Below are 57,671 nucleotides of genomic sequence, written 5' to 3'. Positions count from 1 at the left end.
GCACGGACTTGCCTGCCGTATCCGTGTCTGAACGGTTGACCGAACAGCGGCAGGATGTGTGACACCGAGTCGGATCCTGGCCGGCTGACCGCGCCGGGTGTGCGACACACTGTTGGCTCACAACGTGTCGAAGTGCGGTAGCCTCGTCCACGTGTTCCCCGGACGTCTGCCGATCCCCCGCGAGCCGGCGTTCGGGGTCACCTGATGTGGCGCCGGTCCGTTCCCTGCCGGCCTCTCCCCAAGGCCCACTTCTTGGGCCGCGTGCGGCGATCGTCCCTGATGAAGGATGTCTCATGCCTGCGATCCTGATCCACGGAGTCCCTGACACCCACCATGTATGGGACGGCGTGCGACAGCACCTGACCAGGCCCGATGTGGAAGCCTGGGACTTGCCCGGTTTCGGCGCCCCGCGCCCGGCCGGTTTCGGCTCCGCCAAGGAGGAGTACGTCGACTGGCTCATTCGACGGCTGGAGCGGATCGGCGAGCCGGTGGACCTGGTTGGTCACGACTGGGGTTGCATACTCACCCTCCGCGTCGCCTACTTGCGTCCCGATCTGGTCCGTACCTGGGCCGGAGGCAATGGGCCGATCAACTCAGAGTACGTCTGGCACCCGTTGGCCAAGATCTGGCAGGACCAGGTCGAGGGCGACCGCTTCATGAGCGAACTGCGGGCGGAGCCCTTCGCCGAAGGCCTGGCGGCCGGCTTCGACGTGCCCATCGGCCTGGCCAGGGAGATGGCAGGCCGCGTGGACGAGCCGATGAAGGACGCCATCCTCAGGCTGTACCGGTCCGCGGTCACCCTGGGGGCGGAGTGGGAGCCGGGGCTGTCCGCCGTGTCGGCGCCGTGCCTGGTCTTCTGGGGAGCGCTCGACCCCGCCTGTCAGATCGAGTTCGGGCGCAAGCTCGGCGCATCCCTGCACGCCCCAGCGGTGATCGAGATGGACTGCAATCACTGGCCGGTACTCCAGCGGCCCGCGGAGGTGGCCGAGATTCTCCAGGGTCACTGGAGCACGCAGTGAGCGGGTGACGAGCGCGCCGGCCGGATGCCCGACGCCCCGGCCGACTGGTACGCGGCCGTCGCGGAGCGATGTCCCCCTGCACCTGGGTGCCAGCCGGTGCGCGGTCTACGACAGCAGATCCCCCGGGCGCCCGCCGAGCTCCCCGCCGCCCGTCGGCTCAGGGCTTGGCCGCGCGGTACAGACCGCGGCCGACGCGGCGGACGCGTGAGGTGCCGACCAGACGGTCGAGCGTGCTGCGGACGGCGTTGATGCTGCCACTGTCGGTGTCACGGCCCAGGGCGGAGGCGACATCGCGGGCACGCACGTCGATGTCTCCGGCTTCGGCGAAGTACGCCAGAATCTGCTCGGTGAGCTTGCCGTACCTTGTCAGGCCGTCGGCACCGCCCTCACCAGCGGCAGCGGTGTGGCCGGCCGTGTGTGTAGGTGCCGCCGTCGGGGACTGCTCCACCACCGGCGGCACCGACACGGGGCCGGCTGCGGCAGATGACGGAGGCGCCCCGGGCATGAGGGCCTGAAGAGCGCTGAGGGCTCGCTGTACGGAGCCGAGGTGAGCGGTGACCGCGGACAGCTCTCTCTCCAGAGCCTGCTTCTGGATCTCCAGCCGGGCCAGATCCTCCTGAAGGCTCTCGGCGGTGATCTCGATGTTGCGAGCCGTGGGTGTCACGGAGACCATGCGTTCCTCTCGTCGTCCTCAACCCCTGTTGCGACCTCCGACCCCTGTTTCGGCGGGGCCGCCTGATGCACCGGCTCCCTCACACTGCCCAGCATCGGGGATGCTACCTGGACATCATATGCAGTGTCCCCGCCGTGGACCTCGAGGACGGCTGGTCTCGGAACACACTGATGAGTGAGTGTTTGCTTCTCGGCTGTCTGATTCATCTGGCTGAGCTCTCGCGCCAGTTGTGGGTGACTTCGTGGGTGAGGCGACGGGTCATGAGGTTGGAGGGTGTCGTATCTCGCTGGCGTGGTTGGCCGGCGGAGCGACAGCCGACACGAAAAGGCGTGGTTGCCTTCCAGGGGGGAAGCCGCTGTCGCGGTGCTTCCCTTTGATGTCACACACATGTCGACCGTTCGGTCTTCTCACGTGAGAAGTGGTGCTGAAGCACCCACCCGCTTTGCGCACGCTCCCCCCACCTGGCGAATCCCCCCGAGCAGTGTCCGTTCCCCACGCAGGAGGTGTTCCATGGATTGGCGCGACCGGGGCCTGTGTCTACGCGAAGACCCCGATCTCTTCTTCCCGATAGGCAATATCAACAGTGGTCAGGTGGTGATACAGACGGACCAAGCGAAGTCCGTCTGCCGTCGTTGTCCCGTGACGCAGCAGTGCTTGGCGTGGGCCTTCGCCGTCGGCCCGGTCGAGGGCGTCTGGGGCGGTATGACGGAAGGAGAGCGTCGCGCCGCACGACGGCGCGCGGCGCGACGGCCGGCGGTGACGAAGACAGCCGCGTGAGCGCGGGTGAAATGGGCGGGGTGGCGGCCCCGGCCCAGGACCACCCCGCCCATCTCGGCGTCCGGTCAGGCCGCCGGGGCCACCTTGATGCGCAGATCACGCTCGAACCTCCCGCGGACGTCGGAGATCACGGCGTGCCGCGCGGTGAAGCCGACCGTGCTGTGGACCGGGTCGATGGTGTGGGCACCGGCCACCCCCGCGTACGGACCGGGGTCGGCAGAGACAGCATGAGCGTGCTGAACGGACATGGTGGTGAGTCCTCGGCGATTGCTGTCTGTCGATGACACGGTGTGCCGGAGACGAAGAAGGGGCCTGCCGTGCCGCAGTGTGGACGACAGGCCCCACCCGGCGGCTCAGTGCTGCTGTGCGAGCCAGTCGGTGAACCGGGTCTCCGCGATGTGCGCGTCCGGACCGGGGAGCAGCGTGGTCTCCCGCAGCTCCGCACCGAAGTACGGCGCGTGTACGTCGGTCACGACCTCGCGCGGGTCGTTCGTGGCGGCCAGGCCCTTGCGGATCAGCTCGTCCAACTGGAACACGTCGGGGCCGGCGACTTCCACCACCCCGTCCACGGGAGTGCCGACGGCTGTGCGGCCGACGGCAGCGGCCACGTCGTCGGAGTAGATGGGCCGGATCTGGACCGGGGCCAGGCGCACGGTGTCACCGTCGGTCGCCGACTCGGCGATGCCCTTCATGAACTCGAAGAACTGCGTGGCGTGCACGATGGAGTACGGGATGCCCGAGTCCTTGATCAGCTCCTCCTGCGCCTGTTTGGCACGGAAGTAGCCGCTCTCCTGGAGCCGCTCCGTGCCGACCACGGAGAGGGCCACGTGGTGGGTGACACCGGCGTCGGCCTCCGCCTTCAGGAGGTTGGTGGTCGAAGTCCGGAAGAACTCCATGACGGCGTCGTCCGCGAAGGAAGGCGAGTTGGAGACGTCGACCACGACCGAGGCGCCGGTCAGGACCTCGGCCAGACCCTCGCCCGTGAGCGTGTTGACGCCGGTGTTGGGAGCGGCCGGCACCGCCTCGTGACCATGCTCGTTGAGCTTGGCGACCAGCTTCGAGCCGATCAGTCCGGTGCCCCCGATGACTACGACCTTCATGTGGGAAACCTCTCAGGATGGTGTGATGCCTTCTGTACCAGGAATGACCGGGTGCGCATGTTTTCTGTGACGAGGACACGGCGTATCCAGCACTTCCGGTGGATGAGAGACGGCTATTCGACGAGCTTTCCCTCGGTGGAGACCTCCGCCATGAGGGACGCGACCTCCTCCGGTACGGGGGGAATGTCCCCGCGCACTGCGCCGCCGCGACGGACCCGTACGGTCACTCGCGCGAGGGTGCGATGGCGCCGGGAACGGCCCTGATGCTGCTCATACCGCACTGAACCGAGCGTGTGTCAAAGGGCCCCGGCGACCGCCTTGCTGCGCATCAGGAAGTCCGACAGGTAACTGTCGTGGGGCACTCCGGGAGCCATCCAGTAGGTCGGGTGGCCACCGACGTACACATTGGCGATGGTGGGTTCCGCCAGCAGCGCCTCGACCAAGGCGCGGTCGCGGGTGAGGGCTGACAGTACGAGCGTGTCCCGCAGTGCGGCGGTACCGTCCGCACGGCTCCAGGGCGCCACCCATACGCAGGGGAAGGGGAGTTCGGCGCGAAGCTGGACCGCACCGGCGTCGCCGACCTGATGGACGGCGGGACGCAGGACGGCACTTCCGTCACCGAGGTCGTCGACGACGCCGTCGCCGCCGAGCCAGGCCCGGGTCCCCGCCGCCACGGACCTCAGGTAGGAGTCCAGGGCCCGTGCCCGGTCCAGCGGGCACACCGGAAGCACCGCCCGCGCATCCTGGGGCGGCAGACCGGGCAGCCGGGACAGACGGTCCGCGACGGCCTCGGCGAGCGGTGCCGGATCGCCCTCGACGAAGACGGCGGTGGCGTTGACGCACGCGGTGCCGCCCTCGTCGGCGACCGAGCCGACGATCATGTCGAGGTGCTCCCGCCAGTCGGTGTCCGCGGTGACGAGGATCTTGCTCCGGCCGGGGCCCTGCGGCAGCACCCGGGGATCGCGGGCGTACCGGGCGACCACCTCGTCGCCGCCGTACACCACCGTGCGATCGGCACCGTGGATCAGTGTGCCGGCGGTGTGGTGGTCCGTGGGCAGCAGTACCAGCTGGTCCTGCCGGACACCCGCCCGGTGCAGCGCCGCGACGAGCCGGTGCGGGGTGAACGGTTCCCGACGTGAGGGGCGCACGGCGACGCGGTAGCCGAGGGCCAGCGCCTCCAGCCACAGCCGATGGACCCCGGGATGGTTGCCGGAGGCGTTGACGGCGAACACCTCGCCCCGGCGGGCCCATACGGCTTGCCCGGTCCCCAGCGACGGGTCCCGGAGGCCGGCGCCCGCCCCGCGCGGCCTGCCCTGTTCGGCGGATGTCCGGGCCAGAGCGACGAAGCGTGCAGTGTCCCGTGTCGCGGCGCGCACTACCGTCAGCGGGGTACCGGAGGTACGGCTGACCAGGTGTTCGTACGCGCGTACGCCCAGTCCGCCGACGGTGCCGGTGGCGAACTCCTCGCCGGCCGCTCCCAACAGTGCGTCGACGTCAGCCGCCGGCACTGCCTCGGCCTCGCGCAGCGCGGCCAGCGCCCGGCCGACGTACACCGGCGGCACCAGACTCAGCCGCGCCACCTCGGCACCGGACACGTCGGCCACCGTGCTGGGCACCCGCGTCCGGTAGGGCCCGCGGGGACCCAGCGCGTCCAGGTGGACCGGCCCGGTGACCTCCTCGGCGGACGTCATCAGTACACGCCCTCGATCACTGTCTCGCCCCGTACCGCGGGCATCGGCGCCACGTCCGCGACGGCATCGCCCGCCTGACCGCCAGCCGGCCGCACGCGCACTGCCGTGTCGCGTTCCGCGTTGTTGGGGATGAGCATGGACTTGCTGACGTGGCTGACGACCACCCGGCCCCGCTCACCGAACCCGACCGGCTCCCCGGTGCCGGGGTCGACGACGGACAGGAACACGTACGGCGACACCGGGTCGAACACGCAGGGCTCCGAGGCGCCGGGACCGACCCGTTCGAGCAGCGCGGTGAGCATCATGGTGTTGCCGTACATGCCGATGAGCGGTGTGCCGGGGAAGACCTCCGTGGCCAGCAGGTGGCGAGTTTCGGGGTCCATGTGGGTGCCGCCCCAGACGATCGCCTCGACGGAGCCGTTGATCCGCTCCAGGAGGTCCTCCTCGCGGGCGAAGCGCTCCAGCAGCGGGGTGGTGGCGGCGAGTACGCCGATGTCCTGGGTCAGCAGGATCCGTCGGCACTGCTCGACGAGGTGGTCGGTGTAGGACTCGACCTCGTCGCTCCGGCCCGCGGCGACCAGCTTCTTCACCCAGCGGGGGTCCATGTCGATGCTCAGCCCCGGGCCGCCGAGGGACCCCGCCGCCCGCTGGAGCACATCCCCCACCAAGTGCGGGCCGGTCGGCGCCACGGTCAGCCACGGCCTGCCGACGGGCAGGCCGTGCTCCCGCAGTCGCCTGCTGACGTGTTCCGTGCTGTGCCGTGCCCAGTCCTCGAGCTGGACGACCCGCTTGGGCGCCCCGGTCGTCCCGCCGCTGTCGAAGACGTTGACCAGCCGGGTGCCGCCCCCGTAGCCCCGGGGGATCAGGTCCGCCACCGCAACGTCGCGCAGTTCGTCGGTCACGTCAGGGAAGAGCGCAAGGTCGTCGACGCCCTTGACGTCATGCCGCGGACAGAAACCGAACCGGCCGGCCCGGTCGAGCCAGAAGCGGGAGCCGGTCGACGGGCTGAAGTGCCAGCGCATGGCCGCCCGTACGAACTCGTCCGGGTGGACGCCGTTGAACGGTCCGGCGTCCAGGACGGAGGGGGACTCGTACATCAGGATGTTCCTTTCTCGCCGTATGAGATGGCGTATGAGGTCAGAGGGCGTCCGGTCACCGGTCGAACGGTTCGAGGGCGACGGCGGGCCGGCGGTCGAACCGTGGGGCGTGAGCGCCGGTGCTGTCGGCCAGGAATCGGCGCCCACCCCGACGACCTCGAGAACGGATGCTCGGCCGCCGTGGCCTTCTGGGTGACCGACGGAGGTCACCCACGTACTCGTCACCCGCCAACTCGCCGGACACCGCCGCCAGTGCCCGTCGCCAGTCGTCCGGCATCGGACGCAGTGATGGAAGGGGGGCTGTCAACCATGGGTCTGTACTCCTCGGTCGTCGTCCATGAGACCGGGCGGTGTCATAGGTTGTGACACCGTCGCGTCAGCACGCCGGGGCGACCGTCGGTGTCACACCTGTTCCGTCTCACCGGTCTTGACCAGGACAGCGGTTCACGCATCGTGCCGCCCTGAACAGTGGCACACCGCGACCACGGCCCACGCGGACTGCAGTGCTCGCTCGCGGCGTTCGCCGAGGAAGTGGGACACGGCCGGCCGTCGCTTGTCACACATCCGGCGGGCACCCGGTCAGGAAGGTCGAGCGGTCCTCGCGACCGGAACGACCCTGTGTCGGCGGATGAATCGCCGTCCGGACACGGTGCTATCACGGAAGGTGCGACTCAGTGTCGGAGAACTCAGAGCATGCCCACCACGGCCACGACGGGCACGGGCACGGGCACGGAACCGGCGGCGAGGACGGTCCCAGCTGGACCCGAGCGGCGAAGATGCTCCAGGACGCCTCGCCGATCACCGTTCCCGAGGGTGCCTCGGCGATGACCATCCATGTCGAGTGGGAGCCCGGCGACCCGGGCACCCCGCCGCACCGTCACTACGGCCCGGCGTTCGGTTATGTCATCAAGGGTGCCGTCCGCTTCGAACTGGAGGGCGAGCCCGAGCGCATCATCGGGCCCGGCGGCACCTTCTGGGAGCCGGGCGGTGACGCGATCCACTACCAGGACGGCAACGCCCTGGACGACGAGCGGACCGAGTTCGTCGTCACCATGATGTGCGCCCCCGGCAAGCCCATGCTCGAACTGGTCGACGAGGCGGAGCTGAAGGAACGCGCACACCTGCGTGCCCCGCGACCCACTGCCTGACCCTCGGACGGCGGGGCCCCGCGCCCGTGACATCCCGCTGACGACCGGTGCCACGGGCCGGGGGCCCCGCCGGTCGTCGGCTCCCGCCGCTGCTCCCGGCGAGGCACCGGCGTGCGACCGGGGCACCGGTCCGGAGCCCGGGGCGCCCACCGAGGACGGAGCACACCGTGTCAAGACACCTTGTTTCCGCGCACCGCACTCGAGGGCCACCGCCGATGGCATCGAGCGAGTAGGTGAGGGCCGTCGGCCCGAGCAAGCGCGATCGCCCCGGAGCCACGGTCACCGGGCGCGGTGAGCGCACCGCCAGCGGATTCAAGGTGATCACCATGGCAGCCGAAAGTGTCCTGCACCCGAGCCTCATCGTGCCGATCGGGCACGTCGAACCCGTTCCCCGCCGCATCCGGGGAATGATCGGCGGCCGGGTCGCCTTCGACACCCACCGCGCGCTGCACGTGTGGGAATGACAGGCCTGTCCCCAGTTCAGCATCCCGGTGGAGGACTTGGTGGAGGGCGTGCTCCACGACGACAAGTACACAGAGCAACTCGGGGCCGGCCCCGCGCACCGGCACACCCTTCAGGTCGGTCCGGAGCTCCGTGCGGGTGCGGCGTGGGTCTGGGGAGAGGGCGCCCCCGGATCTTTGCACGACACCGTGCGCTTCGAGTGGGAGGCGCTGGACTCCTGGTTCGAGGAGGACGAGCCGGTCTACGTCCACCCCCGGAGCCCCTATTCCCGCGTGGACGCCCTGCGGTCCAGCAGCCGCGTCCGCGTCGAACTGGACGGTGTCGTACTGGCCGAGGCCCCCGACTGCGTGAAGCTGTTCGAGACGGGCCTGCCGACCCGCTACTACCTCGACCGCACGACCGTCGACTGGTCCCGACTGCGGCACTCGGACTCCATGACCCGATGTACCTACAAGGGGACGACCAGCGGCTACGGGTCCTTCGACAGCGGCGCGGTCTCCCACCCCACGAGGACATTGCCTGGACGTACGACTTCCCGACCGTCCACGCCAACCGCATCGCCGGACTGGCGGCTTTCTGCAACGAGCATGTCGATCCGTACATCGACGATGTCCTGCTGCCGAGGCCCACCGATCCCACTCAGGCGGCCGCCGACTGACGACACCGGGAAACCGTTGAGCGATTCCCGAGCCGTTCTCGCCGACGCGTCACACATCGACTCCCGGCCCGGTCTCATGAGGTGGAAGGCCTTCCACAGAACCCGCCACCTCTCAAGGAGACAGGCCGTGAGTGACATCATTCTGGAACCCGCCGCACAGGAATTCGCCGACGCGGCCGCCAAGCCGCCGCTGCTGTACGAACTCGGCGTCGAGGGCGCCCGTAAACTGCTCGACGATGTCCAGTCCGGGCCGATCGACAAGCCCGACGTGGACGAGAAGTGGATCACGGTCCCGGCCGAGGCCGGTGACGTCCGGGTCCGCGTCATCAAGCCCCTCGGCAGCACCGGCGTCCTGCCCGTCATCCTCTACCTGCACGGCGGCGGCTGGATCCTCGGCAACGCCGGTACCCACGACCGTCTGGTGCGCGAACTGGCCGTGGGCGCGAAGTCGGCCCTGGTGTTCGTCGAGTACGACCGTTCCCCGGAGGCGAAGTACCCCGTAGCCGTCGAGCAGGCGTACGCGACCGCCCAGTGGATCACCACCAAGGGCGGCGAAGAAGGTCTGGACGGCTCCCGCCTGGTGGTCGCCGGTGACTCCGTCGGCGGCAACATGACCGCCGCTCTCACGCACATGGCCAAGCGACGCGGTGACGTGACCTTCCTGCACCAGTCGCTGTACTACCCGGTCACCGACGCCGGCCAGGACACCGAGAGCTACCGGACCTTCGCCCACGGACCGCACCTGACGGCGAAGGCTATGGAGTGGTTCTGGGACGCCTACACCACTGACCCCGCGGAGCGTGCCGAGATCACCGCGTCCCCGCTGCGCGCGACGACGGAGGACCTCCGCGGGCTGCCGCCGGCGTTCGTCGTCGTCGACGACAACGACGTGCTGCGCGACGAGGGCGAGGCGTACGCCCGCAAGCTGATCCAGGCCGGGGTGCCGACCACGAGCATCCGCTACAACGCCACTCTGCACGACTTCATGATGCTGAACCCGGTGCGTGGAACTCAGGCTTCCACCGCGGCGATCGAGCAGGCCGTTCACGTCCTGCGCAAGGCCCTCGGCACCGACTGACCTCTCGCGCGCGGTGCTTCCACGCGCAGATCCGGGCGGTTCGCCGATGCCCGCCGAGGCCGAGAAAGCCACGACGATGACCGTCACCGCCTCCCTCGCGGTCGGTGTCTCGCGCCCCGGTGAGGTCGCGAGGGTGACCAACGAGGCGGCGCAGGCCACCGCCTGAGCGGCCGGCGCCCGGCGCATCGCACCGTCGGGCGGCCGGCCGAGTAAGCGGCCGATCCCTGTCGGGGAGGAACGAGCACCGGGCCACCGCCCCTGGGAGCGCATCATGAACACGGACAAGCACGCCGCTCGTGGCCTGGCCGACATCGAGGCCCATCTGTACCGAGAAGCTCACCTCAGTACCGTCCGTCGGCGCGTGGCCGCCTTCACCGGGCAGACGGACGGGCCGACCCACGAGCAGAAGAGAGACATCGAGCTCCGGTATCCCGAAGAGCGCAAATACGCGGCTCGTATGGTGACGAAGCACATCGCCGACAGCATCGGCGCGGCCGAGGCGGCGAGCCACGTCCGCTTCGGGCGATGGCTGAGCGGCACACTGATCGCCATGACCGTGATCACCACGGTGACCTTCGTGGGTACGGCGGTCGTCATGGCGTCGGTGGCCTGAACCACTGAGGCACGGCTGCTGAAAGCGGTTGTCCCGAGACGGGCGTGCGGGCGGTGAACGCCGGGATATCGTGGCGGCCGGGAGGCGGTCATGGTGAGGGGCGGAGCACGGACCGGGCTCATCGGACGGCGGGAGGAGTGCCGGGTGCTCGACGACCTGCTCGCGCAGGCCAGGGCCGGGCGGAGCGGCGTGCTGGTGGTGCGCGGCGAGGCGGGAATCGGGAAGACCGAGCTGCTGAACCACCTCCTCGACCGGGCTGCGGGATGCCGGGTCGTCAAGGCGGCCGGCGTGCAGTCCGAGATGGAGCTCTCCTACGCCGGGCTGCATCAGCTCTGTGCCCCGCTGCTGTCCCATCTCGACGATCTTCCCGAGCCGCAGCGCGACGCCCTGGGCACAGCGTTCGGGTTGCAGGCCGGTGACGCGCCCGACCGGTTCCTGGTCGGCCTGGCTACCCTGAGCCTGTTCGCCGCGGCCGTCGGCGACGAGCCGTTGCTCTGCCTGGTCGACGACGCGCAGTGGCTGGACCGTGTGTCGTCGCAGACGCTGGAGTTCGTCGCGCGCAGGCTGCTCGCCGAATCGGTGGTGCTCGTCCTGGCCGTCCGTGAGTCCGGCTCCCGCGCGATCCTCGCCGACCTGCCGGAACTTCCTGTGCGTGGACTGAACGAGCACGAGTCCCGCAGACTCCTCGGCTCGGTCGTCACCGGCCCGCTCGACCCGAGCGTGCGGGACCGCATCGTCGCCGAGACGCGCGGCAACCCGCTGGCCCTGCTCGAGCTGCCACGAGGTCTGACCGCCGTCGAGATGGCCGGAGAATTCGGCGGACTCGCGTCCCGGCCGCTCTCCAGCCAGATCGAGGCGGGCTTCCTCCGCCGCATCCGGTCGCTCCCGGCACAGGCGCAGCAGTTGCTGCTCATCGCCGCCACCGAACCGGTCGGTGACGTGTCGTTGCTGCGGCAGGCCGCCGAGCGCCTGGGTATCTCCGTGGACACCGCCGTCACCCACGCCGAGGCGTCGGGACTGATCACGCTCGGCACCTGGGTGCGCTTCCGCCACCCTCTGGTCCGCTCCGCCGCGTACCGTGCCGTCGGCGTCAGGGAACGCCGGCGCGTGCACAGAGCCCTGGCCGACTCGATCGACGCGAGCCTCTATCCCGAACGCCGGGTGTGGCACCTCGCCAGCGCGACGACGGTACCCGACGAGGCCGTGGCCGCCGAGCTGGAGGGATCCGCCGACCGGGCGCACGCGCGCGGCGGAATCGCGGCGGCCGCCGCTTTCCTGTACCGGGCCGCCGAACTGACCCCGGATCCCGTACGCCGCGGAGCCAGGGCACTGGCCGCGGCGCGGGCCAAGTTCCAGGCAGGAGCCTTCGACTCCGCGCGCGGACTGGTCGACGTGGCGGAACTGAGCCCGCTCGACGAGGCAGGAGCCGCACAGGCGACTCTGCTACGAGGACAGATCATGTCCGCGGCCAAGAGCGCCAGCGCCGGACTGCCGCAACTGCTCGCAGCGGCCGAGCGGCTACAGCCGTTCGACCCCCGACTCGCCCATCAGACGTACCGGGACGCCATCTACGCGGCCCTGACCGCGGGCCGGCTGGCCACGGGCGGCGTCCGCGATGTCGCCGAGGCGGTGCTGAGCGTCCGGGGCGACGCCCGTACGGCGAGCCGCGAGGATCTCCTTCTGACCGGTCTCGCCCGGGTGATCACCGAGGACTACTCCGTGGGCGTACCGCTCATCCGGGAGGCTGTGGCCGCGTTCCGGAAGGAGGGACACTCGCGGGAGGATGGTCTGGGGTGGCTTCCCCTCGTGTGCCGCATGGCCCACAACACCTGGGACTTCGCCAGCTGGTCCGAGCTCTCGGCGCGGCTGGTCGACCTCGCCCGCGGCAGCGGAGCGCTGGCCGTACTGCCCTCGGCCCTCCTGCTGCGCCTGTCGAACCTGGTGTTCGCCGGCGACCTCCGCGGGGCCGACTCCCTCGCCGTGGAAGCGAACGCGATCGCCGAAGGCACGGGCAGCAGCTTCTTCGCGCACTACGGAGCACTCGTCGTGGAGCCCTACAAGGGACGGGAGTCCACGACCCGGCAGGCGATCGAAGCCGTCACGCACGACCGTCTCCTCCGAGGCGAGGGCAAGGTGACGACGGCCACCCAATGGGCGACGGCGGTCCTTTACAACGGCCTCGGCCGGTACGAGGAGGCCTACGCCGCCGCCGAGCGTGGTTGCGAGAACCCGCAGGAACTCGGGCTCTCCCTCCAGTCCCGGGTGGAACTCGTCGAAGCGGCCGTACGCCTGGGGCGGACCGCGCCTGCGGCCGAGGCCGCCCGGGTGATCGAGAAGATGGCCCGGGCCAGCGGAACCGACTGGGCACGGGGCATCTCCGCCGCCACCCGGGCCCTGGTGAGCGACGGGCAGACCGCCGAAGACCTGCACCAGGAAGCGATCGGGCACCTCGACGAGGCGAAGACCCGGATGGACAGTGCCCGGGCACGGCTCCGCTACGGTGAGTGGCTTCGCCTCGGACAACGACGGGAAGACGCCCGCTCCCAACTGAAGGAGGCGTACGAGATGCTCAGCGAAGCCGGTGCCGAGGCATTCGCGGAGCGCGCGCGACGGGAACTGCAGGCCGCCGGAGTGAAGGTACGCAAACGTGCCTCGGCGACCCCGGTGGCTCTCTCCGCGAAAGAGGTCGAGATCGCGCGACTCGCGCAGGCAGGCCTCACGAACCCGGAGATCGCCGCCCGGCTGTTCCTCAGCCCCCACACGGTCGAATGGCATCTGCGCAAGGTGTTCGCGAAGCTCGGGGTGTCCTCTCGCAAGGAGATCGGATCGATCCCGCTCGACACCATCGCGGCGACGTCCTGACCACCCTTCAGGCGCCGGACGTGTCCGGCTCCGCCGGCGGAGTGGGTACGGTGACGATCGCGACCTTGCCCATCAGCATGTGGTGAACAGGACACCTTCCGGCGGCCGCCAGCAACCGCCGGTGCTGGTCTGGCTCCCGATCACCAGTCAGCCCGATGTTCTTGACCGTGCGTCCCTCGGCCCCGAAGCGTACGGCCACGTCGATACGTTCGAGCCGTCGGCCGTGCCGGTCGGCCAGGGCCCGCACGGCCATCGACGTGCAGGACCCCGGCGCGGCCCGCAGCGGTTCTCCCGGGGGTGGGACCCGTGTCGGCGCCGATGGGCTCGGGTCCGTCGGCCGCCGTGGAACTCGTCCCCTCATGCACAGACCGAGCGGGGACCGTACCTGTGACAGGCCGTCCGCCATGGCTCACAGCACCGTGCGCAGGAGCCTGCGGGAGGTGATGCCGAGCTTGACGTACACCTTGCTCAGGTGCCATTCCACGGTGTGCGGGCTGAGGAACAACTGCGCGCCGATCTCGGAGTTGGTGAGCCCGTCCCTGGCCAGCCGCGCGATCTGGGTCTCCTGGGCGGTAAGCGTCGCCGAGGTGTCATCACCACGTCGGGCCACCGTCTCCCCGGTGGCCCGCAACTCGCGGACGACACGCTCGGCGAACGCACCCGCACCGAACCGTGTGAACAGTGCGTGGGCCTCACGCAACTGCTCCCGGGCGTCGACGCGACGGCTCTCCCGGCGCAGCCACTCCCCGTACAGCAGATGCGCCCGTGCCAGCTCCGCCGCGACCCGGGTACGTCCGAGCCGTTCGATCGCCTCGCGGTACAGCTCCTCGGCCGCGTCGCCCTGGCTGAGCAGGGCCCGGGAGCGTGCCTGGACGCCCAGCGCCCAGTCGGTCGCGGCGGCGTCCGTGGTCCGGGCCAGCCGGTCCAGTGCGGCCTCGGCCGCGTCGTGGCGACCGCTGCGCACCGCGGCCTCCACCAGTTCGACAAGCCCCCAGTTGGCAGTGACCAGGTCGTGCGGGTGCGCGCTCGCCGGCAGGGCCGCGTCGAACGCTTCCTCGTACCGGCCCAGACCGTTGTGGAGCACGGCTTCGGCACGTCGTGCGACGGCCACGCCGATGCCCTCACCGCGGCTCACGGCGTCTTTCATGCCGGTCTCGATCAGTGGGGCGGCTTCGTGCGCGCGTCCCTGCCAGGCGGCGAGCGTCATCGTTCCGTACGGCACGACGTTGTTGCCCGCCGATTCCTGCACTCGGACGATCTCCGCCACGAGGAGCGCGGCCGCGTCCAGTTCACCGGCGCAGGTGTGGACGACGACCCGCGAGTGGAGCGCGAGCGGCAACTCGGTCAGCGCGCCGACGGCGCGGGCGGTCCGCACATGCCGGGTCACCAGCTCCGTCCATGCCTCGTCGTCCCATATCTCGGCCGCCAGCGCCGAGGCCGGCCACGACCAGCGCAGGACCGATTCCGGGTCGGTTTCCTCGCGGAACGCGCGCACCGCGTGGCGTGCGGCGGGCACCGCCTCGCGGTACCCGCCCGTGAACCGAGTGGCCAAGGCGTTCAGCAGCAGATCGACGCTGCGTGGCGGCCTCGTGCTGTCCGGCAGCGTTCGCTGGGCCGCCGCCGCCACCTCGCGCGCGTCCGCGCCGGAGGCGAGGCGCCCGGCGAACATGGCGGCCGACAGGGTGTCCAGGAAGGTCTCGCGGGCCAGACCGGCATCGAACGGCACCAGACGCTGCGCGGTGGCCAGCAGCATGGGGAGTGCCTCGTCGACGCGACTGGAGGCGAAGGCGATCTGGGCCTGGACCAGATCCGCGCGGGCGCGGTCGTGTTCGTCCAGCACTCCGGTGCGGGCCAGCGCCAGCAGATCGCGTGCCGCGGTGGGCGCGCCGGCGCGGAGTTTCGCCTGCGCCCCGGCGAGGGCGCGAGCCGCCTTGCGCCGGGGGTGGGGCGTCAGCACGGCCGCGTGGGCGAGGAACGTGGCCGCCGCGGCGAGGCCGCCTCGTGCCAGCGCCCGGCCGGCCGACGACTCCAGCTCACCGGCGATGGCCTCGTCCGGCCGCACCGTCGCCCGCGCCAGGTGCCACGCCCGGCGGTCGGGGTCGAGGGCGGGGTCGGTCACCTCAGCCAGGACACGGTGGGTCTCTCGAAGCTCCGCGAGCCCCGCCGACCGGTAGACGGCGGAGCGCAGGAGCGGGTGCCTGAAGCGTACGAGAGCCCCGACGGAGAGCAGCCCCGCCGCCACCGCCGGGCCGTCCGCGCCCGGACTGATGTCCAGCCGCTCGGCGGCTCGCCGGAGCAGCGTCGCGTCACCGACCGGCTCGGCGGCGGCGATCAGCAGCAGTCGCCGCGTGTCCGCCGGCAGCGACTCGATCCGCGCGAGGTAGCTCCGCTCGATGCGGCCGGTCACCGGTCCGGGGCCGGGCTGGCCGAGTCCGTCGGCCGGGTCCGCGTCGAGCGGGCCGTGGGGGAGTTCCAGCAGTGCGAGGGGGTTGCCGCGGGCTTCGGCGAGGACGCGGTCGCGGATCCGCTCGTCCATCGGGCCGTCGGCCGCCGCGCTCAGCAGCGCGCGGGCGTCGGTCGTGTCGAGGCCGTCGACCGTCAGCTCGGGCAGACCGGCCAGCTCGTCGCGTCCTCGCTGCTCGCGGGTGGCGAAGACCAGTGCCAGGGGCTCGGCGAGCATCCGCCGCGCCACGAACGCCAGGGTCTGCGCGGAGACCCGGTCGAGCCACTGCACGTCGTCCATGAGGCAGAACAGCGGTCGCTCGGCGGCCACGTCGGTCAGCAGTCCGAGGACGGCCAGACCGACCAGGAACCTGTCCGGAGGGGGTCCCGCACTGATCCCGAACGCCGTGGCCAGCGCTTCCTTCTGCGGAGGCGGAAGGAAGTCGGCGCGTTCGAGAAACGGGGCGCACAGCTGATGCAGACCGGCGAACGGAAGTTCCATCTCCGACTCGGCACCCGCCCCACGCGCGACGCGGTACCCCGCGACGCGCGCCGCCAGGTGATTCAGCAGAGCGGACTTCCCGATCCCGGCGTCACCCCGCAGGACCAGTACGGCGCTGCGTCCGGCCTCCACCTTCGAGACCAGCTCTTCGAGTGCGTCGCGCTCGCGGCGCCGACCACGCAGCTGTCCCGGCCCGTTCCCGCTGCTCACCCTGACCTCTGCACGCGGCGAGCATAACAACCCGGTGAACGGGCCGGGTCGTTGAGCGAAGGGGCGCGCGGGCGCAGGCCCGGCCCAGCGGCCTCCGCTGGGCCGGGTCGACGTGGTAGCGCGCAGCCTGCGGAGGCGGTCGGTCAAGACCGATCGGCAGGGGACGATCGGACAGCGGGCCCGTATGTGACGGCTTCGGGAATATTTTCGGCGTGGAGTGCGCCATGTTGACGGGCCCCACGGTGCGGGGCCGGCCCGGGTATTGTTGAAGGAATCGTTCCAACAACGTTGCGGGAGCCCTCACTTCCCGGATTGCCCAAGGAGCTGCGTCGCATGATCGCCGGCCCGCTTCCCGATCTGGTCGGTCGGCAGGACGCGTGCGCGGCGCTCGACGACCTGCTGGCAGGCCTGCGCGAAGGCGGGTCCCGGGTGCTGGTGGTCCGTGGCGAGGCCGGCATCGGGAAGTCGGTGCTTCTGCAGTACGTGGCCGCGCAGGCGTCCCGGGTGAGGTTGACCTGGGCGCACGGCATCGAGGCCGACATGGAACTGCCCTACGCGAGCCTGCACCAACTGTGCGCGCCGTTCCTGGACGAGCTCGACGAGCTGCCGGGACCCCAACGCGACGCCCTTCGCGTGGCGTTCGGGATGGCGGCCGGAGACCCACCCGACCGCTTCCTGGTCGGTCTCGCCGTGCTCACTCTGCTTACCCGGGCCTCGGAGGCCCGGCCGGTACTCGTTCTGGTCGACGACGCGCAGTGGCTGGACCAGGTGTCCCTGCAGACCCTCGAGTTCATGGCCCGTCGACTGTTCGCAGAGGCGGTCGCCATGGTGTGCGCGGTGCGTGACCCCGAGGGACAGACGGCGCTCAAGGGTCTGCCGGCGCTGCGGATCGGCGGTCTCGACACCGCCGCGGCCGGCGAACTCCTCGAGGCCACCGTCGGCGGACGGCTGGAGAAGCGGGTCCGGGACCGGTTCGTGGCCGAGATGCACGGCAACCCGCTCGCCCTGCTCGAATTCTCCCGCGGTCGTAGCGCCGCCGAACTGGCGTACGGCCTCGACTCGTCGGGCTACCCGAGTGTCCAGGGGCCGGTAGCCAGCCGAGTCGAACGAGACTTCACCAGTCGCCTCGGTGCGTTGCCGCCGGCGACCCGGAGCCTGTTGCTGATCGCGGCGGCGGAACCGGTCGGTGACGCGCGCCTGCTGGCCCGCGCGGCCGCCTCGCTCAAGATCACCCCTCATGCCGCACCGGCCAAGGCAGCCGGTCTGATCGAATTCGGTGAGAGCGTCCGGTTCCGGCACCCGCTGGTCCGTTCCGCTGTCTACCACGGAGCCGAGCCCGAAGAGCGCCGAGCGGTACACCGGGCGCTAGCCGAAGCCACGGACCCGGTCCTGGACCCCGACCGGCGTGCCTGGCACGCCGCGCAAGCCGCCGACGGGCCGGACGAGGAGGTCGCCGCGGGCCTGGAGCAGGCCGCCGACCGCGCGCGGCAGCGCGGCGGCATCACCGCCGAGGCGGTACTGCTGGAGCGCGCGGCCGAGGTGACACCGGACCCGCAGCGGCGGGGCCGTCGAGCCCTCGCCGCCGCTGAGGCGCACTTCTCGGCCGCGGCGCCCGACCGGGCCACGGAGCTCGCGACGGTGGCCGAACTATGTCCCCTGAGCGCTCTGAACCGCGCCCGACTGGCACGCCTGCGCGCGAGAATCCTTTTCGCCCGCAGCCGCAGCGACGAGGCGGCGCCGCTGCTCCTGGAGGCCGCCGCGCAGTTCACCGCCGCTGGGTCCCCACTGGCCCGGGAGACGTACCTGGAGGCCATCAGCGCGACCATCTTCGCGGGTCGCGTCCACGGGCCGACAGGTGCCCGTGCCGCCGCGATCGCGGCCCGCGGGTCCGGGGCGCCCCCCTCGGGCTCCAAGGCCGCCGATCTCCTCCTCGACGGGGTGGCCGCGGTCCTCACGGACGGTTATGAGACCGGTATCCCGGCACTGCGCGACGCGCTGGATCTGCTCACGCACGAGGAACTCGGCACCCGGGAGGCGACCGTACGCTGGTTGCTGCTCGCCCCGGTCGCGCTGGAGGCGTTCATCCACTACGCCTGGGACCTGCACGCGTGGGACACGCTGTCGAGTCGCGCGGTGCGGCTGGCCCGCGACATCGGCGCGCTCGGCGCACTGCCACCGGCCCTCGTCTACGCCGGCGGGGTGCACATCCACTACGGCGACTTCGCCGAGGCGGACCGGATGATCGACGAAGCCGACGCGCTCTCCGCCGCGACCGGCCACGCCCCGCACAAGTACGCGACGCTGGTACTGGCCGCGTGGCGGGGCGAGGCGGACGTCGCCACCAGCATCATCGAAGAAGCCAGGCAGCAGGCCGAACGACAAGGCGAGGTGTCCTTGCTGGGAGCCATGGGCTACATCCAGGGCGTCCTGTTCAACGGGCTGGCACGCTATGAGGAGGCGCTGGAGGCCGCCCGCACGGGCATCGAGCACGACGGATTCAACTTCACTGGCCTGTCGCTGGTCGAACACGTCGAGGCCGCCACGCGGTGCGGTGAGCTCGACCAGGCGCGCGCCTCACTTGCCCGGCTGGTCGAACTCACCCGCGCCGCCGACTCCGGATGGGCCCGTGGCGCCAGCGCCCGCAGCCAGGCTCTTCTCACCGATGGCGACGAGGCCGACCGCCTGTACCGGACCGCGATCGAGGAGTTCGGCCGCGGCAGTGTGGCCGTGGAGGTGGCGCGCACCCACCTGTTGTACGGCGAGTGGCTGCGCCGCAGCCATCGCCGTACGCCGGCCCGGGAGCACCTGCGCACGGCTCACGAGATGTTCGACGGCATGCGGGCGCACGCCTTCGCCGAGCGGGCCGGCCGGGAACTGCTCGCCACCGGCGGGCACGCCAGGGTACGGGAGAACAAGCCGACGAGCGTCCTCACCCCGCAGGAATCGCAGGTCGCGACGCTCGCCGCCGACGGCATGACGAATGCACAGATCGGCGCGGAGCTGTTCATCAGCCCACACACCGTGGAGTGGCATCTCCGGAAGGTGTACACGAAGCTCGGGATCAACTCACGTCGCGCGCTGCCGGGTGCCTTGGTGAGCACCCCGGTCACGGAGAGCCGGGACGAGGAAGGCGAGCAGGGCCTGGCCGGGTGAGTCGAAGGTGTCGGCGATCTGGCGCAGGTGGTCCTCGCCGTGCAGGTGGACGGACGTGCCGCCTGGGCGGAGGTAGGTGCCGACCGCGACGGTGGTGTGGCCGTCGTGGGCGTGGGGTGGATGAGGAGGTGGCCGTTGCGGATGCCGTCGTGGATCTTCTGCGCCTGGTTGGGGACCTCGCGGATTTCGTTGCGGGTGCACCAGGGCATCGGGTGGTTCGGCCAGGTCCATTCCTCGTCGATGGTCTCCTGGAGCCGAGGAGTGATGTCGACGGTGATGCCTTCGGCGGTCAGGTGCCTGGTGGCGTCGGCGGCCCAGTAGGGCTCCTCGTGATCGATGCGGGCCAGGACCAGGATCGATGGGACGGTTGTGCAGTGCCGTCCTCAGCGGGCCTGGGCGTGGGCACACACGGCGAGGTGCACGTCGCCGCCGTGATCTCCCCGCTCGGGAAGATTTTGGGAACGGAGTCCTTTCCGGCCACAGCGGCCGGCCACCGACAGTTGCTCGTCTGGGCCCAACAAACGGGGGACGGTGCGCCGGGCCGGTGTGGAGGGCGCCGGCACCTTCGGCGCGGGTCTGTCCCGGTACCTGCTGGCTCAGCACGTCGAGGTGTTCAAGGTGAACCGGCCCGACCGGTCGGCCCGCCGTCTGCTCGGCAAGTCGGACCCGCTCGATGCACAGGCTGCCGCGCTGGCCGTGCTCAGTGGTCACGCCCGGGCACGGGCGAAATCCGGCGACGGCCCCGTGCACAGCGCCCGGATCTACAAGCTCGCCAAGGACTCCGCGGTCAAGGCCCGCACCCAGGCGATCAACCAGCTCAAGGCCGTTCTGGTCGTCGCCGACCCCGTGTTGCGGGAACGGCTGTCGAGCCTCGGCAACGCCGAGCTGTTCCGCACCTGCGCGCGCCTCGGCCCACCCGATGGTGGGGGAGACGAGGACGCGGTGACCCAGGCCACCCGCATGACGCTGCGCATGCTCGCCGAGCGCATCCAACAGCTCACCGGCCAGATCGACGAGCTGAACCAACGCCTGACCCGGCTCGTCGAACACCACGCCCCGGAAGCCGCCAGGTCCGGAACACGATCCGGACCCAGATCTCATGCCGACGGGACGAAGGCGTCGTCGCTGTCGGCATGCCAGCTGCATGTCATCCGTAAGTACTTCCACACATACGCGAGTACGCCGCCCCAGGGCGTAAATGACGCGATCTGCCCGCGATCTACGACGTGGGACCTGACCGCACCGGACGCCGCGAAGGCGCTACGGCAGCAGCTGGTGCTCCATGGCGAAGACAGCCACACCGGCCCGGGTGCGCCGCCCGGTCTTGTCGTAGATGTGTGCCAAGTGGTGGCCCACCGTGCGGTCCGAGATGAACAGGCGCTCACCGATGCGCTGGTTGGTCAGCCCCCGGGCGGCCAGTCTCAACACCTCCACCTCGCGATCCGTCAGCCCGGCCGGATGACCGGGGCGCGCGGGGCGCAGACCGGCCGCGCGCAGGACGACGGCACAGGCGGCGGAATCCAGGGCACCTGCCCTGGCCTGCTCCTGGAGCAGCGCGGCAGCAGCCTCGGGCGAGTGACTGTCCCGGTGCGCCCTCGGTTCGGTCAGCGCGGCGAACACATCGGCGGCGGCGAGAATCCGACCGGCGTACGACAGGTGGGACGCATCCGTGCCGCGGTGGTAACCGCTGCCATCCATCCGCTCATGATGGGAGGAGGCCAGGGCGGCGAGCGGAGCGAGCAGGGGGACGCGTTCCAGCGTCCGCTGTGTCCAGTACGCGTGGAGCCGTACCCGCTCGGTGTCGGCCGTGCTCAGCGGACGTCCGCTGTCCCAGACGTCGGCGGAGACGGTTGCCCGCCCGAGGTCGTGCAGCAGCGCGGCGCGGTGCAGACGCTCGACCTCGGCCGCCTCCATACCGGCCAGCCGGGCAGCCTCGGTCGCCAACCGGGCGACATGCTCACTGTGACCGATCAGCCACCTGCTCTTCAGATCGACGAACCGGCCCAGCAGCGCGCACAGTTCGGTGACGTCCGCGACGGGAGCCATGACGACGGGCCGGGGTTCGAGCGCCAGCACCCCGGCGAGGGCGTCGGGCACGCGCAGCGGCGCCAGCACGGTGGTCGCCGACTCCGTGAAGGCCGTGGCGAGAGCAGGATCGAGATGACCGCCGGCCCGTCGCTCCACCGCCAGCGTCGCCGCGAGTGCTCCACCCGTCGCATGAGCCAGTACGGCCTGCTCGGCGACGTGCACGACGCGCGCGGACAGGCACACCCGGGCGCCCTTGCGGCCGTGCGGGATGCCCAGCCCGTCCCAGCGTTCGTAGACGTCGTCCAGTGCCGCGAGGGTGTCCGCGCCCAGTCCCAGTCCCTCGCCGAGTACCCGGCTCGTCTCGCAGCCGTTGCGCATGGCCTCCACCCCGGCGGTCGGCAGCACCTCGGCCAGAACACCGGCCAGCCGGTCGGCTGCCTGCCGGGTCCAGCCGCCCAGCCGGTGCAGCTGTTCCGCCATCGGTGTCCCGTCAGCCGGATCAAGGTGTTTCATGGCCCGCTGGAAAGCGACCTCGTCACCGAAGAGAACCGCCAGTTCCGATGCGTAGGACGTGCAGCCGACGGAACGCAGCAGGGCCGTCTCGTAGACGGTGCGGCAGGTCTGCGCATCCAGAGCGAGCACGTCGCGCGCGAACACGGTCGCCACCGCACACGTGCGCAGTCCTTTCTCCACGGGCATACCGGCCGCCATGTCGGTGGTCAGGGAGAACGCCGCCAGTACCTCCGCGACCCGGAAAGTCTGCATTCACCACAGGCTAGTGCCTGCCCGGAGCCGGCGGGCAGGCGGCACCGGGGCGCGTATAGGTCGATCAGCCGATGCGGTCGGTGCCGACCGGCGGAAACGATGGGGGAGTCGCGGAACACGCGTCGCGGCCCGGCCGCTCACCCGTACAGGAGAACAACGATGACCAGTCACGCCGTCACGAACACAGACACCGGCACCGGCGCCCTCGTGCGCGCGCTCTACGGCTGTCTCGCCGAAGGAGACATCGACGGGCTGCTCAACGGTCTGCACGAGGACATCCAGTGGGTCGTCCCGCCGGGCCTGCACTACGGGGGCACCTACCGGGGCCGGGACGCCGTCCTGAACAACGTCTTCGCTCGTTTCACCACGGAGTGGGCGGGCTTCGCCGTGCAGCCCGCCGAACTGGTCGCCACCGACGACACGGTGGTGGCGCTGGGGCACTACAGCGGCACCAACCTGTCCACAGGCAAGCCGATGCGGACCAGGTTCGCCCATGTCTGGCGCTTCGAGAACGGGGTGCCCGTGCATTTCGAGACCATCCCCGACACCCACACCATGACGCGTGCCATGTGACGCCCGCCCCACTGAGCAGAGGTGAGCAGGCAGTGAGCCACGGATGACCTTCCCGGCCGGGTGCGCGTGAACCTCGGCTCCCCTCTGCCCGTCCTGCCCGCCCCGGCAGAGGCGTTTTCATGGTTCGACACCACACAGGACAGATGCACAGATGACTGGCACCACGTCCGAGGGACCGGCGGCCGGGCTGCCGTCCTCCTTCTCCCACACCGCTTTGAGTGTCGATGACATGGAAGCGGCGGTGCGGCGGTTCGCCGACGTCTTCGGTGTCTCCTTCACGACACCCATGACACCTGTCTTCCCGTACGTGCGAGACACTGCCGGCACCGCACAGCAGGCCGTGCGGACGTGCGTGTCCCTCACCCAGGAGCCCTACTTCGTCCTGGTCGAGGCACAGGACCGGGAAGCGGACGTGCACGCCAGGAGCCAGGTCGGCTCGCTCGCCTGCTGGGGCTGGTGGGAGGAGGACACCACAGCGCGGCTGCGGCACCTGCGGGCGCAGGGCGTGGGAATCGCCGCGACCTACGCCGCCGGGCCCGACACCCCGCCCGCCATGATCGTCACCGAACGGGACCTCTGCGGCACCCGGCTGTGCTACCTGGGCGCCGAGCTGAGGAACGAGTGGGCCGCCCAGGTCGAGCGGGAGCACGAAGGCGGCCCGCTGCCCGAGTCGTACTACCACGTGGGCATGGTCGTACCGGACATCGACAAGGCGATCGAGCGGTGCGCCGCCGTACTCCAGGTGCCGTTCACCGAAGCGGCCTGGACGGAGAGTCCCCACCAGCGGGAAGGCGACGCCGTCCACACGCCCTTCCGCCAGCAGGCCCTCTCCCGTACCCGCGAACCGTACGTCGCGCTCGACCGGCTGCCCCTCACGGCTCTGACCGCCCCGTCGGTGCGGCGGACCTGGGGCGGTCCGGCGTACTTCTCCGACCGGGCCAGCGCATCCGGCTCGAACTGGCCGGTGGCGCCTTGGCACCCGCAGCCCTGGGCCTGGACGCCGCCCAGCGCCTGAAGATCCTCCTCGCCGCACGCAACGGTGAGGCGACTCTGGTCCGGGCGGTGCTCGCGGCTCACCGACTCGGTGCGGGGCTGCTGGTCACCGGGCCGGACGGCACCGAGGGCCGCCTCGTGGACGGTGACTCGCCGGTCCTGCGTCTGCGGTCGGACGGCTGGCACCGGCCGGCGGGAGGCGCGGCGGAGCCGACGCCGCCCGCGGAGGGCCACACCACCGCAGCCACTCTCTCGCCGGCCTCCTTGATGGTTCTCCGGCAGGAGGTGGCCGCCGCACTGCGACGCCTGGGCCGCACCGATGGCCCGGTGCCCACGTCGGAGATCCTCCGCCTCCACCGGGAGCTGCCGACCGAGCTTGTCGGGCGGTCGCTGCGGGCGCGAGGTGAGGCGATCGCGGAGGCCGTCCGGTCGGGGAAGCCCCGAGGGAGCGCGTGGTGAAGCCCCACGGGGCGACCCTGTCCAGGGCCAGAGGCACGTCCGACGGACTCCGCCGCCGTGACCGCGACAGGCCACCGTGTCCGGCCGGCGGAACCAACGCGGCACAGCCGGCGCGGACACGTAACCGTCCAGGGACGGCTTCGACCGTCCTGCGGGATTGCCCGAGTAACACGCCGCGAACGCGGGCCTGGCCTCTGTCTTCCGAGAGACAGAGGCCAGGCCCGCGTGAACTGCCAGCAGGGTGTGGGTGTGGGTCAGGCCGGGTCGCCGCAGTTGTTGAGCCAGGAGGAGACCGCGCCCGTGTCGGACACCGTCAGGTAGTCGTCCCGGTAGTCGTCGGCGTTCATGTCGGCGAACCGGACGTGGTCGCCGTCGACGCCGACGCCGGAGGCGATCTGGCCGCGTTCGATCCAGCCCGGTGTGTCGCCGGTGTCGCCGCCGGTGTTCAGCCAGGCGCGCACCGCGCCCTCGTCGTTCACCACGAGGTAGTCGTCACGTCCGTCACCGTCGACGTCGGCGAACTGGATGTGCGACGCGTCCGCCCCGACTCCGGAGGCGATCTCACCGCGCTCGATCCAGCCTGCCGTATCACCGGTGTCACCACCGTTGTTCAGCCAGGCCAGAACCGATCCGTCGTCCTGGAGGACCAGGTAGTCGTCCTTTGCGTCACCGTTGATGTCAGCGAAGACAATGGGCAGTTCTCCCGAGCCGACGCCGGAGGCGATCTGGCCGCGTTCGATCCAGCCTGCCGTGCCGCCGGTGTCGCCGCCGGCGTTCAGCCATGCGCGCACCGCGCCGCCGTCCGTGACGACGAGGTAGTCGTCGCGTCCGTCCCCGTTGACATCGGCGAACTGCACCTCGGCGGGATTGGCGCCGACGCCGGAGGCGATCTGGCCGCGTTCGATCCAGCCCGGCGTGTCGCCGTCGTCGCCGCCATTGTTCAGCCAGGCGCGTACCGCGCCCTCGTCGTCGAGCACGAGGTAGTCGTCGCGTCCGTCCCCGTTGACGTCGGCGAACCGGATCTGCGACGCGGTGGCCCCGACACCCGAGGCGATCTGACCCTGGGGCAGCCAACCGCCCGCCACGGAGCAGCCGGTTCCTCCGGCGGGCGGCTGCGGAGCGCTCACCCAGCCCGCGAGCACGGCGCGCCGGATCTCGCCGTGGAAGACATCGGCCATCTTCTCGTAACCGGTGTCGTTGGGGTGGAGCCCGTCGGAGAGGTCGGCGGTCGTGAGGGCGCTCATGTCCGCCACGAGGACGTGTTCGCCCGCGTTTCGTCGACGCTCGACGACCTCCGCCAGCTTCTCGTTGTACGTGTCCATCCGGGCCTGCACGGTCGTGTTGGACGCCGGACCGACGGTGGCGACCACCAAGGTGACACCGGGCAGCCGCGTGACGATCCGGTCGATCAGGGAGTCGAGCCGGTCGGGTGCGCTCTCCGGCTCGGACGGCAGGTTCATGTCGTTGGTGCCGATGTCCAGCGTCACGACATTGGGCCGGTAGCTGGACAGCACGGTGTCGGTGATCCCGGCGATCTGGTTGATCACCCAGCCGGGGTGCCCTTCGTTGTCGGTGTCGGCCAGACTGCCCGAATTCTGGGTGCCGACGAAGTCGACGGTGTGACCCGAGCCCTTCAACGTGTCGTAAAGCGCCGCACGGTAGCTGGAGGAGGTCGAGCTGCCGGTGCCGTACGTGATGGAGTCGCCCAGCGGCAGCACCCGCAGGTTGGTCGCGGGAACACTCGCCGGTGCCACCCCGCTCTCCGACTGGATCCAGCCGCCGATCGGAGCGGTCTTGAGGGCGTCGCTGTAGGTGCTCTCGTCACCGCCGGTGACGATGCCGTGGATGGTGCCCTGCCAGTAGACCCCGGCGCCGGAGTCGCCCAGTGCCGATACCCCCAGCCCGACGCTGGAGAGGATCATCGCGGTGTCGCCCGGACCGACCTCGGGGACGTGCGTGCCGGTGTCGCTCACCCGGGCGGTCGCCACCCGCAGCAGCCTGGACTCGGAGGGCGCCCCGGGCGTGGTGGACGTGGGCCCCCAGCCCCGGAAGGACACGTTCTCGTTGACCGGTGGTACGTCGGTGGAGTACTTCACCACCTGGTCGGGGCGGGCGTCACTGGTCAGCTTCAGCAGCGCCGCGTCCTGGTCCGCGTGACGCCGGATGCTCGCGACGTCGTGTCGCGTCCCGGCGCGCAGGGTGCGGCTGCCGGCCATGATGTAGACACCGGCCTCGTCGAGTTCGTTGTCGTCCTCGTCGATCAGACAGTGCTTGGCGGTGAGCACCCACTCGGTGTCGATGAGCGTACCGACACACGAGTAGCCGAACGATCCGTCGTCCGGATCGCGGGTGAAGATCTGCACCTCACCGTCGAGGTGTGCGGACAGGGCGCCGCCGATGATGGCGTGCGCCGGTAGCGCGGTGCCCACCGCCAGCCCCAGCGTGCCCGCCAGAGCGAGAAGCAGGGCGATCAAACGCTGTCTCAAAGTGTCTCCCGTGAATAGCGTGAAGACGTCCGCGCCCGAGCCGTCCCGCCCGACCGGCGGTCCGCGTCCACCGGGCCGCGGTCGCCGCCTCGTACGGTGACAGCCCACCTGTGCTCAACACCAGACTCGAACCTGGCCCAAACTCTGCTCATCCCGCCTCGCGGTACCAGTGAACCAGGCGGCGGTCCGCGGCGTTCTCCGCTCGGGTGAGCGCAGACGAAGCAGGTTGGGACGGCGATGGTGCGGACGGATCGAGGTGGCCGGGGCGAACCCTGCCGCGGCAAGGAACCCGGAGCGAAAGGTGCCGTCCAGACCGTTCTCCGGGTCACGAGGGCCCTGCGACGCGTACCGGTGCGGTGGACGCTGTCGGTGGTCGGTCTGGCCGGACTGGCGGGACTGTCCGTGACCGCGACGGCGTTCGTCGTCGCCAGGCACACCTTCGCCGAGATGTGGAGTGCAGGACGGGAGGCACACGAACAGGGCGACTCCTACGTGCCCGACGTCGGTTTGCTTCTGCTTCTCATCGCCGCAGGAGCCCCCGTTCTCCTGGCCGTCTGCTGGCTCGGCAGCGCCGCACTGCAGGCAGCACACGCCCGCGCCGTGACCGGGGAGGCCGAGCCGACTCGGTGGCGCCGGCTTCGGCTCGGCCAGGTCGTCGCCGTGTACCTGCTGCGCTGGCTGATCGTGTGCGCCGTGCCGGCGGTCACGTTCTGGCTGTGGGCACACCTTCGGCCGGACACCGGGCGACGCACCCTGCTGCTCGACGTCCTGACGGGCCCCGCCGGGCTCGCGGCGCTTCTCCTGCGACTGAGCCTGGCGTTCGCTCCGCCCGCCGCGGCGTCGGGCGCGGGTCCCGTCGCCGCACTCCGCAACTCATGGAGACTGGTCCGGCGCCCAGGGGCATGGTGGAAGACCTTGGCAGTCTCCGCGTCCGCGTGCGTCCTCACGGTCGGGACCTTCACGCTCCTGTTCCACACGGCCGGACCGCTGCGCGGCGTGGTGCGGTCGGCTGTCATGGCCTTCGGGCGAATCGACAATCCGTACATCGCCCACGCGATGGGACTCCTCGCTCCGGCAGCCGTCACCCTCCTGCTCACCGCCCTCGCGACACTTCCGGTCGTCCATACCGCCGTGGCCCTGCTCCATGAACGCCTCCGGCAGGGCCGACCGAGACGCCCGCACACACGCCCCTGAGCGCACGACGCTTAGCAGACGCCCCCGTCGGGCAGGGGCCGCCATCAGTGCGGCCTCGGCGGGCGCGTCACCCCGATATACAGCTGGCCTCACGAGAGAGAAGCAATGAGTAAGTACATCCTTGGCCGTTCCCCGCGTGAGACACACAGGCTGGACCTGCAGAGCCGGTTGTACGCGGCTCACAGCGCGCACTTGCTCAGGCTGGCCGGGCTGCGGCCGGGGATGAGGGTGGTGGATGTCGGGTGCGGTACGGGGGAGCTGACCAGAATCGCGGCCCGGATCGTCGGTCCGTCGGGGCAGGTCATCGGTGTGGACCGTGATCCGGACATGCTGGCGGTCGCCGAAGGGGCCATGGCGCGGGCGGGCTTGTCGCATATGACGTTCCGGCAGGATGTGCTGCCGGAGTTGTCTCTCGACCGGCCGGTCGACGCGCTGGTGGGGAGGCTCATCGTCATGCACCTGGACAGCCCGGCCGACGCCGTCCGCCGCATGGCACGCCATGTCCGTCCCGGCGGTGTGGTGACCTTCCAGGACCTGAACCTCTCGCGCAGCAGGTCGGTCCCGGGTCTTCCCCTGGTCGGGGACATCGGGCGCTGGATTCAGGCGGCCTTCCGGCAGGGAGGCACGGACCCCGACCCGGGGGAACGGCTCCCCGCGGTGTTCCGGGCCGCGGGGCTGCCGGCCGCCGGGTTGGCGGTAGCCGTTCCCGCGGGTGACGCCGACTCGTTGGCCGTCGCTCACGCGACCTCGGCCGTCACCGCCCTTTTGCCGCTCATCGAGAAGAGCGGTGTGGCCACAGCCGCGGAGATCGACCCGGAGACACTGCACACGCGCCTGACCATCCAGATGCGCGAGGCCGCGGCCACCTTGTTCTCACCCGAACTCACGGGTGTGTGGGCGACAAGTCCGACCGCATCGCCAGACATGGTCGGCTGACACAGCCGCCAAGGGGACCCGGACTTGCCCCTGTTGGTTTCGGAGCCGCCTGCTGGCAGACGCTGATGACCGCTCTTGCGAGCACCCTCACTTCCAAGACGCCGGGGAATGGCTGATCACGGGCGTTCTGAGGCGTCAAGCCAGTACGTGGACAGCATTTCCCGCGGCCACGCAGGCCGGCGGACGTCGCTTCGCGGGCACATCTCCGCGAAGTGGGGCGCCAGGTCGATGACCGGTGTTCCGCTGACGGCGGCGAGATCGGCCACCAGAAGGTCCCGGCCGCCCACTTTCAGCAGCCGCGGGTAGCTGGTCGCCAGTTGGTTGGGCCTGCGATGGCTGCGGTGGACGAAGTCCCCGTCGCCCGGCCACCTCGGTTTCCCGGATGCGGCTGATCGTCCGCAAGGAACGGCCCCACCCCGGCGCCCAGTTGCGCTTCACCGACGCCGACGGCCTGCGGCTCACCGCGTTCGCCACCAACACCACCGGCGACCCGATCGCCGCGCTCGAACTGCGGCACCGTCAGCGCGCGAGGGCCGAGGACCGCATCCGGGCCGCCCGGGCCACCGGCCTGCGCAACCTTCCCCTGCACGACACCGCGCAGAACCAGATCTGGCTGGAGATCGTCCAGATCGCCCTCGACCTGCTGGCCTGGATGCCCATGCTCGCTCTGCCCGGTGAAACCCGCAGGTGGGAGCCTCGTCGTCTCCGGTTCCGTCTCTCCTCCGCCGCTGCCCAGATCGTCACGACCGCCCGCCGCCGACTCCTGAGGTTCGCACGCCACTGGCCCTGGACCGAGGTGATCACCAAAGCCCTGACACGGCTCGAAGCCCTCCCGAATCCCGGCTGACCAGCCTGTTCCCGTTCCTGCGAGCAGCACCACCCCGACCGGAGCCGTGGAACCCGGCGCCCACCCGACGCGACAGTCGGGCCATCGGCCTGGCCGCCGGCACCCCGAACAACCGAAACAGCCAACGAAGAACCGACGAACCGTCACGAAGATCGAGACTAGCCCTCGGCGAGGCTTACTCGACTCCGGCTACGTCGTGGTGCACGAGACCGGGGAGGCTTTCACAATCAAGCAGCTCCGCAGGCGCGCGTACAGGCTCATGGACATCCTTGGTCTGCGCAGAGTGCGTCTCTACGACGCTCGTGCCTCCTGCCTCACCTTCCTTGCCAACAACGGTGTGTCGGATCACATCCTCGCCCGGTGGGCCGGGCACACGAACGCGAAGACCACGAAGAAGTGGTACGTGAAGCCAGATGTGGAAGACCTCCGCGAAGCCGCCAGCACATGGGATGGCCTGCACGGTGATCTGAACGGTCGCGCGTGAGGCCGGCGACGTATCCCAAGCGGTGGCTGTCAGGTGCTGATCGGAGTGGCCCGAACGGTTTCCCGCCTCGTCGTCCCGGCCTTCGGGACGGTGCCACACGCTTTGCTGCAAACTGGGAAAAGTCGGCAGCTGTGCTGAGAAGGAAGCAGCGCGTCGATCGTGTGGACCAGGCGCGAGCGCGGCCAGCAGGGCACGCCGCGTCAAGGGCGCCCGTGCATCCTGAGAGGCTCGGACTCGACCGAAGGGGCCGTCGGCAGTGCTCGACGGGCCGAGCCGCAGATGCATCGGGCCAGTCGCTTCCCCCGGCTGTGTGAGATTTCGTGAGACGTGAGAGGGTGCGGGGCGTGAGTGAGACACCGTCGAACACCCTGCAATACCGCTTTGACGGGCCAGAAGAGGCCCCGGTCCTGATCCTCGGTCCCTCACTGGGTACCACATGGCACATGTGGGACCGGCAGGTGCCCGAGCTGGCGCAGCACTGGCGGATCTTCCGTTTCGACCTGCCCGGCCACGGCGGCGCCCCCGCGCACCCGGGGGGATCCGTCGCCGAGCTCACCACGCGTCTGCTGGCCACGCTCGACCAGCTCGGAGTGCAGCGCTTCGGCTACGCGGGCTGTGCGTTCGGTGGTGCCGTCGGCATCGAACTGGCCCTGCGCCACCCCGAGCGCCTCGCCTCCCTCGCGCTGATCGCCGCCTCGCCGCGGTTCGGTACGGCCGACGAGTTCCGGCAGCGCGGTGTGATCGTCCGGACCAACGGGCTCGACCCCATCGCCCGCAGCGCGCCGGAGAGATGGTTCACCGGAGGGTTCGCCGCGGCGCAGCCCGCGATCACCGAGTGGGCCGTGCAGATGGTGCGGACGACCGACCCGGGCTGCTACATCTCGGCCTGCGAGGCGCTCGCCGCGTTCGACGTGCGCGGTGAGCTCGGCCGCGTCGGCGTCCCGACCCTGGTCCTCGTCGGCTCCGACGACCAGGTCACCGGCCCCGCCGAGGCGCGCACCCTGGTCGCCGGCATCCCGGACGCCCGCCTCGCCGTCGTCCCCGGCGCCTCCCACCTGGTCCCCGTCGAGCAGCCCGCGGCCGTCACCGACCTGCTCGTGCGGCACTTCACCACCGCCTGGCAGATCGCGCACGACACCTCCACCGGCCAGACCGCCGTCCCGGCCGTCCACGCCACCGCGCCCGCGCTCTCCACCGCCCCGGTCCAGCCCGCCCTGATGACCGCTCCGGTCCCGCCGCAGGTCGCGCCCGTCGCCGAGATCGCCCCGTCCGTCGTCCCACCGCAGGTACCGGGGCAGGGGCGGCCCGACCCGTACGACGCGGGGCTCAAGGTGCGTCGCGAAGTGCTCGGCGACGCGCACGTCGACCAGGCGCTGTCGCAGGCGGACGGGTTCTCGGGGGACTTCCAGGAGTTCCTCACCCGGTACGCGTGGGGCGAGATCTGGGACCGGCCCGGCCTGGACCGCCGTACCCGCAGCTGCGTCGCCCTCACCGCCCTCGTCGCCGGCGGCCACCTCGAGGACCTCGCCCCCCATACCCGGGCCGCCCTGCGCAACGGCCTCACCCCGGACGAGATCAAGGAGGTGCTGCTCCAGGCGGCCGTCTACTGCGGCGTGCCGGCGGCGAACCGAGCCTTCCGGGTGGCGCAGCAGGTCATCCGCGAGGAGACCACACCGCCGGAGTGAGTCCCGTCGGCCGTGCGCCGGGGCCCGGAGGCAGGATGGGGGGCATGAAGCTCACCAAGAAGTCGCACGCCTGCGTCCGCCTCGAGAAGGACGGGCGGACGCTCGTCCTGGACCCCGGCGGGTTCAGCGAGGAGGACGCCGTCCTCGGCGCGGACGCCATCCTCGTCACCCACGAGCACCCCGACCACTTCGACGAGCTGCGGCTGCGGGCCGGGATGGAGGCCAACCCGGCCGCCGAGGTCTGGACCCTGAGGTCGGTCGCGGAGAAGATCTCGGCGGCCTTCCCCGGCCGCGTGCACACCGTTGGCCACGGCGACACCTTCACCGCGGCCGGTTTCGACGTCCAGGTCCACGGCGAGCTGCACGCGGTGATCCACCCGGACATCCCCCGCATCACCAACGTCGGGTTCCTCGTGGACGGTGGGAAGGTGTTCCACCCCGGGGACGCCCTCACCGTCCCCGACCACCCGGTCGAGACGCTGATGCTCCCCGTCATGGCCCCCTGGAACAAGATCTCCGAGGTCATCGAGTACGTCCGCGAGGTCGGGCCGCGGCGCGCCTACGACATCCACGACGCGCTCCTCACCGACCTCGCCCGTCCGATCTACGACCGCCAGATCGGCGAGCTGGGCGGCTCGGAGCACCTGCGGCTGGCCCCGGGGAACTCGGTGAGGCTGTAGCACCGCGGGCGCGACCGGGTTGTCAGTCCCGCCCGGTAGGTTGTGAGACATGCGCATCGCGACCTGGAACGTGAACTCGATCACCGCCCGCCTGCCGAGGCTCCTCGCCTGGCTGGAGAGCAGCGGCACCGACGTGCTGTGCCTCCAGGAGGCCAAGGTCGCCGAGGACCAGTTCCCCTTCGACGAGCTGCGCGAGAAGGGCTACGAGGCGGCCGTGCACGCCACCGGGCGGTGGAACGGGGTCGCGGTGCTCTCCCGCGTCGGCCTGGCGGACGTGGTCAAGGGTCTCCCCGGCGACCCCGGGTACGAAGGGGTGCAGGAGCCCCGCGCCATCTCCGCCACCTGCGGCCCGGTCCGCGTCTGGTCGGTGTACGTGCCGAATGGCCGCGAGGTGGAGCACGCCCACTACGCCTACAAGCTCCAGTGGTTCGAGGCGCTGCGCGCCGCCGTCGCGGGCGACGCGACCGGCAGCCGCCCCTTCGCGGTGCTGGGCGACTACAACGTGGCACCGACGGACGACGACGTCTACGACCGCGCCGCCTTCGAGGGCTCCACCCACGTCACCCCGGCCGAGCGCGCCGCCCTCGCCTCCCTGCGCGAGGCCGGCCTGTCCGACGTGGTCCCGCGCCCGTTGAAGTACGACCACCCGTTCACCTACTGGGACTACCGGCAGCTCTGCTTCCCCAAGAACCGAGGCATGCGCATCGACCTGGTGTACGGGAACGAGCCGTTCGCCAAGGCGGTCACCGACTCGTACGTCGACCGCGAGGAGCGCAAGGGCAAGGGCGCCTCGGACCACGCGCCGGTCGTGGTGGACCTCGACGTGTAGGCGCTCCCGCCGCCGCGGGGGCTTGCGTGCCCTGTAGTGCGTACGGCGGTACGGATGACAGTCTGGGGGTATGCACTTTCCCTTCCTGGGCAAGCGACGCGAAGATCGCCGGACTCACGACGCCGAGGGCATCGGTGATCTGCTCGCCGACTGTGATCTGCTGCGCTCGCAGGCGTCGCGGGAGGGGGTCCGGCTCGACGACTCCGCTCTGTCGCTGGAGCAGCTCGACCAGGTGCTGCCGCGCTGGCGGGGCGACGAGGAGATCCTCAGCTGGCTCGGCAACGACGCGGGTCTGTACCTCGGCACCGTGATCGTGCGCACCGTGCCCGGCGCCGCGTGGTCCATCCGGCCCGACGGGCAGCCCGTCGTCCGGCTGTCGTCGGGCCGTGAGTTCGACGTGGTGGCCTCCGGCCACGAGTGGGCGGCGGACGGCGCACCCGAGCTCTCGCAGCTGTACGGCGAAGTCGCGGAGGTGTGACCCCGCGGCCGGGTGGTGCAGGGGCGGGCCAATACGGCTAGTAGGACTCCGTTAGGTGCGTCTGGATCTTGGTGTCGAGCGTGTTCTGGCGGGGAGGGGCTGGTGGCAGGTGGTGCAGGTGCCGGTCCAGCAGTTCAGCAGGTCCTGGATGGCGTCGAGGGTCTGGTAGAGGGTGAGTCCGCCGTATCGGCTTTTGGGGCCAGTCGCTGTTCGGTGAGGAATGCATGGGCGGCGGTGACCAGGGTGACGTGGTGGTGCCAGCCCGTCCAGGAGCGTCCCTCGAAGTGGTCCAGGCCCAGGCCGTGTTTGAGTTCGCGGTAGTCGTGCTCGATGCGCCAGCGGATCTTGGCCAGGCGGACCAGTTCGGCGGTCGGGGTGTCGGCGGGCAGGCTGGAGAGCCAGTAGTCGGTGGGCGCCTCGGCGCATTCGGGCCACTGGGCCAGCAGCGTCACTTCGGGCAGCACACCGTCCCAGCAGCCTTCCTTCTCGAGGGCTGCGGCCTGGGCCGGACGACGGGCCCTGACGCCGGCCGGCCGCACCCGCAGCGCCAGAAAGTGTGAGCGCATCGGCCCGCGGGAGCCCTGGCGCCAGGTGATCTCGGTGAAGGCCTGCCGTGCCTGGCCGGCTGCCAGCGCGGCCACCGAGGACGCCTTGTCCCGGTAACGGGGCTGCGGTTTGCGCCCGTGGCCCGACCACGCCTGCATGGTGGGCCGTGCGTCGTGCGGGTGGACGGTCACATCCGAGCGGGCGGCGACAACGTAGCCGATGCCCCGGCTGTCCAGACCGGCCCGGAAGTCGGCGTTCTGTCCGTAGCCCGCGTCGGCCACGACCGCCGGTGGCACCATGCCCCATCCGGCCAGTTCGTCGAGGGTGTCCAGGGCCAGGCGCCACTTCTCCCGGTGCCCGACCTGCGGCGGCATCCCGGTCTTCTTGCGCCGTTCAACATCGCGGGCCCATTCCTCGGGCACGAACAACCGCCACTGCAGCGGGCAGGACGCCGTGTCGGAGACCGCGTGGACACTCATCGCGACCTGGCAGTTGGCCCGCTTGCCCAAGGCCCCGCAGTACTGAGGGGCAACCGCCACCGACATCCTCCCGTCCTTGGGGAACGACACGTCGTCGATGGCCCAGGCGTCCGGGCCGATCTGGCCAACCATCCGCTCGGCGATCCGCCGGCGCACCGGTACCGGGTCCCAGGTCGACTGGTTCACGAACTGCTGCAGGTTCTGTTCGTTGCCGTCCGGCAGCCGCTCGGCCTTGGCCTGGATGGACTTGCGGCGGCCGTCGAGCATCAGTCCCCGCAGATAGCAGTCACCCTTCGTCCGCTGGTCCTTGCGCGGCACCGACGCGAACACATCGGCCACGAATAACCCCAACTTCACCCGAGCCCGGCCCACTTCATGTGCGTCCGTACTCCCACCATGCCCCCAAGGACAAGCGGAAGACGTAACGGAGTCCTACTAGGCCTGGTGGGAGTTACGGGGGCCGGTGCGGGGGCCGGCAGGGGGCTCGTCGCCGCTCGGGTCACGTCCCCGACGAGCTCGACGAGATCCGGTCCGTACGCCTGGGAGTTGACCACCTTCAGCAGCAGTATGAAGGAGCTGTTGCCGTGCTTGCGCGCCAGCTTCTCGTGGTGACGGGCGAGGTAGCGGGTGGTGGCCTGGTTGGCGATCGCACGCTGACCGCAGAACAGGAACGCGGGCCTGGCCCCGTGTGAAGTTTCACCGTGATCTCGGACACGTGATCGTTATGCCGCGAGGGCGTGCTGGTGCCGCTGCCTGGTCTCGGCCGGGGTGAGGTAGCCGAAGGTCTTGTGCTTGCGCAGGCGGCGGCGGTTGTAGAAGGTCTCGATGAAGTTGAAGACCTCGGCGCGGGCGGTGGCCCGGTCGGGCCAGGTGCGGGTGCCGATCTCGTCCTTGAGCAGGTCCCAGAAGCTCTCCGCGGCGGCGTTGTCGAAGCATGATCCGGTGCGTCCGCAGCTCTGCCGCAGCCCCAACTCTCGTATTCGTGCGCGGAATGGGGTCGACGTATATTCGCTGTCATGATCGCTGTGGATCACGCAGCCGGGCTCCAGTCCGACTCGGCCGTGGGCCATGTCGAGTGCGTCGACGACGAGCTCGGCGCGGTGGTGGTCGGCCATGGCGTAGCCGACGACCTCGCGGGTGGCCAGGTCCAGCCAGCAGGCGAGGTAGAGCCAGCCCTCGACGGTGGGCAGGTAGGTGATGTCGCCGACCAGCTTGGTCCCGGGGCGCTCGGCGTGGAAGTCGCGGCCGATCAGGTCCGGGGCCGGCTTCGCCTTCGCGTCCGGCCGGGTCAGGGAACGCCGCCTGCGCCGGGTGACGCCGCGAACGTCGCGTTCACGCATGATCAAGGGGCGGACCGGGAGTCGTTTGCCGCGGCGATTGACGCCGACATCACCGTCCATCTCGCGCGTCGGCTCCACAGGTGCTGAACGAACGTCTGCTGGGCCCGGACCGACAACGACCCCGTCCCGAGACTCCCCGTCTGCTGAGGGCGGCGGGGGCATGACGGGGCGGTGACGGGCCCGCCCCCGGGCAGGCACCGCCCCCCCGTCGCGGGCGTCAGAGCGCGCTGAAGCCGCTCTCCCCCGGTCGGCGGCAGCCAGTGATGGCCGCCAGGGGGATTCCCCCGATGAAATCCATTTCCTGGGTGGGGCCGACGGGACCGATGACGGCCGCGGTCGCGGTCTCCAGGGACGTGCTGTTGGCGTAGACCGTCGGCTTGGTCAGGATCTTGCTCCGCGCAGGCGGCGCGGCGAATTTGTGCCAGCCGCTGACCTGGATCTGGTAGAGGTACCGGTCGTTGCTGGCGTACCCGCCGCAGTCCTCGTCCAGCGCCGTGGAGACCAAGGTCGGCTTGGGGCTGCTGACATGGGCCCGGGCGTAGGCGATCGGGTCCTCAAGGAACACGGCGAGTTCGGTCGCGACGGACGTGTTGTTGCGGGACCTCATCCCGTTCGCCTGCCGGATGACCTCGGGAGAGCGCCCATCGGCTCGGAAGACGACCAGGCTTGCCGATTCGGCGAGCGTGTACCCGTGCGCGGGGGTGTCGGACTGTTCCTGCGCGGGCTCCGCGGCGGCCGACGTCTGCCCGGCCGAGTTGGTCTGGTCGGTGCTGGAGGTCTGCGCGGCCCCGCCGAGCCTCAGGTGGTCGGGCTTGTTCGGTACGGGCGGCGGCTTCCTTTTCCCGTCGGTGGGCGCGGTCTGTACGGCGACCGGGCCGCCGCGACCCTCGTGGGCGGCACCGGCGACGGGGGCAGTGCGTGGCTCCACGGCGCGTTGCACATCGAGCTGGTCGGCGCTGCGGAGCATCTGGACGACCGCGGCGTTGCCCGCAGCGGCCTGTAGGCCGAGCAGGCCATGCTGCGGGGGCGGGGCGGATACGGGCCGACGGGCAGGGATACGGCTGTTGCCCGCCCCGGTGTGAGAGCTGGCCTTCTCGTGATCGTGCACGGGAGTCCCTCTTCTGGCGTGAGATCGTCAACTTCCCTGGATACGTGGCGGGGAGACGCTGGCGCAAGGTGCGGGTGGGCAGCATGCGGTGACCGGACGGGCACATCCGATGCCGCGATGATCCGCGTGTGGGCCGGCCTGTTCCCGCCAGGGGGAGAACAGCCCCCGGGGCTCAGGGTGCAGCTGCTCGTAGACGTCATCCGGCACGTTGCTGCGCAGTTCGTGTCGGGCCGCGCCCGAATCCTGAGCGTTCATGGCGTCTCTCCTCCTGGTTCGGGGAGCTGGCAGGGCAGGTGCGGCGGCGAAGCAGCAGAGGTCTTGGCGGAACAGCTGCTCATCCGGCGTCTCCCACGGTGGCCCGTGGCAGGTCGCCGGTTCACACACGCGCTCTCGGCCGGCCCGGCGCCCGGCGGCGCTCGTCTTGTCACCAGCAGCCCGCAAAGCAGGACCGGTGTCACCAGCTCCGGCGCTCTAGCCAGTCGCCGGAGCTCCCCGCGCCCCCAGTGGCCGGCTCAGCACGTCCTGTCCGGCGCTCCCGGTGACAACTGGCCTGCCTTGGTGACAGCTATCGTGCTTCGGCTCACGTCATCAGCCGCGCAGCTGGACACTCCCGCCACCCAGGCGACGCAGAGGACCACGGTGAGGTAGCTCCGCCGGCTATGCCTAGTACGGAACATACACTTCCTCGATCCATGTGATCTTGACTTCGATATCCTTCTGCCCGTCCGGGAAGACCCGTTTCACGGCATCCGAGCCTGTTTTCATGATCGGGTAGCTGCTCCCCTTCTTGGACCCGTCGTCCGACAGGCTGCGGGTGGCCGAGGCTACCGTCATCTTGTTGGAGACCACCGCGCTCACCTGGCCGACGAGTCCTCCGTGGTCCCACTCCGAGTCGCTCTGAGGGGGCCTGCAGGACACCCCGAGCAGCTCGTAGTCGAGGTTGTAGGAGCCGAGCGCGAGACTCGCGGGGCTGGCTCCGTAGATTCCGGAGGTGAAGAATCCGGTGAAGTCCGTGAGTCCTTCCCATGCCTTCGCGATCCGGCCGTCACCAGGGGGTCGCTGGCTGCGATGACGGTCTTGGTGCCTTTCGGGCGGCCGAGCGCGCCGTAACCGGTGACGACCTGGGTCGCGTCGGCCGGGGCGCCCAGCTCCACGGCCTCGAAGCGCCACGCCGCCCACGCAGATCGGGGCGCCGGCCGGCACCCGCAGCACTTCCGCCCGCCCAGGTGCAGCAGGCCGGGCGGCGGGTGGCCGGGGCTGCTCTGCCAGGAGGTGCAACACCTCCCGAGGGGCAGGTCGAGCCCGGCCAGGGTCTGCGCGGTGGTCCGCAGCAGGCCCGCGAGCGCTGCCGACGTCATGGAGTGGCCCATGACGGCCCCGATGAACAGCGCGACCCGGCTGCCGGGCAGCGGTTTGTGTCGTACCGGTCGCCCCCGTCGAGGAGTGCGAAGACGTCGAAGCGGTGGACCGCGGGTTCCGGGGCGGCGGGGTCCCGGTTGACGACGAGCAGTGACTCGGAGCCGTCCGGCAGCCCGAAGAGCGCCTGCTTGCGGCGGAATCTGCGCTTCCAGGGGCAGGCACGGGCGAGTCGGCCCAGCGTGCCGCTGATGCGGGCCGCGACCACCCCGGGGACGATGTTGCCTACGTCGTCCGTCATGGGCGCGCGGGCCGCCGGCGCCGGGTACCGGTGCCCGACGGGCCGTGGCGAAGAGGTTCCTGACGAGGCCATGGCGAATTAAGCTGCCCGGACGGTCTTTCCCTGGAGGTGCGGATGCGTCGCCCTGTCGCACGGAAACTGGCGGTCCTGGCGGTCTCGGCCGCCGTGGTGTCGGTGGGGGCGGCGGCGCCACCCACCGCCCCCACCGCCCAGAGCGGACCCGCCGCTCCGAAGACGCCGGTCGCCGTCGGGTACGGCGGCGCGGTCGCCAGCGTCGACCCGGACGCCTCCGCAGCCGGCATCGAGGTGCTGCGGGGCGGCGGCAACGCCGTCGACGCGGCCGTCGCCACCGCCGCCGCCCTGGGCGTCACCGAGCCCTACTCCGCGGGCGTCGGCGGTGGTGGCTACTTCGTCTACTACGACGCCAGGTCCCGTACCGTGCGCACCATCGACGGCCGCGAGACCGCGCCGCTGACCGCCGACGAGGGCCTCTTCACGGAGAACGGCAAGCCGATCGCCTTCGCCGACGCCGTCAGCAGCGGCCTCGCCGTCGGCACGCCGGGGACCCCCGCCACCTGGCAGGCCGCCCTCGACCGGTGGGGCAGCCGGGGGCTCGGCTCCGTGCTGAAGCCCGCCGAGCGCCTGGCCCGGCACGGCTTCACCGTCGACGAGACCTTCCGTTCCCAGACCGCCGCCAACGAGAGCCGGTTCCGCCACTTCCCGGACACCGCCGAGCTGTTCCTGCCCGGCGGCGAACTCCCGGTCGTCGGCTCCACGTTCAAGAACCCCGACCTGGCCCGCACCTACAGGGAGCTGGGCCGCGAGGGCGTCGACGCGCTCTACCACGGTGAACTCGGCGAGGATGTCGTCGCGACCGTCAACAAGCCGCCCGTCGACCCGGACTCCGGCTGGAACGCCCGCCCCGGCGACCTGTCCGCCAAGGACCTCGCGGCCTACGAGGCCAAGGTCCAGGCGCCCACCCGCACCTCGTACCGCGGCCTGAACGTGTACTCCATCGCGCCGTCCTCCTCCGGCGGCACCACGGTCGGCGAGGCCCTCAACATCCTGGAGCGCACCGACCTGTCGACGGCGGGCAAGGCACGCTACCTGCACCGCTTCATCGAGGCGAGCCGTATCGCCTTCGCCGACCGCGGGCGCTGGGTCGGCGACCCGGACTTCGAGGACGTACCGGCGAGGGAGCTGCTGTCGCAGCGGTACGCCGACTCCCGCGAGTGCCTGATCCGGGACGACGCGGCGCTCACCAGCCCGCTCGCCCCCGGCGACCCGCGGCACCCGGTCCCCTGCGCGGCCGGTGGCACGGCGGCGCCGACGACGTACGAGGGCGAGAACACCACGCACCTCACGGTGGCCGACAAGTGGGGGAACGTCGTCGCCTACACGCTCACCATCGAGCAGACCGGCGGCAGCGGCATCACCGTCCCCGACCGGGGTTTCCTGCTCAACAACGAGCTGACGGACTTCTCCTTCGCCCCGGCCGACCCGGCCGTCCACGACCCGAACCTGCCCGGCCCCGGCAAGCGCCCGCGGTCGTCGATCGCGCCGACGATCGTCCTGGACCGGCACCACAAACCGGTCGTGGCGGTCGGATCACCCGGCGGCGCCACCATCGTCACCACCGTGCTCCAGACGCTCACCGGCTTCCTCGACCGCGGACTCCCGCTGGTCGACGCGATCGCGGCGCCGCGCGCCAGCCAGCGCAACGCCGCCCAGACCGAGCTGGAGCCCGGCCTCTACGACAGCGGTGTGCGGGAACAGCTCGAGGCCCTCGGCCACTCCTTCAAGCTCAACCCCGAGATCGGGGCGGCGACCGGTGTGCAGCGGCTGCCGAACGGCAAGTGGCTGGCCGCCGCCGAGAAGGAACGACGCGGCGGCGGCTCGGCGATGGTGGTGTGGCCCACCCGGTAGCAGGGCGGGTCACACCCCGGGGACGGGCCGCTGCTGCGTGCGGAACGCCAGCCGCCCGTCCTCGACGTCGACCGTCACCTTGCCGCCCTCCGTGACGCGGCCGTCGAGCAGCAGCCGGGACAGCTCGTTGTCGACCTCGCGCTGAATGGTGCGGCGCAGCGGACGGGCACCGTACTCCGGCTGGTAGCCGCGCTCGGCGAGCCAGTCCACGGCGGCGTCGGTGAAGCCGACGGTGATGCCCTGGGCGTGCACCATGCGGCGGGTCTGCTCCAGCAGCAGGCCGGTGATCTGCCGCAGCTCCTCGCCGCTGAGCTGGCGGAAGACGACGATCTCGTCGATCCGGTTGAGGAACTCGGGCCGGAAGTGCTCGCGCAACGGGCGCAGCACCTGCTCGCGCCGGGCCTCCTCGTCCGCCTCCGAGCCGCCGGGCCCGAAGCCGATGCCCGCACCGCGCCGGGTGATCACGTCGGAGCCCAGGTTGCTGGTCATCACGACGACCGTGTTGGTGAAGTCCACCGTCCGGCCCTGCGAGTCGGTCAGCCGGCCGTCGTCCAGGACCTGGAGCAGGATGTTGAAGACGTCCGGGTGCGCCTTCTCCACCTCGTCCAGCAGGAGCAGCGAGTACGGGTGCCGGCGCACCACCTCGGTGAGCTGGCCGGCCTCCTCGTGGCCGACGTAGCCGGGCGGGGCGCCGACCAGGCGGCTGACCGTGTGGCGTTCCTGGTACTCGCTCATGTCGAGCCGGACCATCCGGTCCTCGCTGCCGAACAGCGCCTCGGCCAGTGCCCGCGCCAGCTCGGTCTTGCCGACGCCGGTCGGGCCGAGGAAGAGGAAGCTGCCGATGGGCCGGCCGGGGCTGGACAGTCCGGCGCGCGAGCGCAGCACGGCGTCGGAGACGACCCGTACGGCCTCGTCCTGGCCGACCACCCGTTCGTGCAGGTGGGACTCCAGCCCCAGCAGGCGGTCCTTCTCCTCCTGGGTGAGGCTGCTGACCGGGATGCCGGTCTGCCGGGACACCACCTCGGCGATGGACTCGGTGCCGACCACCAGGTTCAGCCCTTCGTCGGCCTCGTCGCCGCCGTCGGCCTCGGTGATCCGCTGCTTGAGCTCGGTGATCCGGTCGCGCAGCTGCGTGGCCTGCTCGTACTGCTCGTCCGCGACCGCCTGGTCCTTGTCCCGGACCAGCTGCTCGACCTCGCGCTCCATGGTCCGTACGTCCGTGCCCTTGGTGCGCGCCCGCAACCGCACCCGGGCGCCGGCCTGGTCGATCAGGTCGATCGCCTTGTCCGGCAGCCGGCGGTCGGTGAGGTAGCGGTCGGACATCTCCACGGCCGCCACCAGGGCCTCGTCGGTGTAGCGGACCTGGTGGTGGGCCTCGTAGCGGTCGCGCAGTCCGCGCAGGATCTCGATCGCGTCCGCGGTGGTGGGCTCCGGTACCAGGATCGGCTGGAAGCGGCGCGCGAGGGCCGCGTCCTTCTCGATCCGCCGGTACTCCTCCAGTGTGGTGGCGCCCACGATGTGCAGCTCGCCGCGGGCCAGGGCTGGCTTGAGGATGTTCCCGGCGTCCATCGAGCCGCTCTCGCCGCCGCCACCCGCGCCGACGACCGTGTGCAGCTCGTCGATGAAGATGATCAGCTGGTCGGAGTGGGCGCGGATCTCGCCCACGATGGTGTTCAGCCGCTCCTCGAAGTCGCCCCGGTAGCGGGTGCCCGCGACCACACCGGTCAGGTCCAGGGCGACCACCCGGCGCCCGACGAGCACGTCGGGCACGTCGTCGTCGGTGATCCGCTGCGCCAGCCCCTCGACGATGGCGGTCTTGCCGACGCCCGCGTCACCGATCAGGACGGGGTTGTTCTTGCCGCGGCGGGAGAGCACCTCCACGGTCTGTTCGATCTCCTCGTCCCGCCCGATCACGGGGTCGATCCGACCCTGCCGGGCCAGGTCGGTGAGGTCGCGGCCGTACTTGTCCAGGGTCGGTGTGTTCGTGGCCCCGGGCCCCTCCGCGCGGCCCTTCGCGGCGTCGGGGGGCTCCGTCGGGAGTCCCGAGGGCGAGAACCGGGCGGCGTTCAGGATGTGCCCGGCGGCCGAGTCCGGGTTGGCGGCCAGGGCACTGAGCACGTGCTCCGGGCCGATGTACCCGGTCCCGGAGGCACGGGCCATCTCGTGCGCGTCCAGCAGGGCGCGCTTGACCGCGGGGGTCAGGGAGAGCGACGTCGGCGGCGGGACCTCGCCCGGCGGGTGCTGCACCGGGCCGGTCCGCTCGTCGATCTGCGACGCCAGCGAGTCGGGATCGGCACCGGCGCGGCTGAGCAGTCCCCGGGTCGGCTCGGTGGCGAGCGCGGCCCGCAGCAGGTGCTCGGTGTCCAGGTCCCGGCTGCCGTGCTCGGCGGCGTACTGGGCGGCGCCGCGCACCAGCTCCCGGGCCGGCTGGCTCAGCAGCCTGCCGATGTCGATCTGCCGGGGCCTGGGCCCACCGAAGAAGCGTGCCAGGAATTCCGCGAACGGGTCGCCCTCCGGGCCCATGAAGCCGCTGGTCATCGTTTCCGGTCCTCCGCTGCTTCGCTGATCGACGTGCCGGGGCCGGGTAACCCGGCCGGCGTGCGGTCATGCCCAACATGACACGTTCTGTTCCGGCGGGCATGTCCGGGAACCCGGGCGGGCGGAGGGCTCCGCGCGGGCCTCGCGGAGGTCTCAGAGGCCGTCGCGCGACGTCAGGACGCGGGGACCGGCCTCGGTGATCGCCACCGTGTGCTCCACGTGGGCCGCCCGGGAACCGTCGTTCGTGCGCAGCGTCCAGCCGTCCGGCGCCGCGTGGTAGTCGTCCCGGCCGCCGCCGGTCAGCATGGGTTCGATGGCGATGACCATGCCGTGCCGCAGGGGCAGCCCGCGTCCGGGGCGGCCCTCGTTGGGTACCCCCGGGTCCTCGTGCATGTGCCGGCCGATGCCGTGGCCGCCGAAGTCGTCCATGATGCCGTAGCCGGGCGCCCGGCACACCGTGCCGATCGCGTGCGAGATGTCGCCGATGCGATTGCCGACGACGGCCGCCTCGATGCCCGCCGCGAGGGCCCGCTCGGCGGTCTCGACCAGCGCGACGTCCGCCGCGCGCGGGGTGCCGACGATGAAGCTGATCGCCGAGTCGCCGGCCCAGCCGTCCAGTGTCGCCCCGCAGTCGATGGAGACGAGGTCCCCGTCGCGCAGCCGGTAGCCGTCCGGGATGCCGTGCACGATCGCGTCGTTCACCGACGCGCAGATGACGGCCGGGAAGGGCGTCGGCGCGAAGGAGGGCCGGTAGCCGAGGAAGGGGGAGCCGGCGCCCGCCTCCCGCAGTACCTCGTGCGCCACCTCGTCCAGCTCCAGCAGGGAGACGCCCACGTCGGCGGTCTTCCGTACGGCGGCCAGGGCGCGCGCGACGACCTGGCCGGCCGCGTGCATGGCGTCGATCGATGTGTCTGTCTTGAGTTCCACCATGCCAATTACTATACCGGTATTTTTATTGGGGTCCGGTACGGGAAGCCGGTATTAGAATGACGCCATGGTGCGCACACCCCTGACCCCCGAAGAACACGAGCGCGGCGAGCGGCTCGGGAGCCTCCTCCGCGCGGCACGCGGCGAACGCAGCATGACGGAGGTCGCCGCCGAGGCCGGCATCTCCGCCGAGACCCTGCGCAAGATCGAGACCGGCCGGGCGCCCACCCCGGCCTTCTTCACCGTGGCAGCGCTGGCCGGCGCGCTGGGGCTGTCCATGGACGAGCTGGCGGGGAGGTGTGTGCCCGCCGCGCTCTGAGGGCGGCACCACTCACCCAGCGGAGTGCGAAACATGATCGACACCGCGCCGTGACGACGATGGCCTTGGCAAGCCCCTCCGGCCAGGCTTACGTTCGTCCCTCTACGGCCTGCTCTACGGGCGTAGAGGCTCTGACGTCGTGTCGAAGGAGCAGCTCATGGCCAACGTCGTACGTGCCGCTCTCGTCCAGGCCACCTGGACCGGCGACACCGAGTCCATGGTGGCGAAGCACGAGGAGCACGCCCGCGAGGCGGCCCGGCAGGGCGCCAAGGTCATCGGCTTCCAGGAGGTGTTCAACGCCCCCTACTTCTGCCAGGTCCAGGACCCCGCGCACTACCGCTGGGCCGAACCGGTGCCCGACGGCCCGACCACCCGCCGCATGCAGGCCCTCGCGCGCGAGACCGGCATGGTGATCGTCGTCCCCGTCTTCGAGGTCGAGCAGTCCGGCTTCTACTACAACACCGCGGCCGTGATCGACGCCGACGGCACCGTCCTCGGGACCTATCGCAAGCACCACATCCCGCAGGTCAAGGGCTTCTGGGAGAAGTTCTACTTCCGTCCCGGCAACCTCGGCTGGCCGGTCTTCGACACCGCCGTCGGCAAGGTCGGCGTCTACATCTGCTACGACCGGCACTTCCCGGAGGGCTGGCGGCAACTGGGCCTCGGCGGCGCCCAGCTGGTCTACAACCCCTCCGCCACCCACCGGGGCCTCTCCGCCCACCTGTGGCGCCTGGAGCAGCCCGCGGCGGCCGTCGCCAACGAGTACTTCGTCGCCGCGATCAACCGGGTCGGACAGGAGGAGTACGGGGACAACGACTTCTACGGGACGTCGTACTTCGTGGACCCGCGCGGACAGTTCGTCGGCGAACCCGCCAGCGACACCAAGGAGGAGCTCGTCGTCCGCGACCTGGACTTCGACCTCATCGAGGAAGTGCGGCAGCAGTGGGCCTTCTACCGCGACCGCCGCCCCGACGCCTACGAAGGGCTGGTGCAGCCGTGACCAGGGACCTGCTCGGCCGGCACCGCGCCGTCCTGCCCGACTGGCTCGCCCTCTACTACGAGGACCCGCTGGAGATCACGCACGGCGAGGGACGCCACGTCTGGGACGCCGCCGGCAACAAGTACCTCGACTTCTTCGGCGGCATCCTCACCACGATGACCGCGCACGCCCTGCCCGAGGTGACCAAGGCGGTGAGCGAGCAGGCGGGGCGGATCATCCACTCCTCGACCCTCTACCTCAACCGGCCGATGGTCGAACTGGCCGAGCGCATCGCCCAGGTGTCCGGCATCCCGGACGCCCGCGTCTTCTTCACCACCTCCGGCACCGAGGCCAACGACACCGCACTCCTCCTCGCCACCGCCCACCGGCGCAGCAACACCGTCCTGGCGATGCGCAACAGCTACCACGGCCGCTCCTTCAGCGCCGTCGGCATCACCGGCAACCGCGGCTGGTCCCCGACCTCCCTGTCCCCGCTCCAGACGCTGTACGTCCACGGCGGCGTGCGCACCTGCGGCCCGTACGCGCACCTGGACGACCGGGACTTCATCGACGCCTGCGTCGACGACCTGAAGGACCTGCTCGGCCACACCCGCGCGCCCGCCGCGCTGATCGCCGAACCCGTCCAGGGCGTCGGCGGCTTCACCTCCCCGCCCGACGGCCTGTACGCGGCCTTCCGCGAGGTGCTGCACGAGCGGGGCATCCTGTGGATCGCCGACGAGGTGCAGACCGGTTGGGGCCGCACCGGCGAGCACTTCTGGGGCTGGCAGGCCCACGGGCGGAGCGGTCCGCCGGACATCGTGACCTTCGCCAAGGGCATCGGCAACGGCATGTCCATCGGCGGCGTCATCGCCCGCGCCGAGATCATGAACTGCCTGGACGCCAACAGCATCTCCACCTTCGGCGGCACCCAGGTCACCATGGCGGCGGGCCTCGCCAACCTCACGTACCTGCTGGAGCACGACCTCCAGGGCAACGCCCGGCGCGTCGGCGGACTGCTCATCGAGCGGCTGCGGGCCGTCGCCGCCCAGGTGCCGCACGTGCGCGAGGTGCGCGGGCGCGGACTGATGATCGGCATCGAGCTGACCCGGCCCGGCACCGACACCGCCGCCCACGACGCCGTGTCCGCCGTACTGGAGGAGGCCCGCGCCGGCGGCCTGCTCGTCGGCAAGGGCGGCGGCCACGACACCAGCGCCCTGCGCGTCGCCCCGCCGCTGTCCCTCACCGTCGCGGAGGCCGAGGAGGGCGCCGCGATCCTCGAACGCGCGCTGCGGAGCCTGTGACCGCCGTGCACTGAGCGCGGGACCGGTCGCCGTGGTCGTCCCCGACCCGTCGGCCACCCCGCGCCGCCCGGCCGGACACCCGCACCACCCGGAGCAGCCGGCGGCGGCCGGCGGCGGCGAGTACGCCGTCGACCCGGGGCGCGGCCGAGGCCCGTGACCACCGGCGGCCCCACCGCGGCCGGGCCCCGGGCCCGTACGCCCCGCCGACCGCGCCACGACAGGAGGGAACAGCAGCATGAGCACCCGTACCGCCATCCGCGGTGGTCTCGTCGTCACCGCCTCCGACGAGATCCACGCCGACGTCCTGATCGAGGACACCCGCATCGCCGCCCTCGCCGCGACCGGCACACCGGCCGCCGAGGCCTTCACGGCCGAGAGGGTCATCGACGCGACCGGCAAGTACGTCATCCCGGGGGGCGTCGACGGCCACACCCACATGGAGATGCCCTTCGGCGGCACCTACGCCTCGGACACCTTCGAGACCGGCACCCGGGCAGCGGCCTGGGGCGGTACGACCACCATCGTCGACTTCGCCGTCCAGAGCGTGGGCCACTCCCTGCGCGAGGGCCTGGACGCCTGGCACGCCAAGGCCGAGGGCAACTGCGCCATCGACTACGGCTTCCACATGATCGTCTCCGACGTGAACCAGGAGACGCTCAAGGAGATGGACCTGCTGGTCGAGGAGGGGGTCACCTCCTTCAAGCAGTTCATGGCGTACCCCGGCGTCTTCTACTCCGACGACGGCCGGATCCTGCGCGCCATGCAGCGCGCCGCCGGGAACGGCGGGCTGATCATGATGCACGCCGAGAACGGCATCGCGATCGACGTCCTCGTCGAGCAGGCCCTGGCCCGGGGCGAGACCGACCCCCGCTACCACGGCGAGGTCCGCAAGGCCCTGCTGGAGGCCGAGGCGACCCATCGCGCCATCAGGCTCGCCCAGGTGGCCGGCGCACCGCTGTACGTCGTGCACGTCTCGGCGCAGGAGGCGGTCGCCGAGCTGACCCGGGCCCGCGACGACGGGCTGAACGTCTTCGGCGAGACCTGCCCGCAGTACCTGTTCCTGTCCACCGACAACCTCGCCGAGCCCGGCTTCGAGGGCGCCAAGTACGTCTGCAGCACACCGCTGCGCCCGCGCGAGCACCAGGCGGCGCTGTGGCGGGGGCTGAGGACCAACGACCTCCAGGTCGTCTCCACCGACCACTGCCCCTTCTGTTTCAGCGGGCAGAAGGAACTGGGCCGGGGCGACTTCTCCCGGATCCCCAACGGCATGCCGGGCGTCGAGAACCGTATGGACCTGCTCCACCAGGCCGTCGTCGACGGGCACATCAGCCGCCGCCGCTGGATCGAGATCGCCTGCGCCACCCCGGCCCGGATGTTCGGCCTGTACCCGAGGAAGGGCACCATCGCCCCGGGCTCCGACGCGGACGTGGTGGTCTACGACCCGCACGCCGAGCAGGTGATCTCGGCCGAGACGCACCACATGAACGTCGACTACTCGGCGTACGAGGGCAGGCGCGTGACCGGCCGTGTGGAGACCGTGCTCTCGCGGGGCGAGCCGGTCGTCACGGAGCGGGAGTACACCGGGCGCACGGGCCACGGCGTCTACACCCCCCGCTCCACCTGTCAGTACCTCACCTGACCTCATTTAGGAGCGGTGCAGATGGACTTCGGACTCGTCCTGCAGACCGACCCGCCGGCCTCCCGCGTCGTCAGCCTGATGAAACGCGCCGAGAGCAACGGGTTCCGGTACGGCTGGACCTTCGACTCCGCCGTGCTGTGGCAGGAGCCGTTCGTGATCCACAGCCAGATCCTGGCCCACACCACGACACTCAAGGTCGGCCCGATGGTCACCAACCCGGGCACCCGCGCCTGGGAGGTGACCGCCTCCACCTTCGCCACCCTCAACGACATGTTCGGCAACCGCACTGTCTGCGGCATCGGCCGCGGCGACTCCGCGATGCGCGTCGCCGGGCGCAAGCCCGACACCCTGGCCCGTCTGGGCGAGGCGATCGGCGTGATCCGCGACCTCGCCGAGGGACGCGAGGCCGAGGTCGACGGGCAGCCGCTGCGCATCCCGTGGGTGAGGAACGGCAAGCTGCCCGTCTGGATGGCGGCGTACGGGCCGAAGGCGCTCGCCCTCGCCGGGCAGAAGGCCGACGGCTTCATCCTCCAGCTCGCCGACCCGTACCTGACCGAGTGGATGGTGAAGGCCGTGCGTGCCGCCGCCGCGGAGGCGGGGCGCGACCCCGCCTCCGTCACCGTCTGCGTCGCCGCACCGGCGTACGTCGGCGACGATCTGGCGCACGCGCGCGAGCAGTGCCGCTGGTTCGGCGGCATGGTCGGCAACCACGTCGCCGACCTGGTCTCCCGCTACGGCGAGCACTCCGACCTGGTCCCCGAGGCGCTCACGGCGTACATCAAGGGACGGCGCGGCTACGACTACAGCCATCACGGCCGTGCCGGCAACCCGTCCACGGACTTCGTGCCCGACGAGATCGTCGACCGGTTCTGCCTGCTCGGCCCGGCCGAGGCGCACATCGAGAAGCTGAGGGCACTGCGCGAGCTGGGCGTCGACCAGTTCGCCGTGTACGACATGCACGACGCGCAGGAGACGACGATCGACGCGTACGGCGCGCAGATCATCCCGGCGCTCGACATCTGACCGGAACCCCCTGTTGCCGGCGGGCCGCAGGCGTGTGTGAGCGCCCGCGGCCCGCACCCGCCTACCGGGCCGCGCCGAAGTCCTGCGTCCAGTAGGAGCCGGGCTGCGCGAGGCCGACACCTATCTCCTTGAACCCGCAGTTGAGTATGTTCTCGCGGTGGCCGGGGCTGGACATCCAGCCCGCCATCACCTTCTCGGGAGTGGCGTATCCGTAGGCGACGTTCTCGCCGTAGGTGCTCCAGGCGTAGCCGGCGCTCGTGATGCGGTCGGCGGGGGAGGAGCCGTCCGAGCCGGAGTGCGACATGGTGCGGCTTGCCGCCATGTCCTCGCTGTGGGCCTGCGCGGCCTTGGTCAGGGCGGAGTTCACCGTCACCGGGGAGCAACCGGCCTTGCCGCGCTCGGCGTTGACGAGTTCCACGACCCTGGCCACGTCACCGGAGGCCGGGGTGGTGGCCGTCGGCGTACTCGGCGGGACCGGGGCCGCGGAGGACGGGGCGGCGGCCGGGGGCGTCGGCTTCGCGGTGGGGCGGGAAGCGCCGGCGGTGGGCTCGGCGGAGCCGGTGGACGGCTTGGCGTTGCCGGTGGACGGCTTGGCGGAGGGGGCCTTGGGAGCCGTCGTCCCCGGCCTGTGCGACGGCCGGGTGTTCCGGTGCTCGGGCGCCCCGGACTTCGACGCGCCCGCTGTGGCGGTGGGCGCCGCAGAGGGCTCGCCGTCCTGGTGGCTGCTCCACTCGCGGTACCAGTCGGCGTCGGCCCACCTGTCCTTGGCCGCGACCGAGGTGGCGGTGGTCCGCAGGTCACCCTCCTCGCCACCGGGCCAGTCGGCACAGGCCAGGGCGACGGAGGGTATGCCTATGGCGCCCACGGCCAGTGCCGCGACGACCGGCCGCCGGTAGTGCTGCTTGTGGCGATGCTTTCCCATGCGTGACCTCACTCGTTGCGACATCCTGGGGTGCGGTCATTCTTGGGACGAGCCGCCTCGGAGGGCAAAGGGCCCTCGTACTACTCCGCTTAGTAGGCTCCGTGGCCCCTTGCGCCGGGCGGACGGGCGTGCCGACCCGATCTTCGAGGGTGCCGGTGGGTGCTGCTGCCCCGTCAGAACGTCGGCGCCCGCGTGGAACCGCCGACTCTCCCGCACGGCCCGGACCGCCACCCGTACCGACCCGCGCCCCGTCTGCGGCAAGCCGGACAAAGTCCTATATGTCCCCGGGAAGCCGTCTACTAAGGTGCCCGGATAGATCGGTAAGCGGCGTGACGGATGTCACGGAACCTTGGATTCCGGATCGGCGTCACCGCGTGGCGCACCCCGCCCCGGCGGCCTGCCGCGGAGGGGGCCGGCGCGGGCTGGGCACGGTGCGGCGCGGGCTGGGCACGGCGCGGGGCGGCTACGGCTGTCAGCCGCACGGGAGCCAGAACCCGGCCGTCGCCGTGGCCTGAACTGGCATCCGGCCGCGGCTCGGGTCAGTCCTGCCCGTCCGCCAGGGCGGCCACCGCCTCCTTGGCCGCCTTGATGGCACCCTTGTTGATCTCGGTCGTACCGGGCGCCTTCTTCGACTCGAAGTCACTGCCGTTGTACGTGATCATCACCAGGGCGTTGGACGCGCGGACCAGCACGGTGCCCTCGCGGGTCTCCTGCTTGTCCTCGGTGGTGAGGTTCACGACGGAGTAGGCCGCGTCGCCGAGCCCCGGGACCTCGCCTCCGCCGCTCCGGTCGGCGACCCGCTCCTGGTACGACTTCTGCGCCGCCTCGTCCGACTCCATCACCTCGAAGGAGACGTCGAGCCAGCGGTAGTCGTACCCCTTGAGCGCGTTCCAGGAACAGGTGCGTCGCACCTCGGTGTCCGTCGACGGGATCTCCTTGCCGGCCGCCTTGGCGGCCGGCACCAGCGAGGTGACCGTCTTGCCGGCCAGACTCCCGCACGGTGCCGGGGCGGCGGCGTAGGTCTTCGTCGCCGCCTGCGTCGCCGGTGCGGAGGCGGACCGGTGAGCGGTGTCGGGAGGTGTCCTGTCCTTGGCGGCCGGTGATGTGTCAGGCCCGGACGACAGTGCCCAGCCCGCCGTGGCGAGCACGGCGACCGGGGCCAGGCGCGCGGTCAGGGCGAGGGGCAGGGGAAGAGAACGCACGGCGCACTTCTCGTGGGGATGGTGCGGAGGGGGGTCCGCACTGCGGACGGGACGCCAGTGTCACATGACTCACCGTGAGGCGGAAGGGCGAACTCGGTGCGTGCGCGCGTGGTGACGCAGGCGTACGGCCGCCTTCCGCGCGGACGGCCCTGCGCCGGGCGCCCAGTGCACCGCCGGGACGGCGCGGATGCGGCAAGTCGGCGGCGTCGCCCACGAGTCGGGACCGCCGAGGGCGCGCACCCGTCAGGGCACCCGTGCCGTCCACCCGGGGGAGCCGAACTTGGTTCGCGCCAACTCCCGTGCCCGGCCGAGCTCGTCGTCGGTCACCTTCCCCCGGGTCAGCCCGTACCGGCCGCCGAAGGAGGAGATCATCCGCTCGATCACGGCCTCGCGCGCCAGCCCGGTCTGCCGGCGCAGCGGGTCCACCCGCTTCTTCGCGCTCTTGATGCCCTTGTCGGAGAGCTTCTCCCGCCCGATGCGCAGCACCTCGAGCATCTTGTCTGCGTCGATGTCGTACGACATGGTCACGTGGTGCAGGACGGCGCCCGGTCCGCCGTCGTGGCCGAGCAGGCGCTTCTGAGCGGCGCCCGCGATCTTGCCCTGGTCGGTGGCGATGTCGTTCAGCGGCTGGTACCAGGCGCGGATCCCCATCTCGCCGAGCGCGCCCAGCACCCAGTCGTCGAGGTAGGCGTAGCTGTCCTGGAAGGAGAGCCCCTGCACCAGCGCCTCCGGCACGGACAGCGAGTAGGTGATCGTGTTGCCGGGCTCCACGAACATGGCGCCGCCGCCGGAGATCCGGCGCACCACCTCGACGCCGTGGCGCTCGGCGCCCTCGGAGTCCACCTCGTTGCGCAGCGACTGGAAGCTGCCGATGATGACCGCCGGGGCGCCCCACTCCCACACCCGCAGTGTCGGAGGACGCCGCCCCGCGGCGACCTCGGCGGTCAGCACCTCGTCCAGCGCCATGTGCAGGGCCGGGGACTGGGGGCCCTCGTGGATCAGCTGCCAGTCGTAGTCCGTCCAGTCCGTGGCGTGCGCGAGGGCACGCCGTACGGCGATACCGACGCCCTCCGAGGTCAGCCCGTACATCACGGTGCCCTCGGGCAGCGCCGCGTCGATCCGCGCGGCGAGTCCCGCCGCGTCGGTGTCCGCCGGGGCGCCCTCCAGCGCGCGGTTCACGGCGTCCAGCGCCTCGTCCGGTTCCAGGAAGAAGTCACCCGCCACGCGCACGTGCCGCAGCACGCCGCCCTCGGCCTCCACGTCCACGACGACCAGCTTGCCGCCGGGGACCTTGTACTCACCGTGCACCGATCCGCCTCCGTTTCCGCACAGGAGGGGCAACAGCGACGGTGACGCCGGTGTTCCCGGGGCGGACGGCCTCCTGCGCCGGGCGGTCCGGTCCGCCGGCATCCGTCAGGTGATGCCGCTGGGAGCCGGGCTGGACACGCGCCACCCCGGTGAGGCGCCGGCCGGTCCTGTCGCCGCGCCCCGGCCCGAGCCGGTCACCACCGTTCCGGTCCCTGTCACGACCGGGTGGGCAGGACCCGGCGCAGCCACTTCAGGCGGGCCTCCCGCGCGTCGCGGGACAGGACGGCCCCGGGGACGAGGAAGTCGAAACCGTGGAAGCCCCCGGCGAACACATGCAGCTCCGCGTCACCACCGGCCGCCCAGATCCCCGAGGCGTAGCCGACCACCTCGTCCCGGAACGTCTCGGCGGATCCGGCTTCGAGGTACGTGGGCGGCAGTCCCGACAGGTCCTCGGCGCGGGCCGGCGCGGCATAGGCGGGCACGTCGGCGGTGCCCCGGCGCGCGCCGAGCACATGGGACCAGGCGGCCTCGTTGGTGGCTCGGTTCCAGCCGCCCGTCGCCGCGAACTGGACGGCGGAACACGTGTCGTTGCGGTCGTCGAGCATGGGGCAGACCAGCATCTGCCCCACCGGGCGCAGGTCCCTGCCGTCCCGCAGGCGCAGGGTCAGCCCCGCGGCCACGGCGCCGCCCCCGCTGAAGCCGGTGACGAGGACGCGTTCCGGGTCGATGCCCGCCTCCCGGCCGCGGGTGGCGATCCAGGTGATCCCGGCCAGAGCGTCGTCCAGCGCCGCCGGGTAGGGGTGTTCGGGGGCCAGGCGGTACTCGGCCGACACGACGGCCGCTCCCAGCTCCTCCGCCCACTCCAGGACGTAGTCCAGGTGCTGCCGGGCATGGCCCATGACCATGCCGCCCCCGTGCAGGTAGTACAGGACGGGCAGCCTCCCCCTGGCACCGGTGGGCCGGCACACCAGTAGGGGCACGCCGGCGGTGCCGCCGCCGGCCGCGGGGGCGAGGTGTTCCTCGACGGTGAAGGCGCCGTCGCGGCGCAGCTCGGCCAGGGTGGGCGCGGGTGCGGCCGCGGCCCGCAGCCTCTCGATCACCTCATGGGTGAGGGTGATGCGCAGGGCGTCGATATCGATCGCCGCGGCGAGTTCCGGGTCGACGGGAGGTGGTGTGACGGGCATGGCTGTTCTCCGGAAGCGGTCGGTGGGGCCGGGCAGCGGGATCGTGTACGACGCTCCGCGCCGACGCGGAACCCTCTTGCCGACCCGGCAAGACGCTCCCGTCACACCCGGTCTTCGGCCTCGTCGCCCCCGGCGGTCTCCTCCCACGAGGTGACCACGCGCATCCGCTCCCCCTGGGCCCCGAAGAGACTGAGGAACTCCACCGGCTGCTCACCCGCGTTGCCCAGCGCGTGCGGCAGCCGGGTGTCGAACTCCGCGGCTTCCCCGGCCGCCAGGACGACCTGCCGGGGGCCCGCCGTGATGCGCAGCCGCCCGTGCAGCACGTAGACCCAGTTGTGGCCCTGATGGGTGTGGAGTCCCTGCCCCGAGGCGGTGGTCGTCCCCGGCGGCAGTACGTGCTTGTGGGCGTGGGGGCCGCCGTAGTGGCGGACCAGGGGGACGACCGTCTGGTCCTGGCCGGGTACGGAGACGGGCCGCAGGTGGACGCGCGGGTCACCGGTCACGGGCGCGCCGACGAGTTCGTCGAGCGGCAGGCCGTAGGCGGCCGCCAGGGGGAGGAGCAGATCGAGGGTGTATCTGCGCTGTCCGGACTCCAGCCGCGACAGCGTGCTCGGCGAGATGCCGCTGCGCGCGCTGATGTCGTCCAGGGTCGCGTGACGTTGCTGCCGCAGAGTCCGCAGACGCCCGCCGACCGTGCGCAGTACCTCCTCCAGCTCGTCGTGGTTCACGCCCCCATCTTGCCAGGTCGGCAAGAGGCCTTGGGGGCCGTCGGCGGCCGGCCGGAAGATCGCCGCCGAACGAGAGGAAAGGTATGAACACCATGGAACACCACCCGATCCACGACGTCATCGTGATCGGGGGCGGCGCGGCCGGCCTGAACGCCGCGCTCACCCTCGGACGCGCCCGGCGCACCGTACTGCTGGTCGACGCCGGACGGCAGCGCAACGCTCCCGCGCACCGCATGCACAACTACCTGGGCCACGAGGGCATCGCTCCCGCCGACTTCCTGGCCCTCGCGCGTCAGGAGGTCGCCCGTTTCGGGACGCGCGCGGTCGACGCGTCGGTCGTCGCCGCGAAGCGGGCCGGGGACGGGCTCTTCGAGGTCGTACTCGACGACGGCACCGTCGTACGGGCACGCCGCCTGCTCCTCGCCACCGGCCTGGTGGACGAACTGCCCGACGTGCCCGGCGTGGCCGAGCGCTGGGCCCGCGAGGTGCTCCACTGCCCGTACTGCCACGGGTGGGAAGTGCGTGACGGGGCGATCGGTGTGCTGGCCACCGGTCCGGTCGGGGTGGAGCAGGCACTGCTGTGGAGTCAGTGGAGCGACGACATCACTCTGTTCACACACACCGGACCGCGGCTCGACGACACGGCCCGCGCACGTCTCGCCGCGCGGGACGTGCGGGTGGTCGAGGGGGAGGTGTCGCACCTGGACGTGGCGGAGGGGCCGCTGCGCGGTGTGGTGCTGTCCGACGGGCGCCGGTCGGACGTCGGCCACCTGGTGGTCGCGCCCCGCTTCACCGCCCGGCTCGACGGGCTCGACGGCCTGGGGCTGGAGACGGCGGAACTCCGCCTCTTCGGGCAGGTCGCGGGCAGCCATGTCGTGTCGGACCCGCAAGGAGCGACGAGCGTGGCCGGTGTGTACGCGGCCGGCAACGTCACCAGCCTCACGGAGACCGTGATCGGTGCGGCCGCCGCCGGACTGAGGACGGCGGCCGCGGTCAACCTGGATCTCATCACCGAGGACACCCGGCGGGCCATCGCGGCCCCGGCCGTGCCCGGCGTGTGACGCGGGCGCACACGGCGGTGCCGTGAACGCCGGGTCCCACGGCGGCCGTCGAGCGGACGGCCGCCGCGGGACCCCTCCTCACGGGCGCGGGCGGCGACCCGTCCTGAGGACCAGTACCGTCGTGAGGCCGGCCATGACGGTCAGCGCGCCGGCGGTGAGGAAGGCCGCCCGGACTCCCGGTACGAACGCGCCGGGCACGGCTCCGGCGGCGTACACCGACACGATCACGGCAAGCCCGATCGCGCCGCCGAGCTGCTGGGTGGTCTGCAGCAGCCCGGAAGCCGACCCCGCGTGCTCGGGTTCGACATCGCCCACCACCAGGGAGGCCGCGGGCATGAACGTCAGCCCCGCGAACACCCCGTTGACGAGCAGCGGGCCGAGCACGGCGCCGGCGTAGGAGTCGGCGGTGCCGACACCCGCGAGCCATACGTAGCTGACGGTGAGGCCGAGCGTTCCGGTGACCAGCAGGGGTGCCTGGCCGAAACGGGCGAGGAGCCGGGGCGTGACCCGGGACATCACGAAGATGCCGAGGGTCATGGGCACGAAGGCGAGACCGGCGTACAGCGGGCTGAAGTCCAGGACGCGCTGGAGGTACTGCACCACGAGGAAGAAGATCGACATCTGCGAGCCGAAGACCAGGGTGGTGACGGCCAGTCCGCCGAGCCGCCGACGGCTGCGGAGCAGAGCCGGCGGCAACAGCGGGACGGACACCCGTCGCTCGGTCACCACGAGCACGACGACGCACACGACGCCGATGGCGAACCCGGCCGCTGTCCGCGGCGAGGCCCAGCCGTGATCCGGCGCTCCGGTCAGGGTCCAGACCAGGGCCACCGCCGCACCGGTGGCAGCGACGGCCCCCACCGTGTCGAAACGGCCGGGGCGGCGCGGGGTCTCCGTGACGAAGCGCCGGGCGAGGACGAGGACGGCCAGGCCGAGGGGGACGTTGATGAACAGCGTCCAGCGCCATGTTCCGTACTCGGTGACGAGCCCGCCGAGGACGAGGCCCAGGGTGCTGCCGCCGATGCTCACGGCGGAGAACAGCGCCAGCGCACGGTGCCGGGCGCTTTCGTCGGGGGCGTTCGTGGTGAGCAGGGCGAGCACACTCGGGGCGGCGAGCGCGGCGCCGACGCCCTGGGCGGTCCGGGCTGCGATCAGCAGTCCGGGGGTGTCGGCGATGCCCCCGGCGAGCGACGCGGCGGTGAAGAGGGCGAGGCCGGTCTCGAAGACGCGCAGCCGGCCGAAGGTGTCACCGAGGCGCCCGCCCAGCAGGAGCAGTCCGCCGAAGGCGAGGGTGTAGGCGTTGAGCACCCAGGACAGTCCGGCCGGGCCGAGGCGGAGTCCTGAGCCGATGCGGGGCAGCGCCACGTTCACGATGGTGGTGTCCAGGGCGAGCATGAGCTGTACGACGAGGACGACGGCGATGCCGACGGCCGGAGAGCGGGTGCTTCGGGGAGTGGGACGGCCGGACGGAGTGCCGGCCGGCGGGGCGGGGGCGGGGCGGGTGGAGGACATGGACCGTTCGACTTCCGGGTCGGAGGAGTGGGGGCTGCGGGAGGTGGGCG

Annotated in this window: 45 protein-coding genes and 6 pseudogenes; 26 read left to right on the top strand and 25 right to left on the bottom strand. The window is 71.3% G+C overall.

The genetic code is table 11. The features are described from left to right. Positions 1–293 precede the first annotated feature (293 nt). On the top strand, positions 294–1,019 hold the full coding sequence (locus tag KUM32_RS06370; protein WP_217140804.1) for an alpha/beta fold hydrolase: 726 nt from the start codon (positions 294–296) through the stop codon (positions 1,017–1,019). 157 nt (positions 1,020–1,176) lie between these two features. Here KUM32_RS06370 and KUM32_RS06365 read toward each other — a convergent pair whose 3' ends face one another. Further along, positions 1,177–1,692, bottom strand: coding sequence for a hypothetical protein (locus KUM32_RS06365; protein ID WP_217140803.1), 516 nt, complete (start codon positions 1,690–1,692; stop codon positions 1,177–1,179). A gap of 510 nt (positions 1,693–2,202) precedes the next feature. Between KUM32_RS06365 and KUM32_RS06360 the strand changes: the two genes are divergently transcribed. After that, complete coding sequence (locus KUM32_RS06360) at positions 2,203–2,469, top strand: WhiB family transcriptional regulator (RefSeq protein ID WP_217140802.1); 267 nt, start codon at positions 2,203–2,205, stop codon at positions 2,467–2,469. Positions 2,470–2,534: 65 nt separating this feature from the next. On the opposite strand, the gene KUM32_RS06355 is transcribed toward KUM32_RS06360, so the two are convergent. From KUM32_RS06355 to KUM32_RS06340, 4 genes are all read right to left on the bottom strand, one after another. Beyond that, the gene (locus KUM32_RS06355) at positions 2,535–2,717 is read right to left on the bottom strand and encodes a YceI family protein (RefSeq protein WP_254405119.1); all 183 of its coding nucleotides are present in this window, start codon (positions 2,715–2,717) and stop codon (positions 2,535–2,537) included. 105 nt (positions 2,718–2,822) lie between these two features. Then, complete coding sequence (locus tag KUM32_RS06350; RefSeq protein ID WP_217140801.1) at positions 2,823–3,569, bottom strand: SDR family oxidoreductase; 747 nt, start codon at positions 3,567–3,569, stop codon at positions 2,823–2,825. A gap of 296 nt (positions 3,570–3,865) precedes the next feature. Further along, complete coding sequence (locus KUM32_RS06345) at positions 3,866–5,260, bottom strand: aldehyde dehydrogenase family protein (RefSeq protein WP_217140800.1); 1,395 nt, start codon at positions 5,258–5,260, stop codon at positions 3,866–3,868. Continuing rightward, a complete protein-coding gene (locus tag KUM32_RS06340) occupies positions 5,260–6,360 on the bottom strand; it encodes a phenazine antibiotic biosynthesis protein (RefSeq protein WP_217140840.1) in 1,101 nt (366 codons plus the stop codon). The genes KUM32_RS06345 and KUM32_RS06340 overlap by 1 nt, the downstream gene beginning before the upstream one ends. Before the next feature lie 671 nt (positions 6,361–7,031). On the opposite strand from KUM32_RS06340, the gene KUM32_RS06335 reads away from it, so the two are divergent. The 5 genes and pseudogenes from KUM32_RS06335 (at position 7,032) to KUM32_RS06310 (ending at position 13,178) form a co-directional block, all read left to right on the top strand. After that, positions 7,032–7,505, top strand: a complete 474-nt coding sequence (locus KUM32_RS06335; RefSeq protein WP_217140799.1) for a cupin domain-containing protein — start codon at positions 7,032–7,034, stop codon at positions 7,503–7,505. Positions 7,506–7,831: 326 nt separating this feature from the next. Then, positions 7,832–8,625: pseudogene (locus KUM32_RS06330) on the top strand (DUF427 domain-containing protein). Positions 8,626–8,752: 127 nt separating this feature from the next. Then, positions 8,753–9,703 (top strand): alpha/beta hydrolase, encoded by a 951-nt coding sequence (locus tag KUM32_RS06325; protein ID WP_217140798.1) that lies wholly within the window; start codon positions 8,753–8,755, stop codon positions 9,701–9,703. Positions 9,704–9,974: 271 nt separating this feature from the next. Then, the gene (locus KUM32_RS06315) at positions 9,975–10,316 is read left to right on the top strand and encodes a hypothetical protein (RefSeq protein WP_217140797.1); all 342 of its coding nucleotides are present in this window, start codon (positions 9,975–9,977) and stop codon (positions 10,314–10,316) included. A gap of 90 nt (positions 10,317–10,406) precedes the next feature. Continuing rightward, positions 10,407–13,178, top strand: a complete 2,772-nt coding sequence (locus KUM32_RS06310) for a LuxR family transcriptional regulator (protein WP_217140796.1) — start codon at positions 10,407–10,409, stop codon at positions 13,176–13,178. A 7-nt stretch (positions 13,179–13,185) separates the two neighbouring features. Here the strand turns inward: KUM32_RS06310 and KUM32_RS43275 are convergent, their stop codons facing one another. Both KUM32_RS43275 and KUM32_RS06300 read right to left on the bottom strand, forming a co-directional pair. After that, a complete protein-coding gene (locus tag KUM32_RS43275) occupies positions 13,186–13,425 on the bottom strand; it encodes a hypothetical protein (protein WP_308408604.1) in 240 nt (79 codons plus the stop codon). Between the two features lie 162 nt (positions 13,426–13,587). After that, positions 13,588–16,332 (bottom strand): AAA family ATPase, encoded by a 2,745-nt coding sequence (locus tag KUM32_RS06300; protein WP_308408603.1) that lies wholly within the window; start codon positions 16,330–16,332, stop codon positions 13,588–13,590. A 333-nt stretch (positions 16,333–16,665) separates the two neighbouring features. Here KUM32_RS06300 and KUM32_RS06295 point away from each other — a divergent pair, with 333 nt between their 5' ends. Further along, positions 16,666–19,485: a LuxR family transcriptional regulator gene (locus KUM32_RS06295; protein ID WP_217140795.1), complete on the top strand. Its 2,820-nt coding sequence runs from the start codon at positions 16,666–16,668 to the stop codon at positions 19,483–19,485. 1,260 nt (positions 19,486–20,745) lie between these two features. Here KUM32_RS06295 and KUM32_RS44675 read toward each other — a convergent pair. Continuing rightward, the gene (locus KUM32_RS44675) at positions 20,746–22,278 is read right to left on the bottom strand and encodes an HD domain-containing phosphohydrolase (protein ID WP_302185121.1); all 1,533 of its coding nucleotides are present in this window, start codon (positions 22,276–22,278) and stop codon (positions 20,746–20,748) included. A 159-nt stretch (positions 22,279–22,437) separates the two neighbouring features. Here KUM32_RS44675 and KUM32_RS06285 point away from each other — a divergent pair, with 159 nt between their 5' ends. From KUM32_RS06285 to KUM32_RS06275, 3 genes are all read left to right on the top strand, one after another. After that, a complete protein-coding gene (locus tag KUM32_RS06285; protein WP_217140794.1) occupies positions 22,438–22,851 on the top strand; it encodes a nuclear transport factor 2 family protein in 414 nt (137 codons plus the stop codon). A 151-nt stretch (positions 22,852–23,002) separates the two neighbouring features. Beyond that, positions 23,003–23,866: a VOC family protein gene (locus KUM32_RS06280; protein ID WP_217140793.1), complete on the top strand. Its 864-nt coding sequence runs from the start codon at positions 23,003–23,005 to the stop codon at positions 23,864–23,866. Beyond that, a complete protein-coding gene (locus KUM32_RS06275; protein WP_217140792.1) occupies positions 23,824–24,303 on the top strand; it encodes a hypothetical protein in 480 nt (159 codons plus the stop codon). The genes KUM32_RS06280 and KUM32_RS06275 overlap by 43 nt, the downstream gene beginning before the upstream one ends. A 254-nt stretch (positions 24,304–24,557) precedes the next feature. Here the strand turns inward: KUM32_RS06275 and KUM32_RS06270 are convergent, their stop codons facing one another. Beyond that, complete coding sequence (locus KUM32_RS06270; RefSeq protein ID WP_217140791.1) at positions 24,558–26,789, bottom strand: FG-GAP-like repeat-containing protein; 2,232 nt, start codon at positions 26,787–26,789, stop codon at positions 24,558–24,560. A 351-nt stretch (positions 26,790–27,140) separates the two neighbouring features. Between KUM32_RS06270 and KUM32_RS06265 the strand changes: the two genes are divergently transcribed. Then, on the top strand, positions 27,141–27,983 hold the full coding sequence (locus KUM32_RS06265; RefSeq protein ID WP_217140790.1) for a hypothetical protein: 843 nt from the start codon (positions 27,141–27,143) through the stop codon (positions 27,981–27,983). 105 nt (positions 27,984–28,088) lie between these two features. After that, positions 28,089–28,919: a class I SAM-dependent methyltransferase gene (locus tag KUM32_RS06260; RefSeq protein WP_217140789.1), complete on the top strand. Its 831-nt coding sequence runs from the start codon at positions 28,089–28,091 to the stop codon at positions 28,917–28,919. Positions 28,920–29,035: 116 nt separating this feature from the next. On the opposite strand, the pseudogene KUM32_RS06255 reads toward KUM32_RS06260, so the two are convergent. Next, positions 29,036–29,299: pseudogene (locus tag KUM32_RS06255) on the bottom strand (TrmO family methyltransferase); the annotation flags it as partial. A gap of 2 nt (positions 29,300–29,301) precedes the next feature. Between KUM32_RS06255 and KUM32_RS06250 the strand changes: the two are divergent. The 6 genes and pseudogenes from KUM32_RS06250 to KUM32_RS06225 form a co-directional block, all read left to right on the top strand. Further along, a pseudogene (locus KUM32_RS06250) lies at positions 29,302–29,766 on the top strand (transposase); the annotation flags it as partial. A 196-nt stretch (positions 29,767–29,962) separates the two neighbouring features. Beyond that, positions 29,963–30,250 carry a hypothetical protein gene (locus tag KUM32_RS06245; RefSeq protein ID WP_254405117.1) on the top strand — a complete coding sequence of 96 codons (288 nt, stop codon included), beginning with the start codon at positions 29,963–29,965 and terminating at the stop codon, positions 30,248–30,250. 344 nt (positions 30,251–30,594) lie between these two features. After that, positions 30,595–31,935 (top strand): alpha/beta fold hydrolase, encoded by a 1,341-nt coding sequence (locus KUM32_RS06240; protein WP_217140788.1) that lies wholly within the window; start codon positions 30,595–30,597, stop codon positions 31,933–31,935. Positions 31,936–31,979: 44 nt separating this feature from the next. Next, on the top strand, positions 31,980–32,615 hold the full coding sequence (locus KUM32_RS06235; protein ID WP_217140787.1) for an MBL fold metallo-hydrolase: 636 nt from the start codon (positions 31,980–31,982) through the stop codon (positions 32,613–32,615). Between the two features lie 49 nt (positions 32,616–32,664). After that, the gene (locus tag KUM32_RS06230; RefSeq protein ID WP_217140786.1) at positions 32,665–33,444 is read left to right on the top strand and encodes an exodeoxyribonuclease III; all 780 of its coding nucleotides are present in this window, start codon (positions 32,665–32,667) and stop codon (positions 33,442–33,444) included. 70 nt (positions 33,445–33,514) lie between these two features. Further along, the gene (locus KUM32_RS06225; protein ID WP_217140785.1) at positions 33,515–33,922 is read left to right on the top strand and encodes a DUF6278 family protein; all 408 of its coding nucleotides are present in this window, start codon (positions 33,515–33,517) and stop codon (positions 33,920–33,922) included. Positions 33,923–34,056: 134 nt separating this feature from the next. On the opposite strand, the gene KUM32_RS06220 is transcribed toward KUM32_RS06225, so the two are convergent. The 7 genes and pseudogenes from KUM32_RS06220 to KUM32_RS06195 all read right to left on the bottom strand — a co-directional run. Next, positions 34,057–35,319 carry an IS701 family transposase gene (locus KUM32_RS06220; RefSeq protein WP_217140784.1) on the bottom strand — a complete coding sequence of 421 codons (1,263 nt, stop codon included), beginning with the start codon at positions 35,317–35,319 and terminating at the stop codon, positions 34,057–34,059. A gap of 86 nt (positions 35,320–35,405) precedes the next feature. Then, positions 35,406–35,633, bottom strand: a pseudogene (locus KUM32_RS43260) (hypothetical protein); the annotation flags it as partial. A 36-nt stretch (positions 35,634–35,669) separates the two neighbouring features. Continuing rightward, complete coding sequence (locus KUM32_RS06215) at positions 35,670–36,287, bottom strand: IS3 family transposase (RefSeq protein ID WP_217140783.1); 618 nt, start codon at positions 36,285–36,287, stop codon at positions 35,670–35,672. 217 nt (positions 36,288–36,504) lie between these two features. Continuing rightward, the gene (locus tag KUM32_RS06210) at positions 36,505–37,254 is read right to left on the bottom strand and encodes a hypothetical protein (RefSeq protein ID WP_217140782.1); all 750 of its coding nucleotides are present in this window, start codon (positions 37,252–37,254) and stop codon (positions 36,505–36,507) included. A gap of 804 nt (positions 37,255–38,058) precedes the next feature. Continuing rightward, positions 38,059–38,244 carry a hypothetical protein gene (locus KUM32_RS06205; RefSeq protein WP_217140847.1) on the bottom strand — a complete coding sequence of 62 codons (186 nt, stop codon included), beginning with the start codon at positions 38,242–38,244 and terminating at the stop codon, positions 38,059–38,061. A 137-nt stretch (positions 38,245–38,381) separates the two neighbouring features. Beyond that, positions 38,382–38,830 (bottom strand): annotated as a pseudogene (locus KUM32_RS45210) (SpoIIE family protein phosphatase); the annotation flags it as partial. Next, positions 38,831–39,052: pseudogene (locus KUM32_RS06195) on the bottom strand (hypothetical protein); the annotation flags it as partial. It abuts the pseudogene before it with no gap. A 114-nt stretch (positions 39,053–39,166) separates the two neighbouring features. On the opposite strand from KUM32_RS06195, the gene ggt reads away from it, so the two are divergent. Further along, entirely contained in the window at positions 39,167–40,978 is a 1,812-nt protein-coding gene (gene ggt, locus KUM32_RS06190; protein WP_217140781.1) for a gamma-glutamyltransferase, read from the top strand. Between the two features lie 9 nt (positions 40,979–40,987). Here ggt and KUM32_RS06185 read toward each other — a convergent pair whose 3' ends face one another. Both KUM32_RS06185 and map read right to left on the bottom strand, forming a co-directional pair. Further along, positions 40,988–43,516: an ATP-dependent Clp protease ATP-binding subunit gene (locus tag KUM32_RS06185; RefSeq protein WP_217140780.1), complete on the bottom strand. Its 2,529-nt coding sequence runs from the start codon at positions 43,514–43,516 to the stop codon at positions 40,988–40,990. 153 nt (positions 43,517–43,669) lie between these two features. Further along, positions 43,670–44,446 (bottom strand): type I methionyl aminopeptidase, encoded by a 777-nt coding sequence (map, locus tag KUM32_RS06180; protein WP_217140779.1) that lies wholly within the window; start codon positions 44,444–44,446, stop codon positions 43,670–43,672. A gap of 64 nt (positions 44,447–44,510) precedes the next feature. Between map and KUM32_RS06175 the strand changes: the two genes are divergently transcribed. From KUM32_RS06175 to KUM32_RS06155, 5 genes are all read left to right on the top strand, one after another. Continuing rightward, a complete protein-coding gene (locus KUM32_RS06175; RefSeq protein ID WP_217140778.1) occupies positions 44,511–44,762 on the top strand; it encodes a helix-turn-helix domain-containing protein in 252 nt (83 codons plus the stop codon). 157 nt (positions 44,763–44,919) lie between these two features. After that, positions 44,920–45,762, top strand: a complete 843-nt coding sequence (locus tag KUM32_RS06170) for a nitrilase-related carbon-nitrogen hydrolase (RefSeq protein WP_217140777.1) — start codon at positions 44,920–44,922, stop codon at positions 45,760–45,762. Beyond that, a complete protein-coding gene (locus KUM32_RS06165; protein WP_217140776.1) occupies positions 45,759–47,042 on the top strand; it encodes an aspartate aminotransferase family protein in 1,284 nt (427 codons plus the stop codon). The genes KUM32_RS06170 and KUM32_RS06165 overlap by 4 nt, the downstream gene beginning before the upstream one ends. Positions 47,043–47,277: 235 nt before the next feature. Beyond that, positions 47,278–48,681, top strand: coding sequence for a dihydropyrimidinase (gene hydA, locus KUM32_RS06160; protein ID WP_217140775.1), 1,404 nt, complete (start codon positions 47,278–47,280; stop codon positions 48,679–48,681). A gap of 21 nt (positions 48,682–48,702) precedes the next feature. Continuing rightward, positions 48,703–49,704 carry a TIGR03842 family LLM class F420-dependent oxidoreductase gene (locus KUM32_RS06155; RefSeq protein ID WP_217140774.1) on the top strand — a complete coding sequence of 334 codons (1,002 nt, stop codon included), beginning with the start codon at positions 48,703–48,705 and terminating at the stop codon, positions 49,702–49,704. 61 nt (positions 49,705–49,765) lie between these two features. On the opposite strand, the gene KUM32_RS06150 is transcribed toward KUM32_RS06155, so the two are convergent. The 5 genes from KUM32_RS06150 to KUM32_RS06130 form a co-directional block, all read right to left on the bottom strand. Further along, complete coding sequence (locus KUM32_RS06150) at positions 49,766–50,626, bottom strand: CAP domain-containing protein (RefSeq protein ID WP_217140773.1); 861 nt, start codon at positions 50,624–50,626, stop codon at positions 49,766–49,768. 539 nt (positions 50,627–51,165) lie between these two features. Then, complete coding sequence (locus KUM32_RS06145) at positions 51,166–51,828, bottom strand: hypothetical protein (RefSeq protein WP_217140772.1); 663 nt, start codon at positions 51,826–51,828, stop codon at positions 51,166–51,168. 243 nt (positions 51,829–52,071) lie between these two features. Beyond that, entirely contained in the window at positions 52,072–53,136 is a 1,065-nt protein-coding gene (locus KUM32_RS06140; RefSeq protein ID WP_217140771.1) for a lipoate--protein ligase family protein, read from the bottom strand. A 215-nt stretch (positions 53,137–53,351) separates the two neighbouring features. Next, complete coding sequence (locus KUM32_RS06135; RefSeq protein ID WP_217140770.1) at positions 53,352–54,320, bottom strand: alpha/beta hydrolase; 969 nt, start codon at positions 54,318–54,320, stop codon at positions 53,352–53,354. Between the two features lie 101 nt (positions 54,321–54,421). Next, entirely contained in the window at positions 54,422–55,048 is a 627-nt protein-coding gene (locus tag KUM32_RS06130; protein WP_217140769.1) for a helix-turn-helix domain-containing protein, read from the bottom strand. Between the two features lie 83 nt (positions 55,049–55,131). On the opposite strand from KUM32_RS06130, the gene KUM32_RS06125 reads away from it, so the two are divergent. After that, positions 55,132–56,109, top strand: coding sequence for an NAD(P)/FAD-dependent oxidoreductase (locus KUM32_RS06125; RefSeq protein WP_217140768.1), 978 nt, complete (start codon positions 55,132–55,134; stop codon positions 56,107–56,109). A 78-nt stretch (positions 56,110–56,187) separates the two neighbouring features. Here the strand turns inward: KUM32_RS06125 and KUM32_RS06120 are convergent. Then, a partial coding sequence (locus tag KUM32_RS06120; protein ID WP_217140767.1) for an MFS transporter occupies positions 56,188–57,671 on the bottom strand: 1,484 nt, incomplete at its 5' end.

It is taken from the genome of Streptomyces sp. AC627_RSS907 (assembly GCF_019049165.1).
Note: the sequence above shows the minus strand (reverse complement) of the source record. Positions and strands in the feature narration are given on the sequence as shown.

Bases quoted from the DNA above. Each gene is read 5' to 3' on its own strand.
- KUM32_RS06225 (WP_217140785.1), top strand. From the start codon at position 33,515: ATGCACTTTCCCTTCCTGGGCAAGCGACGCGAAGATCGCCGGACTCAC.
- KUM32_RS06285 (WP_217140794.1), top strand. From the start codon at position 22,438: ATGACCAGTCACGCCGTCACGAACACAGACACCGGCACCGGCGCCCTC.
- KUM32_RS06230 (WP_217140786.1), top strand. From the start codon at position 32,665: ATGCGCATCGCGACCTGGAACGTGAACTCGATCACCGCCCGCCTGCCG.
- KUM32_RS06365 (WP_217140803.1), bottom strand. From the start codon at position 1,692: ATGGTCTCCGTGACACCCACGGCTCGCAACATCGAGATCACCGCCGAG.
- KUM32_RS06210 (WP_217140782.1), bottom strand. From the start codon at position 37,254: ATGCTCCGCAGCGCCGACCAGCTCGATGTGCAACGCGCCGTGGAGCCA.
- KUM32_RS06370 (WP_217140804.1), top strand. From the start codon at position 294: ATGCCTGCGATCCTGATCCACGGAGTCCCTGACACCCACCATGTATGG.
- KUM32_RS06135 (WP_217140770.1), bottom strand. From the start codon at position 54,320: ATGCCCGTCACACCACCTCCCGTCGACCCGGAACTCGCCGCGGCGATC.
- KUM32_RS44675 (WP_302185121.1), bottom strand. From the start codon at position 22,278: ATGCAGACTTTCCGGGTCGCGGAGGTACTGGCGGCGTTCTCCCTGACC.
- KUM32_RS06295 (WP_217140795.1), top strand. From the start codon at position 16,666: ATGATCGCCGGCCCGCTTCCCGATCTGGTCGGTCGGCAGGACGCGTGC.
- hydA (WP_217140775.1), top strand. From the start codon at position 47,278: ATGAGCACCCGTACCGCCATCCGCGGTGGTCTCGTCGTCACCGCCTCC.
- KUM32_RS06215 (WP_217140783.1), bottom strand. From the start codon at position 36,287: ATGCGTGAACGCGACGTTCGCGGCGTCACCCGGCGCAGGCGGCGTTCC.
- KUM32_RS06350 (WP_217140801.1), bottom strand. From the start codon at position 3,569: ATGAAGGTCGTAGTCATCGGGGGCACCGGACTGATCGGCTCGAAGCTG.
- KUM32_RS06235 (WP_217140787.1), top strand. From the start codon at position 31,980: ATGAAGCTCACCAAGAAGTCGCACGCCTGCGTCCGCCTCGAGAAGGAC.
- KUM32_RS06315 (WP_217140797.1), top strand. From the start codon at position 9,975: ATGAACACGGACAAGCACGCCGCTCGTGGCCTGGCCGACATCGAGGCC.
- KUM32_RS06360 (WP_217140802.1), top strand. From the start codon at position 2,203: ATGGATTGGCGCGACCGGGGCCTGTGTCTACGCGAAGACCCCGATCTC.
- KUM32_RS06345 (WP_217140800.1), bottom strand. From the start codon at position 5,260: ATGACGTCCGCCGAGGAGGTCACCGGGCCGGTCCACCTGGACGCGCTG.
- KUM32_RS06175 (WP_217140778.1), top strand. From the start codon at position 44,511: ATGGTGCGCACACCCCTGACCCCCGAAGAACACGAGCGCGGCGAGCGG.
- KUM32_RS06355 (WP_254405119.1), bottom strand. From the start codon at position 2,717: ATGTCCGTTCAGCACGCTCATGCTGTCTCTGCCGACCCCGGTCCGTAC.
- map (WP_217140779.1), bottom strand. From the start codon at position 44,446: ATGGTGGAACTCAAGACAGACACATCGATCGACGCCATGCACGCGGCC.
- KUM32_RS06310 (WP_217140796.1), top strand. From the start codon at position 10,407: ATGGTGAGGGGCGGAGCACGGACCGGGCTCATCGGACGGCGGGAGGAG.
- ggt (WP_217140781.1), top strand. From the start codon at position 39,167: ATGCGTCGCCCTGTCGCACGGAAACTGGCGGTCCTGGCGGTCTCGGCC.
- KUM32_RS06170 (WP_217140777.1), top strand. From the start codon at position 44,920: ATGGCCAACGTCGTACGTGCCGCTCTCGTCCAGGCCACCTGGACCGGC.
- KUM32_RS06185 (WP_217140780.1), bottom strand. From the start codon at position 43,516: ATGACCAGCGGCTTCATGGGCCCGGAGGGCGACCCGTTCGCGGAATTC.
- KUM32_RS06125 (WP_217140768.1), top strand. From the start codon at position 55,132: ATGAACACCATGGAACACCACCCGATCCACGACGTCATCGTGATCGGG.
- KUM32_RS06280 (WP_217140793.1), top strand. From the start codon at position 23,003: ATGACTGGCACCACGTCCGAGGGACCGGCGGCCGGGCTGCCGTCCTCC.
- KUM32_RS06150 (WP_217140773.1), bottom strand. From the start codon at position 50,626: ATGGGAAAGCATCGCCACAAGCAGCACTACCGGCGGCCGGTCGTCGCG.
- KUM32_RS06260 (WP_217140789.1), top strand. From the start codon at position 28,089: ATGAGTAAGTACATCCTTGGCCGTTCCCCGCGTGAGACACACAGGCTG.
- KUM32_RS06155 (WP_217140774.1), top strand. From the start codon at position 48,703: ATGGACTTCGGACTCGTCCTGCAGACCGACCCGCCGGCCTCCCGCGTC.